Raw genomic sequence first — 54,313 nt, forward strand, 5'->3', positions numbered from 1 at the left:
TGCCCGAGCCGTACCCCCTCTACGAACCCTACGCACAGGGCCTGTTGGACGTCGGCGACGGGCAGCTGATCCACTGGAACGCCTCCGGCAACCCGGCGGGCAAGCCGGCCGTGGTGGTGCACGGCGGGCCCGGCTCCGGCCACAACCCGGCCTCCCGGCGGTACTTCGACCCGGCGCGCTACCACCTCGTCCAGTTCGACCAGCGCGGCTGCGGGCTCAGCCGCCCGCCGGCCGCCGACCCGTCGACCGGCCTGGAGCACAACACGACCGCGCACCTGATCGCGGACATGGAGCGGCTGCGCGAGCACCTCGGCATCGACAAGTGGCTGCTGTACGGCGGCTCGTGGGGATCCACGCTGATCCTCGCGTACGCACAGGCCCACCCGGAACGGGTCTCCGAGATCGTGATCTGCGGGGTCACCATGACCCGGCCCGAGGAGACCGACTGGCTCTACCGGGGCGTGGGCCGCTTCCTGCCCGGGCCCTGGGAGGAGTTCCGGGACTTCCTCCCGGCCGCCGACCGGGACGGGGACACCTTCGAACTGCTCGCCGCCTACAGCCGGCTGCTCAACAGCGCCGACGACTCGGTCAGGTACGCCGCCGCCCAGGCCTGGGCCACCTGGGAGGACGCGGTCATCTCGCACGAGACGCTGGGCAAGCCCAACGCGTACACCGACCGCCCCTCCGAGGCGCTGATGACCTTCACCCGGATCACCGCACACTACTTCTCGCACCGGGCCTTCCTGCCGGACGGTCAGCTGCTGCGCGACGCCGGGCGGCTGGCCGGCATCCCCGGTGAGCTGATCCACGGCCGACTGGACCTCGGCGGACCGGTCCACACCGCCTGGCAGCTGGCCAAGGCCTGGCCGGACGCCCGCCTGACGGTCATCGACGAGTCCGGGCACACCGGGAGCCCGCGGATGGGCGACGCAGTCCTGGCCGCGCTCGAACGCTTCGCCTGAGTTCCGTCGGAGTGCCGCCTGAGCGGCGCCGGGCCCCGAGAGCGGCTGCTCCATTCGTACGAATGGTCCAGACCGAGGAAGGCCTACCATACGACCCATGATCGCCTATGCCCCAGCCGCCCTGTTCTTCCTGTTGTTCGGAGTCGGGGTACTGCGCGACCGCCGCCAGTTCAGCAACGCCGTCCTGCTCGGCATCGCCGTCTCCCTCCTCTCCCTCGCCCTGCTCGCCGAACTCCGCAAGGCACCCAGCATGGTGGTCATGATCGTGGCGGCGGTCATCGTCCTCCTCCCCGCTGTCGGCACGGCGGCCCTGGTCTGGTTCCTGCTCGCCAACGGCCTGACCATGATCCGCAAGGAGGGCAGGCGGCCCGCCAACCTGCTGTCGCTGCTCGCCGGGCTGGGCATCCTCGGGGTCATCGCACTGCTGGTCGCCGCCATCGCCTTCCAGTCAAGGCAGTTGGCCGCCCTGGCGGGCACCGCGGTCCTGGTCGTCGGCTACGTCTCCTTCCTGTTCACCTGTTTCGTCGGCTACGCCTTCCTGTACGGCCGCCACCGGCCGCGCCGGGACGTGGACTTCGTGGTCGTGCTCGGCTCCGGACTCATCGGCGGCGAGCGCGTTCCGCCGCTGCTGGCCAGCCGGCTGAACCGGGGCCGCGAGGTGTACGAGCGGCAGGCCGCACGCGGCAACCCGCCGGTACTGATCACCTCGGGCGGCCAGGGGCCGGACGAGAAGCTGCCGGAGTCCCACGCGATGGCCGACTACCTGGTCGAACGCGGCTTCCCGACGGAGCACATCGAGCGGGAGGACCGCTCGCGCACGACCGAGGAGAACCTCCTCTTCAGCAAGGCCATCATGGAACAGACCAAGCCGGGCTACCGATGCGTCGTGGTCACCAACAACTTCCACGCCTTCCGGGCCGCACTGCTCGCCCGGGAGACCGGTGTCAACGGACACGTCTTCGGCTCGCCCACCGCCCGTTACTACTGGCCGAGCGCCATCATCCGCGAGTTCGCCGCGATCTTCCTGTCGCACAAGCTGGTCAACTTCGGGATCTGCGGCTTCATCGCCCTCTGCGGAGTGCTCGCGGCCCTCTGAACCACCTCAGGAGTCCCCGGGCGGGCCCCGGTCGCCACCGCGGCCGGGGCCCGCCCGTATCCGGTGCACGGTGCGACGACCGGTCGGGCCACCGGTCAGGCCACCGGGCGGGGCGGCAGGACGGCTCAGGACGTATGGCGGCCCGCGCCATGCCGGGGCGGCGGACCTCGGATGACCACCACATGGCCGCGCGGCACCGGGCGGGCCACGCTGCACGGGAACGGCCCCCACTCCTCCCCCACCCAGGAGTCCCCATGCCACTGCGCCCCGCCGTCGCGGCGCTGCTCACGGCCGCCGCCCTCGCGGTCGGCACCGCCACCGCCGCACCCGGCTCGGCCGCCGCCTCCCCCACGGCGACCTCGGCGTCCGCGTCCACACCGACGAACGTTGCCGCCGTCGCCGCCGACCCCACGACCGGGAGCTTCCGCCAGGTCACCGGGTTCGGCACCAATCCGGGCAACCTCGCGATGTACACGTACACCCCCGCCGGACTGCCCAGCGGCGCTCCCCTGGTGGTCGCACTGCACGGCTGCGTCCAGAGCGCCACCGACTACTACCGCAACTCCGGCTGGACCAAGTTCGCCGACCAGTACGGCTTCGCGGTGGTGTTCCCGCAGACCAGCAGCGCCAACAACAGCCTCTCCTGCTTCAGTTGGTTCGACACGAACAAGGCCTCCAGGGGCGTCGGCGAGGCCGAGTCGGTGGTCGAGATGGTGACCAAGGCCGAGTCCCTGTACGGCTCGGACGCCCGCCGGGTGTTCGTCACCGGGCTCTCCGCCGGTGGCGGGATGGCCGCCGACCTGCTGGCCGACTACCCCGACGTGTTCGCCGGCGGGGCGATCGACTCCGGCCTGCCCGCCCACTGCGCCACCACCCAGGCCGCCGCCTCCAGCTGCCAGAACTCCGACCAGGGGCTCACCCCGGCGCAGTGGGGCGCCAAGGTCCGGTCCGCGTACCCGGGTTACACCGGGCCGTGGCCCAAGGTCGCGATCTGGCAGGGCAGTGCCGACACCGTGGTCAGGCCGGTGAACGCGACCGAGCTGCGCGACCAGTGGACGAACGTCCAGGGCATCGGGCGTCAGCCGACCGGCACCCGGAGTCTTCCCGGGGGCACCACGCAGGAGTTCTACGCCGACGCGGCCGGACAGCCGGTCGTGACCGTGTTCACGATCAGCGGGATGGGCCACGGCCTGGCCGTCCACCCGGGCTCCGGAGCCGACCAGTGCGGGGTGACCGGCGCCTACTTTCTCGACACCGTCTGCTCCAGCTACCACACCGCCCGGTTCTGGGGACTGGACGGCGGCTCCGGCCCCACCGATCCCGGGCTGCCGGCTCCGACCGGACTGACCGCGACCGCGACCACCCCGGGCTCGATCAGCCTCGGTTGGCAGGCCGTCAGCGGCGCGGCCTCGTACCAGGTCCTCCGCGACGGCGCCCAGGTCGGCAGCCCGACCGGCACGGCCTTCACCGACACCGGACTCGCCGCCGGCACCGCCTACGGCTACACCGTGGCGGCGGTCGACGCGTCGGGTGCCGTCGGCTCCCGGTCGGCCGCGGTGACGGCGACCACCCAGGGCGGCGGTACGCCCCAGTGCTTCACCGCCGGCAACTACGACCAGGTCCTGGCCGGCCGCGCCACCCGGAGCGGCGGCCTGACCTACGCGCTCGGGTCCGGCCAGAGCATGGGGCTCTGGAACACCTTCGTCACCCACACCCTGAAGCAGACCGGCCCCGGCTACTACGTACTCGCCGACGGCCAGTGCTGAACGGACGGCAGCCGAGACGGCGCCGAGCAGCACGGCGAGAACCCGTGCCGCCACCCCTGCCGTGATGCCTGCCGTGATGGTCATCCCGCCCCCACCTCCGCCCGGAGCCCGGCGAACAGGTCGGTCTCGGCCCCACCGGCCTCCGTCGGCCCATCGGCGTCGGTCGGCCCACCGGCCCCTGACACCGAGGTCCGGGCCAGGTGGTAGTCCTCGGTCGGCCAGACCTCGCGCTCGATGTCCCGCGGGTGGGCCATGAAGGCCACGCCCGGCTGGACCTGGCTGGCGTGCGCCAGCATCGCCGCGTCCCGTACGGCGAACTGCTCGGCGCAGGCCACCCGGGTGGTGGTGGCCAGGGCGGGCGGGGTGTCGGGCCAGCCGGCGAGCAGCTCCCCCATCCCCGAAGGGACACCCCGTTCCGTCATGGCCTCGTGCAGGGCCAGGAACCAGGCCCGGGACAGCGCCTGGTGGTAGTAGAGCTTGGACACCTGCCAGGGCTCGCCCAGCCCCGGATGGCGCTCCGGGTCCGCGGCGGCCTCGAAGGCCGCCACGGTGACCCGGTGGGTCATCACGTGATCAGGGTGGGGGTAGCCGCCCGTCTCGTCGTAGGTCACCACCACCTGCGGGCGGAACTCCCGGATCAGCGCGACCAGCGGCTCCGCCGCGGCCTCCACCGGCCGGGCGGCGAAACAGCCCTCGGGGAGCGGTTCGTTCAGCCCTGGCATCCCGGAGTCGACGAAGCCGAGGAACCGCTGGCGCACACCGAGGATCTCCCGGGCGGCCGCCATCTCCTCGCGCCGGACCCGGGCGATGTCGGCCCGGACCTCGGGCCGGTCCATGGCCGGGTTGAGCACCGAGCCGCGCTCGCCGCCGGTACAGGTGGCGACCAGGACGTCGACGCCCTCGGCCGCGTACCGGGCAAGGGTCGCCGCGCCCTTGCTGGACTCGTCGTCGGGGTGGGCGTGCACGCTGAGCAGGCGCAGGCCACCGGAGTGACTGGTGAACACGGATACCTCCCGCGGTGGGTGATCGGGTGACGGAACTGCGGTCACGGAGAAACTTAGGACGGACCAATAGATTGGGTCAAGCATAATTACTGTGCCCGACCCATCGAACTGCGCTACGCTCCTGCCATGACCGACACCGGGACCACCGCGAACCCGACTCCGCCCCCGACGCCGAACCTGCGCGAGCTCAACAAACGCCGCACCCGTGAGGCGATCTCGCGCACCGCGACCAGGCTCTTCATCGAGCAGGGCTTCGACCGGACCACCATCGCCGAGGTCGCGGCCGCCGCGGGCGTCGCCAAGATGACCGTCACCAACCACTTCCCGCGCAAGGAGGACCTCTTCTTCGACCTCTACGAGGAGCTCGTCGACCGGCTCGCCGGGACGGTCGCCGGGCGCGCGCCGGGCGAGTCCGCACTGGCCGCACTGCGCCGCGACTGCCTCGCCGGGATCGACAGGCACGACGCCAGGCTCGGCTTCGCCGGACCGGCCTTCGCCCGCACCGTCTTCGACAGCCCCGCCCTGGCCGCCCGGCTCCGCGAGCTGCACGAGCAGGGCGAGACGGCACTCGCCGAGGCGCTGGCCAAGGCGGTGCGCGAGATACCCGTCGGCTTCGAGTGCCGGGTCGCCGCCGCACTGCTCGCCGCCGTCGACCGGGCGGTGTTCGCCGAGGTGTTCCGCCGCACCCTGGCCGGCGAGGAGCACGCCGCGATCGCCGCCGCGGTGCGCCCCTCGGCGGTGCAGGCCTACGACCGCCTGGAGGGCGCCCTGGGAAACTTCGCCGTCCGGGCGTCCTAGAACAAGCCCCCCATGCCGTACCCCGCACCGCAACACCAGCACACCGCCGGCCTCGGTACTGGTGGGCTCGCGTATTCAACCGTCGCGAGTTGACCCACCTCACTCCGGCCCTGCTACTGAGCGTGACGGCCATGGGGGGAGAGATCCTGGGTGTCAGAGGCATCCGGTTGTATGAGTACGTGACTGTCTATGACATAGCTCACCGGCTCCCTTCCATCGCTGACCTGCGGAACCTGTGCCGCTCGCTGGCGATGCTCGATGCGATCTTGAGCCCGGACTGGGAAGACCGGTACCACTCCTTCAATGCCGCCTGGGCCGACGGCGAGGAGATGGCGTCGATGCGCAATGGGACGGGGGACGAGTACTCCATCGTGTTCTCGGTGGCCGGCGCCTATATCCGTGGCTTCGACCACGAAGCACCGATGAGTCCCTGTGACAACGATGGCGAGCCCTGGCCGGGAGTGATCGACGAGGTTCCGGAGGTCTTCAAGCCCTTCGTCGAGGAGCCGGCGTTCACCGACGAGGACGACGTCCCCGTCGTGACGGCCTGCCTCTGGCGGGAGGCGACGGATGATGGGTGGCGGCACGGCGTGATCGGCTTCCCCGCCGGGTGTTCCGACCCCGACGGGACGACGGGCCTGTTCGGGCTCCTGGTAGACCGCTCACCGGAAGCATTCCAGCGCTTCGCCGAGGACTACTACGAGGTTCCTGCGGACCTGGAAGCGGTCCGCGATGTATATGCCTTGCGACCGCTGAGCCAGAAGCTCGTGTCATCGCTGAACCCGGAGGTCACCCTCGCAGACCTGGCCGAGGACATCGCCGAGATCGGTTACCCGCAGCCGGTCCAGGATGTGATCTGAGCTTCAACCGCCGGTGAGTTGGTGGGGAGCCCAGCCGGATGGCGACCGGAGGCGGTCGCCTGGGACGTATCGGCTCCAGGTTCCGCCGGCCCTGGTGACGAGACGGGTGGTGGTCCTGTCGTGGTAGCCGAGGGCCCGGGCGATCACGGGCGCGGGGGCTTGGAGGACCAGTTCGCGGATTGCTGAGGCTCTGCCTCCCTGGACGGGAACTCCGGCGGCTCGGATCTGGTCGAGCAGGCTGGTCTGGTTCATTGGAAGCCCGGGCTGCCGACAGGGGGAAAGCCAGGGCTAACTGCGGTTGCTGGCGCGGGCACAGGACATGGTCGATGGTGCGGCGGGCGAGCGCCCAGTGCCCGGGGTCCGGGTGGTGTCAGGGCCGGACAACGGTACTCCTCAAGTCACATCCTGCTCTGCGGGACGCGGCACGCTGACCACGTTGATCGGGCAGCGGCCGGCGAAGATGCCGGACGCCGCCCTTCCGTGAGCGACTCGATCGCGGCGCCGCGATCACTTTCAGCCGTCGATGAGCTGCTGGACGGCGTCGCCGTAGTGCGCGACCAGCGCCGTCCGGTCGGCGGAGACGAGCACCTCGTCCTCCACCACGTGCAGGGAGGTGAGCAGCCCGCCGATCTGGGCGGCGACCAGGTGGGCGCGCAGTCCGGCGTCCTCGCCGGCCAGGCGGGGGGCCAGCGGATCGGCGAAGGCCCGCTCGATCGTGGTCCGCAGGCTGCGCTGGACCTCGGCACGGTCGGAGGCCCGGAACAGGGCGGCGAGGGAGGCGACGGCCAGCGAGCCCGCGGTCGAGGAGGACAGGTCCACCACGTGGGCGACCAGTGCCCGGCCCATGCCGTCCAGCGGGCCCTGGAGGATCCTGGCGGCCGGCAGGTCGACGCTCATCGCCTCGACGAAGAGCCGCTCCTTTGATCCGAAGTACCGGATCACCAGTGCGGCGTCCACTCCGGCCCGCGCGGCGACCGCGCGGATGCCCACGGCGCCGAAGCCGTCCCGGTTGAACAGCTCCCGTGCCGCGTCGTGGATGGCCTGTCTGGTCAGGGCCGAGGACCGGCGCGGTCGAGGGGTTGGTGGCTCGCTCACGCCGGGTTCTCCTTCACTCGTCGAAGAAGTCATCATAGATGACTTACTCTTGTCATCATTGATGACAAACGGCTCGACGAGGAGTGGAACCATGGACCGACTCAAGGACAAGACCGCGCTGATCACCGGCGCCGGCAGTGGGATCGGCCGCGCCGCGGCCGAGCTGATGAGCCGCGAGGGGGCCGCCGTGGTGGTCGCCGACCACCACCCGGCCGCCGCTGAGGAGACCGCGCGTCTGGTGGAGGCGGCCGGCGGCCGTGCCCTGCCGGTGACCGTCGACGTCACCGACGAAGCCTCGACGGCTGCCGCCGTCGCGGCCGCCGTGCGTGAGTTCGGCGGACTGGACGTGCTCTGCAACCACGTGGGCGGCAGCGACCCCCGCAAGGACCTCGACCTGCTCCGGCTCGACCTTGACGAGTTCGACCGCGCCGTCGCCCTCAACATGCGCAGCACCCTGCTCGGCACCCGGCACGCGCTGCCGCACCTCATCGCGGCGGGCGGCGGGTCGATCATCAACACCGCCTCGGTGGCCGGCCTGGTCGGCGACGTCGTCCAGATCTCCTACGGAGCCGTGAAGGCCGCCGTCGTCAACCTCACCAAGTCGATCGCCGTGCAGTACGGCCCGCAGGGCGTGCGCTGCAACGCGGTGGCCCCCGGGGCCGTCATGACGCCCGCCCTGCGGGACAACCTGCCCGCCGAGGTCGTCGAGTCGCTCCTGGCCTGCAACGCCCTGCCGTACCTGGGCTCCCCCGAGGACATCGGCCACGCGATGGTGTTCCTGGCCTCCGACGAGTCGCGTTACCTGACCGGGCAACTCCTGGTGATCGACGGCGGGATGACCGTGCAGTCCCCCGCCGCGCCCGGCCGGCGTGCCATGCTCCCGGCCGCCTGAGCCCCGCCCGGCGCGTCCGTCGGCCGGGGACGGGCTGCGGGCGGCGGGCGGGCGGCGTGAGCCCCGCCCGTGGCGGCGATCCCGCCGATGTTCTCGTCGATGGGCAGGGGGGTGAGCCAGTGGCTCTTCACCCGCCCGGTGGCCGGGTCCAGGAGCCGCACCAGGCCGGCGTGGATGCTGACGGCCACCGCCACCCCGCCACCGGTCTCCACCGCCGTCGCCTTGTGCGACGCATCCTTCGGGCCGGCCATGCGCTCGCCGGCCCGGCGGCCCGTGGCCACGTCCCACAGGGTGGTCACGCCGCCGAAGTGGCCGACCCCTATTCATGCCGCAGTCGTCTGCGGCCGTTCAACGAGTTGGCGACGTTCGAAGCGGGCCCCGGCGCGGGACGAGGGAGATGGAGCGGACGTTGCCGAGGAGCTGGTCGCGTTCGGCGGTGACGCGGTCGAGCTCGACGGAGAGCTCGTTAATGACATGCGCGTAGAAGTCCGTCAGCTCCCGCTGCTCGGCTTCCACTGCTCTGAGCTGGGCATTGGCTTCCTCCAGCTCACTGATCTTCTTCTTGAGGGCCGCAACCGGTGGCGGGTCGCCAGCGAGGAACCGGGCCCGGGCCTGGAAGTGCTCGGCCAGGTCGCGGTGCTTGTGGGTCAGCAGCCGGCGCCTGTCCCCGGCCTCGGCGGCCAGCTGGACGACGGTGAGTTCGCCCGTGGAGCGAAGCGGGGTGCCCGGCAGCAGCCGGTCGGCGGCGGCCTGGATTGCGGCCCGGTCGACGTCGGCGGCGGGCGTCACGGCGTCACCTGCCGAGTGAGGTCGTGTTCGGTGACGATCGAGGTGGGCCGGGCCAGTTCGCGGCGCTCGCGCTCGTTGCGGGGACCCGGGCTCACGCGGATCGTCCACGAGCTCCTCCAGTTCGGCGATCTGACTGTGGCCGACGGTGAGGTCACGGTCGGTGCGGGCGATGTTCTGACAACCAGGCTGGCAGTCGGTCAGGTCCGGGGTCCGTCGGATGTAATCGCCGCCGCCCAGACGGCACTTGGCTTTCGCCGGGTCGAAGACGCAGGTCATGCCCTTCCCTTCGTGGATCTGCAGGGCCGGGTTGTCGAGGAGGTCACGAGCCTGCCGGGTGCTGGTGAGAACGCGTCCGGCGAACTGGCGGGACGCCTGGTGGACGCGGACTCGAGTTCTCGTCCGCAGCACCGCCACCCACCGGAGCGCCGGCGATCACCCCTGTTCAGGGCGCCTTTGACGAAAGGTTGACCTGCTCACGGCAGAAGGTTGACGATCACCGCGCCTATCGTCGGCCCATGCCCTCACAGCCCATCAGGCCCACCGCCCTGCCGGTCCTGCCGTACCGCAAACCCACCAGGGGCCGGGACTACTGGGTCCTGGACAAGGTACTGCCCGATCCGGACGCCGTCCGGGAGCGTTGTCTGGCCCGTGAGGACTGGACCGAGGGCTACCCGCACCGTCCCGAGACCTGGCCCGGGCTCCGCACCATGCCGGGCCTGGAGCCCGGGGAACTGGCCCGGGTCGAGTCGCTGGTCCGCAAGGCCACCGGCGCCTCCCGGCTCTGGGTGCAGAGCACCCCGGGCGGCGGCACGCTCAACCACAACTGCGTGCAGGTCGTCGGCGCCGGCGAGTCGGAGTCCCGCCCGCACACCGACTCCCGCGCGCTCTGCCGTTACGCCGCCGTCCTCTACCTCAGCCCGGGCGCCCCCAAGGACGCCGGCACCAGCTTCTACCGCCAGCAGTTCCCCGGAGGCCGTCTCGGCGGCAACCTGGTCAACGCCCCGCACAACAACCTGGTCGAAGCGCTCGGCACCCGGCACGTGCCCGCCGACCACTTCGCCGAGGACGTGCGCGTCCCCAACCGCTACAACCAGTTGCTCCTCTACCACGCCAACCTGATCCACAGCGCCACCGGCTACTACGGCACCGAACTGGCCGCGCGCCGGATGACGGCGGTCTTCTTCTGGATGGCCTGACCCCGCGCCCACCCCCCCGCGCCCGGTCCCGCACCCGCACCCGCCCCGCCCCGCCCCCGCATCCACCCCCGCACCCGCCTTCTGGACGCCACCCCTCACCCGGCCCCGACATTCGCCAGGCTCGCCCGGGTCAGCGCCGCCGCCAGCCGGGCCTGCTCCCCCGGGCCGACCAGCGCCGCCAGCCCGTCCGGTTCGCCCGGCAGCCCCAGTGCCCGGGCCTCCACCAGCGCCCGCTCGTCGAAGTACGGCCGCAGCGACGGCCAGACCGCCTGCGCCTCGCGCCGGAAGATCCCGGCGCCGACCGGCCCGATCCGGGGGAACTCCCGGAGCAGCTCGCCGATCCGCTCCGGCTCGCCCCCGGCCTCGTCCCGCAGGCGCCGCAGGTCGCCGTGCCAGCGGTCGAGCAGCAGCCCGGCCCCCCGCCCGAGCGCGGTGGCGGTGCTCTCGTCGTAGCGCACGTAGTGGGCCCGGCCCAGGGCGGAGATGAGCGTCCCGCGCCGGGCGTCGGCCATCGCGCGCGGGGTCCGCAGCCCGGCGGCCGACAGCTCGCGGGCCGCCGCCGTGGCGGTGACGGCGCTGATCCGCGCCGAGCACAGCACGGTCAGGACGAGCAGCCGGTAGAGCGGCGAGGGCTTGTCGCGCAGCGTGATCCCGGCTTCCTCCGCATAGGTGCGGCCGAACCGTTCCAGCAGCTCGGCGACGGTCGGTTCCATCTCCATCACCTCCCTCCCCTTCACGCTTGCCCGGATTCGGCCGCCGCGCACCCGGGGAGGCTCGCCGCATGAGTCATGACTCCGTACCCGCGACCGAGACCATCCGCCCCGACTGGGCCGCGATCGACCAGCTGCCCACGCTCGGACTGCTCCGCCTGATGAACGCCGAGGACCACAGCGTGCCCGTCGCCGTCGCCGGGGAACTGGAGCGGATCGCCGCCGTGGTGGACGCCGTGGCCGCCCGGATGGCGCGGGGCGGCCGGCTGGTCTACGCCGGCGCGGGGACGGCCGGTCGGCTCGGCGTGCTGGACGCCGTCGAGTGCCCGCCGACCTTCGGTACCGATCCGACGCTGGTCGTCGGTCTGATCGCGGGCGGGCGCTCGGCCGTCACGGCCGCCGCCGAGGGCGCGGAGGACCGCACCGACCTCGCCGAGGCCGATGTGGCCGCGCTCGCGCTCACCCCCGACGACACCCTGGTGGGCGTCTCCGCCTCCGGCCGTACGCCCTATCCGCTGGCCGCCGTCCGCGCCGCGCGGGCCACGGGGGCGCTGACCGTCGGACTGGCGTGCAACCGGGGTTCGGCGCTGGCGGCCACCGCCGAGCTGGGCATCGAGGTGGAGGTCGGCCCCGAGGTGCTGGCCGGATCGACCCGGCTCAAGGCCGGTACGGCGCAGAAACTGATGCTCAACCTGCTGTCCACGGCCGTGATGGTCCGGCTCGGCCGCACATACGGGAATCTGATGGTCGACCTCCGCGCCACCAACGACAAGCTGCGCCACCGCGCCCGACGGATCGTCGCCGAGGCGACCGGCGCCGATCCGGCAGCGGTCGACCGCGCCCTGACCGCGACCGAAGGCCGGGCCAAGGACGCGATCCTGGCCCTGCTCGCGGACGTGGACGCGCCCACCGCCGCCCGCCTGCTCACGAGCTCCGACGGACGGCTCCGCGAGGCCCTCCGACTCGCCGGCGCGTAGCGGCCCGCCGAGGCCTCACGCCGGCCCGGCCACCACCAGGCCCCGTATCCCGCACCCCGCACCCCGCACCGCTCAACCCCCCGCCGCCTCCCGCGCGATCTCGCCCCGGAACCCCTCGATCAGCACCCGCAGCCCGTACTCGAAGTCGGTGTCGTGGTCGGTCATCCGCAGCACGTCGACCGCCTCGCGCAACAGCGGCAGTTCACTCAGGGCCTCGTCCGGGAACGGCGGCTGGTCCCGGTCCGCGGCGTCCTGCCGCCAGGCCTGCTCCTCGGTGACCCAGCCCATGATGTACCGGTCGACGGTCAGCAGCAGCCGCAGCGCCGTACGGGGGCGCAGCCCGGCCCGACAGAGTGCGCTCAACTGGGCCTCGACCGCGGGGAGTTCGTCCTCGGTGGGCAGGGTGCCCGCGTGCACCCTGGCGCCGTCGCGGTAGGCGAGCAGGGCGTTCCGCTTGGCACGGGCGTCGGCGGCGATCCACTCGGGCCAGCGCTCCGGGTCCGGCTCACGGTCGGGCGGGAGTGCCTCGGCGAGCATCGCCTCGGCCATCAGGTCGAGCAGTTCCCGCTTGTTCCTGAAGTGCCAGTACAACGCCGGTGACTGCACGCCGAGTTCGCGGGCGAGCCGGCGGGTGGTGACCCCGTCGATGCCCTCCTCGTCGAGCAGGCGCAGTGCCGTGCGCACCACCTCGTCGCGTGTCAGCGCCATCCGGTCGGCCTCCTGAGATATCCGCTTGCCAGATTCACCTTATCGCCGATAAGTTCCCGAGCCGTAACTTATCAGCGATAAGGAGAGCCGTCGCGACCCCGCAGACGGCAGCGAAGGGACCTCACCCCTCATGACCACCGGGCCGAACCCGACCTCCGAACCGAATCGGACCTCTCAACCGAACCCGACCTCCGAACCGGCCGCGACGCCCGGAACGGGCACGACCTCGGGAACAGGCACGACCTCGGGAACGGGCACGACCTCAGGACGCCTCCTGACCCGACTGCTGCCGAACACCACACCCTGGCGCTCCTCCCGGGACTTCCGGCTGACCTGGACCTCCGGCACCGTCACCCTGCTCGGCTCGATCTTCACCATGACCGCGATCCCGCTCCAGATCGCCGGTCTCACCGGCTCACCGCTGGCCGTCGGCGCGGTCGGCGCCGTCGAACTGGTGCCCGCCATCCTGTTCGGCCTCTACGGCGGCGTCCTGGCCGACCGCGCCGACCGCCGCACCGTCGCCCTGGCGACCGAGGTCGCGCTGGCCGCGCTCAGCGCCCTGCTGCTGGTCAACGCGCTGCTCGGCACCCCCGCCGTGTGGCCGCTCTACGCCGCCGCCGGGGTGGCGGCGGCGATCCAGGGCATCCAGCAGCCCTCGGTCGAGGCGATGGTCCCCCGACTGGTGCCCCAGGACCAGCTGGTGGCCGCGGGCGCCCTGCTCTCGCTGCGCTGGAGCATCGGCGGCGTGGCCGCCCCGGCCGCGGCCGGACTGCTGATCGCCACCGCCGGCGTCCCGGCGGCCTATCTGGTCGACCTCGCCACCTTCCTGCTCTCGATCGCCCTGCTCGCCCGGGTCCGGCCGGTCCCCTCGGAGCGGGACGCCGAGGCGCCGCGACTCACCGAGTTCCTCGACGGCGCCCGGTACGCGGCCCGGCGACCCGACCTGATCGGCACCTACCTGGCCGATCTCGCGGCCACCGCCTTCGCCCTGCCCACCGCGCTGTTCCCGTTCCTGGCCGCGGACCTGGACGTCGGCTGGGCGCTCGGCCTGCTCTACTCCGCCAGCGCGGCCGGCAGCCTGATCGCCGCCGCGACGGGCGGGTGGACGGACCGGGTGCACCGGCACGGCCGGCTGGTCCTGCTCTCCGCGGCCCTGGTCGGCGCGGCGACGGCGGCGGCCGCGTTCGCCCCCGGAGTGTGGGCTGTCCTGCTCTGCCTGACCGTCGCGGGCGGCGCCCACTGGATCGGCGACACCTTCCGCAGCGCCATCTGGAACCAGTCGATCCCGGACGAACTCCGGGGCCGCGCAGCCGGGTTGGAGATGCTGATCGGATCCGCCGGGCCGGCTCTGGGCGACCTGCGGGCCGGTGGCCTGGCCGCCCGCCAGGGCATCAGGACCGCACTGCGCACCGGCGGCCTGCTCTGCCTCGGCAGCTCGGCCGCGCTGTCCGCCGCGGTTCCCGCGCTCTGGCGCTACGACCAGCGGGCCTACCGGTCCGAACGCGCCGCCCCCGAGGACACCACCACGACCAGCGCCGCCACCACCACCGAGCCCAGCGGACCCACCACGGAACCCACCCTGTGACCCACCAACCGGACCGCCGCTCAGTCCAGGACGACCGCCGTCGCATGCCGGCCGATCAGCTCCCCCAGCCGCCGGACGTCCTCGGCCCCACGCTTGGGCGGCATGGTCAGCACCCGCGTCTCCTCGTTCCCGCCCAACAGCGGGAACAGCCGCCTTGCACCCACGCTCACGCCTTCGCCCGCGCCCGCGCCTTCGCCTTCCGACCCTCGTACGCACATCTCCCGACCCCCACGTCGGCGGATCGTAGCAAAGGCCGTACGTACTCGACCCGATCGCGTCCACGCTCCCCCGACCCGAATGCGCCGCTCCCGGCGCGCAACCGTTGACCGCCCGCCCCGCCCGACGGTTGGCTCGCCCCGAGCCTGCCGCCGGGGAGTTCGGCGTCCACCGCCGACGCGGCACGGCCGATCCCAGGGGAGGAACCAATGACCCGAATCCGCCGACCGCTGCGCGCGGCCTGCACCCTCGCGGCCGCCGCACTGGCCGTCGCCGTCGCCGCCCCCGCCCAAGCGGCCCCGACCGACGCGGCCCCGACCGCCTGGCCGGGCGCCCGCGTCGAACGCGTCTCCGTCGGCCCCGGGCAGGCGCAGGCCACCGGCGAATCACGCAGCGGCGGCCTGAGCTTCGACGGCCGCTTCGCCGTCTTCACCTCCGAGGCCGCCGACCTGGTGCCCGGCGACACCAACGGCAAGTCCGACGCCTTCGTCCGCGACCTGTGGACCGGCCGCACCGAACGGGTCGACACCGGCCCCGGCGGAGTCCAGGCCGACGGTGACGCCTACGAGGCGAGCATCAGCGGCAACGGCCGCTACGTGACGTTCAGTTCCGTCGCCACCAACCTCGCGCCCGGTGCCAACATCGGCTCCGAGGACGTCTACGTCCACGACCGCTGGACCGGCGACACCCGCCTGGTCAGCGTCGGCAGGACGGGGGTGCCGCAGACGGGCAAGCTGGCCGGCGTCCCCTCCATCAGCTGGGACGGCCGCTACGTCGCCTACCAGTCCAACCGCACCGACCTCGCCCCCGACACGGTCACCTGGTTCGGCGGCAACATCTACGTCACCGACCGCTGGACCGGCGACACCCGCCTGGTCAGCATCGGCGCGGGCGGCAAGGAGGCGAACGGCTCCTCCTCCGCTCCGGAGATCAGCGCCGACGGCAGCACGGTCGTCTTCATCTCCAAGGCGACCAACATGCTCGACCCGGGTCAGCCGGGCGCTCTCTCCGCGAAGGCGCTCGCCGAGCTGTCCGTCGAATCCGACCAGGAGTTCGTCGCCGACTCCTTCCGGCCCGCGGCCCGCGCGGAGATCCTCAAGCCGCACACCTACCCGCTGTACGTCCGGGACCTGCGCACCGAGCGGACGAGCCTGGCCAGCCCGGACGGCGAGGACGGCTACCGGGGCGTGGTCACCCCCTCGATCAGCCCGGACGGCCGCTACGCGGTCTTCTCGTCCTGGGTGATGCACGGCGACAGCCAGTGGGACCGCCACTTCGAGCTCTACGTCCGTGACCTGAAGCAGGGCACCGAGACGCTGGTCAGCGCCGGCCTGCCCGGGACGAAGACCACCCTCGGCTCGACCGGCGGCCGGATCACGGCGGACAACCGCTGGGTCTTCTTCCAGTCCTCGGCGGCGAACCTCGTCCCCGGCGACACCAACGAGACCGAGGACGTCTTCCGGCACGACCTGTGGACCGGCAGCACCGAACGGGTCAGCGTGGCGGGCGACGGTTCGCAGACCGCCGGCTCCTCGTACTTCCCGTTCGCCGACGCCCTCGGCACCACGGTGGTGTTCACCTCGTACGACGGCACCCTCGTCCCCGGGGACACCAACCACGTCGACGACGTGTTCGCCCGCCGTCTGCCGCTGTTCTGACCCCGGGCCCGACAGACCCGACAGACCCGACGAGCCTGTCCCGGCCCACCGCCCCGCCGGACCACAGCCCACCGACCCACCGTGACCCACCCCGGCCCGGCCCGGCGCGGGCAGCTCCCGGACTCACACCGTGAGCGCCCGCGCCGAGGCCGGGATCGGCGCCGGCAGCTCCGTCCACCCCCGCAGGTACCGGTCCACCGCCGCCGCCACCGCCCGGCCCTCCGCGATCGCCCAGACGATCAGCGACTGCCCGCGCCCGGCGTCCCCCGCGACGAACACGCCCTCCGCCGCCGTGGCGAACCCGTCGTCCCTCGCCAGGGTGCCCTCCGGCCCGATGGCCAGGCCGAGTTGGCCGAACAGCCGCCGGTCCGGCTCCGGCCCGGTGAACCCCAGCGCGAGCAGCGCCAGTTGCGCCGGCAGGCTCCGCGCGGTGCCCGCCCGGGGGCTGCGGTCGCCGGGTTCGGCCTCGGCGAAGCGGACGGCGGCCAGCCGGCCGTCCGGGCCCGGCTCGAAGCCCACGGTGGCCGCGGCGAACAGCCTGGGCCCGGCCTCCGCGGCCCCGGACTCCTCGTGCGAGGTGGTCTCCCGGTACACCTTGGGGTGGACCGGCCAGGGCTGCCCTGGCGGCCGGTCCTCCGCCGGGCGGGGGTTGATGTCCAGCTGGGTGACCGAGGCGGCGTGCTGGCGCAGCGCCGTGCCCAGGCAGTCCGCCGCCGTGTCCCCACCGCCGACGATCACCACGTGCCGCCCCTCTGCGGACACCGGCGAGGCCGGGCGGTCGCCCTCGTCCACCCGGTTCGCCCAGGTCAGGTACTCCATCGCCTGGTGCACGCCGGGCAGTTCACGCCCCGGCACCGGCAGCTCCCGGCCCGCGGTCGCGCCGACCGCGACCACCACCGCGTCGTACCCGGCCCGCAGTTCCTCGCCCGGGACGTCCCGGCCGACCCACACCCCGGTGCGGAAGGCGGTGCCCTCGGCCCGCAGCTGGTCCAGCCGGCGCTCCAGCCGGTGCTTCTCCAGCCGGAACGGCGGGATGCCGTACCGCAGCAGGCCGCCCGCGCGGTCGGCCCGCTCGTACACCGTGGTGGCGTGCCCGGCCCTGGTGAGCTGCTGGGCGGCGGCCAGCCCGGCCGGGCCCGAGCCGATCACCGCGACCCTTCGCCCACCGGCCCGCTCGGGCCGCTCGGGTGGCCGCGGCCCGTCCCAGCCCTCCGCCCAGGCCCGGTCGGCGATCGCCAGCTCCACGTTCTTGATCGTCACCGGCGCGCCGTCGATCGCCAGCACGCAGGCGCTCTCGCAGGGCGCCGGGCAGAGCCGCCCGGTGAATTCGGGGAAGTTGTTGGTCGCCAGCAGCCGCGCCGCGGCCGCCCGCCAATCCGCCCCCGTCTCCGCGTCCGGTCCCCTGCCCGGTCCCGCCCCCGCGCCCGACGGCTCGCCCGTCCCCGACTCGGCCACCAGCTGGTTCCACTCCGGCACCAGGTTCCCCAGCGGACAGGCGCTGTGGCAGAAGGGCAGTCCGCAGTCCATGCACCGACCCGCCTGCCGGCCCACCATCGGCAGCAGCGAACCCGGCCGGTACACCTCGCGCCAGTCCCCGAGCCGCTCCCGCGCATCACGCCGCGCCCGCTCCGCGCGCGGGGTGGTGAAGAAGGCCATCCGGTCTGCCACAACGGCCTCCGGCAGGGCGTGCCGACACTGACCAGGCGGCCCACCCGGCGGCGTGCCACCGTGTGGCCACCGTACGCCCGCGAAGCACCGCGCGAAAGCGGTGGCCGTCGCCGGCCCACGGATCGAACCGTCGGCCCGGCGGGCCCGGCCCCGGCCCGGCGCCACCGGTCCGCACCGCCCGAGGCGCCGACCACACGCCACGCGAACCGTGACCGGCCCCGCACGGCACAGCCCCGACACGGCACGGCACGGCACGGCACAGCCGACGAAGCCGTCAGACGTCCCGCGTCACCCCCACCACTGCTCCGGCACCGGCTCCGGCTCGGGCGCGTCGGGAACCGTCACCGGTTCGGCGGAGCGCACCAGCAGATCGCCCTCCTCGGTCCCCGAGACCAGGTACCCGCGCTCGCGCAGCACGACCGCGGCCGCGCCGCTCAGCGCCGCGAGCGCCTCCCGGGAGGGCGGCCCCCCGGGCTCCGCGCCCGGCGTCCAGCCGACCACCACGCCCTCGGGGTGGCGGTCGATCCACAGTGGTGAGGAGCCTGGACCGGTGTCGAACCCGGCGCGGGCGAGGGCCTCGGTGACGTCCTCGAAGAGTTCACGGTGATCCACCATTGGCGCAGCGTAGGCCCCGGACCGTACGACCCCCGGACGCGGCGCGCGCCGAAACGGTTCAGCGGCACTCGACCGCAGCATCGGCGCCCGTTGGGCCGACCGGCGGCCAGCCGATCGGGCGTCAGGGCCCTCGTCCGGCCCGACACGAGCGGCCTGACGGGCCGATGGACGTGCACAGTCGGCCCCCTGCCGACAGCATGACAGAGTAAGCGATCCATCACCCTGAGCAACGGGTCCAGCGGAACACCCGGTCCGCGCGCCGGTCCGGCCGGCGGCCCCGTATCGAGAGGTCCCATGATCACAACACTTCGCCGGCCCGCGTTCCCGCCGGCGGGCCTCCAGCACGGCATGCCGAGGACGCCGGGGAGCCCGTCGTGAGAACCGACCAGCAGTCGCAGCCGGGACCGGAGACCAGCACGCGCGCCGAGCCCGCCAACAAGGCCGAGGCCCTGGCCGACTGGACGGACGGCCGGCTCGGCATCTACTCCCTGGCCAAGGCCAATCTGCGCAAGATCTTTCCCGACCACTGGTCCTTCATGCTGGGCGAGATCGCGCTCTACACCTTCGTCATCATCATCCTGACCGGCGTCTGGCTCACCCTGTTCTTCGTGCCGAGCATGGGCGAGGTCGTCTACGACGGGTCGTACGTCCCGCTCAAGGGCATCCCGATGTCCGAGGCCTTCTCCTCGACGGTGAAGATCAGCTTCGATGTGCGCGGCGGCCTGCTGATGCGCCAGATCCACCACTGGGCCGCGATCGTCTTCGTCGCCTCGATGCTGACCCACATGATGCGGGTCTTCTTCACCGGCGCGTTCCGCAAGCCGCGCGAGATCAACTGGGTCTTCGGGGCGCTGCTGCTGATCCTCGGCATGTTCGACGGCTTCATGGGCTACTCGCTGCCGGACGACCTGCTCTCCGGCACCGGCATCCGCTTCATGGAGGGCGCCGTCCTCGCCGTCCCGATCGTCGGGACGTACCTGCAGTTCTTCCTCTACGGCGGCGAGTTCCCCGGCACCGACATCATCCCCCGGCTGTTCACCGTCCACGTCCTGCTGATCCCCGGGATCATGGTGGGCCTGCTCGCGGCGCACCTGATCCTGGTCTTCTACCACAAGCACACCCAGTTCGCCGGGCCCGGGCGGACCAACAGGAACGTGGTCGGCATGCCCCTGCTGCCGGTCTACACGGCCAAGGCGGGCGGCTTCTTCTTCCTGGTCTTCGGCGTGGTCGCGGTGATGGCCGCGATCGCCACGGTCAACCCGATCTGGATGTACGGCCCGTACCGTCCGGACCAGGTGACCACCAACGCCCAGCCGGACTGGTACATGGGCTTCTCCGAGGGCCTGATCCGCGTGATGCCCGGCTGGGAGATCAGCGTCTGGGGCGGGCACACCCTCAACCTCGGGGTGTTCGTCCCGCTGATGGTCTTCCCGACCGTGCTGCTGGCCATCTGGTGCTACCCGTTCCTGGAGGCCTGGATCACCGGGGACCGCGGCGAGCACCACATCGCCGACCGGCCGCGCAACGCCCCGGTCCGCACCGCCTTCGGCGCGGCCTGGATCAGCCTCTACCTGCTCCTGCTGGCCGGTGGCGGCAACGACCTGCTGGCCACCCACTTCCACCTCTCGATCAACGCGATCACCTACGCGGTCCGGGCCGGCTTCTTCACCGTGCCGGTGGTCGTCTTCGTGATCGCCAAGCGGTGGTGCCTCGGCCTCCAGCGGCGGGACAAGGAGAAGGTCCTGCACGGCCGGGAGACCGGCGTCATCAACCGGCTCCAGCACGGCGAGTTCGTCGAGGTGCACGCCCCGCTGCCGCAGGGCCGCCTCTACACCCTCACCTCGCACGACCAGCCGCAGCCCTCGGAACTGCCGCCCGAGGTCGACGAGAACGGGGTGGCCCGCAAGGCCGGGCTGTGGACCCGCGCGCGGGTGAAGCTCTCCCGCGGCTTCTACGGCGAGTACAGCCAGATCTCCAAGCCCACCGCCGAGGAGCACGAGGAGATCAGCAGCGGCCACGGCCACCACTGACCAACCGCTCCGGCACCGAAGGGGCCCGCTGCGCCGGAACCGGCACAGCGGGCCCTCGTCGTGCGGGGCGGCGCTCAGCCGCCCAGGACGGCCGGGACGACGGCGAACAGCGCCGCGACCAGGGCGACGGAGAGGCAGAGCGCCGCCCAGCGGGCGCAGATCCGGCGGCACTCGACGCGGTACCTGGCGGCCAGCCGCCGGCAGCGCTCGACCGCCCGGTCCACGACCTCCTCGGCGTAGCGCAACCGGTCGGCGGCGTAGGCCTGTTCGAGGATCTCCCGCTCCGCCGCGGGCAGCCAAGGGAACTGCGCGGCGAACGCGCGGGCATCCCGCTCGGCCGCCGCGACCTCCGCCTCCCAGGCCAGGAACCCCTCGATGCGGGCGAACGCCGCGCGGGAGTTCACCCGGGCACCGCCGGCGGCGGGCCTGCCCTGGCGAGGGGCCCGCGCTCTCGGCGGACGCTGTCTGCCACCCATGACCGCTCCTCAAGTCCTGTCGAGTCGTCCTGCCGGGAAGCCTGCGGGGACGGGCTCCCGGCGGGGATCGCTCCGCGACCAGGCAACTACTATCAGCGACGAACCGCAGGTGACGGGCGGCTCGCCACAGCCCGTCGCGCCGGGAAAAACTTGCGTGCCGCGCACTATTGCGTGGCACGCACCTTTTCCGGGACAGTGGAGCCCATGACGAAGGGTCAGCCCGGGCTGCGGGAACGGAAGAAGGCCGCGACGCGGGAGGCACTCAGCTGGGCGGCACTGCGCCTGGCGGCGGAGCGGGGGCTGGAGAACGTGCGGGTGGAGGACATCGCGGCCGCCGCCGGAGTCTCCCCCCGCACGTACAACAACTACTTCTCCAGCAAGGCCGAGGCGATCGTCCACCGGCAGCGCGACCGCATCCATCAGTCGGCCGAGGCACTGCGGGACCGGCCCGCCGGGGAACCGCTCTGGGAGGCGCTCACCCTGGCCCTGCTCGCCCCGTTCGGCGACCTGACCGGACAGCCGGACCGGCAGTGGACCGCCGCCGTACGGTTGCTGCTGCGCGAGCCGGCGCTCCAGGCCGAGCTGACACGCGGCGGGGCGGGCGCCGAGGCCGAACTCGCGGCCGCGGTGGCCGCCCGGACCGGCACCGACCCGGCCCTGCACCTCTACCCGAAGCTGGTCGCCGCGGCCTCGCTGGCCGCGGTCAGGGCCGCCAACGACCAGTACCTCACCGCCGACCCGCCGGCGCCCTATCAGTCGCTGCTCGCGGAGGCGCTGCGCCAGCTGGCAGCCGGGCTACCGGACCCTTCGTCGCACTGAACCCATGGTCCCAGCGGGGGAGTTCGAGATGATCCACGACGTCGTCATCGCCGGCGCGGGCCCGAACGGGCTGCTGCTGGCCTGCGAACTGGCGCTCGCCGGAATCCGGCCGGTGGTGCTGGAGCGGCTGCCCGGACGCCTACCGGTCCAGAAGGCCAACGGGCTGGTCGGCCAGGTGAACCGGCTGCTCGACCACCGCGGCCTGTACGAGCCGCTCCGCGGCGCCCCGGGCGCACCCCGGCCCACGCCCCGCTTCGTGTTCGGTGCCTTCCCGCTGGACCTGCGCCTGCTCGACGAGAACCCGCTGCACACCCTGCCCGTGCGGCAGCACCGGATCGAGGAGGTGCTGGAGGAACGCGCCCGCGACCTCGGCGTCACCGTACGCCACGGCCACGAGGTCACCGGCTTCACCCAGGACGAGGCCGGCGTGACGATCGGGCTCCGGGGCCCGACGGGCGCCGGGCAGCTGCGCACCCGCTACCTGGTCGGCGCGGACGGCGGCCGCAGCACCGTCCGCAAGCTCGCCGGGATCGGCTTCCCCGGGGTGACCTCGACCGATCCGGTCTCGCGGATCGCCCACGTGCTGCTCCCCGAGGACGTGCGCAGGACCGCCGACGGCGACTTCCTGCTGCCCGGCTGCCCGGTCCCGTTCCGCCCGTTCACCCACACTCGGACCGAGCACGGCGTCATCGCCCTCGCCCCCTTCAGCCCGGACGCCACCATGGTCGCCACACTGGAGTGGGGCGGAGCGCCGGTGGACGAGACCGTGCCGCTGACCCTGGCCGAGCTGCGCGCCAGCATCCACCGGGTGACCGGCGCCGACCTGGCGCTCACCCAGGCCCGCACGCCGGGACCGTTCACCCCGCGCCGCCAGGTCGGCCACAACACCCGGCTCGCCGACAGCTACCGGCGGGGCCGCGTGCTGCTGGTCGGCGACGCCGCCCACGTCCACGCCGCGACCGGCGGCCCCGGCCTCAACCTCGGCCTCCAGGACGCCGCCAACCTCGGCTGGAAGCTCGCCGCCGAACTCCACGGCTGGGCCCCGCCCGGCCTGCTGGACAGCTACCACCGCGAACGCCACCCGGTCGGCGAGCGGGTGTTCACGCACTCCCAGGCCCAGATGGCCCTGATGGCCCCCGGCCCCGACACCACCGCGGTGCGCGCCCTGTTCGGCGAGCTGCTGGCGCACCCGGACAACCTCGCCCGGATCGCCGCGCTGATGGCGGGCAGCGACGTGCGCTACGACGTCGGCTGCCCCCACCCGCTCGCCGGGCGCTTCGTGCCCGAGCTCACGGCCACCACCCCGGACGGGCCGGTCCGGATCGCCGAACTCGCCCGCACCGCACGCCCGTTGCTCATCGACCTCAGCGGCGGGCGCCTCCCGCTCGCGGACCTGGCGGCCGGCTGGAAGGACCGGGTGGACCTGGTGCCGGCCGACTGCCCGCAGCCTCCGGCCGGCGCGCTCCTGCTCCGCCCGGACGGCTACGTCGCCTGGGCCGTCGAGCCCGGCCGGACGGATCCGGACGGGCTGCGGCGAGCCCTGGGCACCTGGTTCGGCGACGCCCGTTCCTGAGCCCGGACCACGGCGGGGCACCCGGTCCGGCCGGACGTCCGGAGCCGGTCCCGCCGCCCCAGCGCCGGCCGGGCCGAGGGCCGCGCGACGGGTGGGGGACAATGGACGGCATGTCCCCACGTCGTCCCGCCCCCCGCGCCGCCGCGCCCCGGCTGCTGCCCTCCTCCCCCTGCCCGTGCGGCCTGCCCGCCGCCTACGGCGACTGCTGCGGCCGGCTGCACCGGGGCCAGACGGCGGCCACCACCGCCGAGTCCCTGATGCGCTCCCGGTTCAGCGCCTTCGCCGCGCAGGACGAGGCGTACCTGCTGCGCACCTGGCACCCGGACACCCGGCCCGCCGAGGTCGACTTCGACCCGGCCCTGCGCTGGACCGGACTGGAGGTGGGTGTCACCACCGAGGGCGGCGCGTTCCACGCCCAGGGCACGGTCGCCTTCCGGGCGCACTGGACCGAGGGCGGCGAGGCCGGCGTCCTCACCGAGAACAGCCGCTTCGTGCGGCACGAGGGCGCCTGGGTGTACCTCGACGCCCTCTCGCTCGGCTGAGCCCCCCCGGCGGTCGCCGCGGGGCGCGCTACAGGTAGTCGTCCAGCCGGGCCAGGGCGAAGCCCTGTTCGGTGACGTCGTTGACGACCTTGCGCAGCAGGTCCGGCATGGAGGCCTTCCAGATGTCGGTGCCCCGGAAGTGGGTCAGGATGATGTCGCCCGGGTGCAGCTTCCGGTCGTCGTAGCGCCACTCCATGTGGTCGGGGAAGGCCTCCTCGTTCCACAGCGGCACCGCCTGGACCCCGCAGGAGGCCGCCGCGCGCAGCGTGTCGTCGTTGTACTCGCCGTACGGCGGCCGGAACAGCCGGGGGCGGACGCCGATCTGCTGCTCCAGCTGGTCCTGCTGGGTGCAGATCTCCCGGCGCTGGGTCTCGTAGTCCAGGACCTTCAGGTTGCGGTGGTTGATCGTGTGGTTGTTGATCTCCACGCCCTGGGCGTGCAGGTCGCGGAAGTAGTCGTAGTTCTCACGGGCGAGGTAGTCGGAGACGTAGGTGCTGAGCGGGATTCCCAGCTCCTCGGCCATCCGGGAGAACGCGGGGTCCTTCTCGGCGCCGTCGTCGACGGTCAGGAAGACCACCTTGTCGTCGGTCGGTACCCGGTAGACGACCGGCGGGCGGCCGTCGGCGAGCTTGACGCCCTGGACCGGGGTGAGCGCGGCCCTGGCCGCCGGGCGCGGCGGGGCCTTCAGCGGGGGCCGTTCCAGGCCCCAGCGCTGGGCGGTCTCCAGCGCCGCGCGGACGGCCGCCTCCTGACGGACCATGGCCTCGCTGCTGTTCTCCTCCTCCTTGCGGGCCACGCCGGGCAGCGGCGGAGCGGCGGGCAGGGCACCGGCGTGGTCGCCGGCCGCGACCGCCGCCCCGGGGGCCACGGCGGCCTCGACGGCGGGCGCCGCGTTCGCGTCGGCGGCGGGGGCCGCCTTCTGCGTCACGGGAACGGCCGGACCGGCGCAGCCGGCGAGGACGGCGGAGAGGCAGACGGCGGCCAGCAGGCCTGCCCGCCGGCCGCTCGAACGTCGCTGACTCCCCCTCAGACCCCCACCAATACGACAACCTGATGGTCTGTTCATAAGTGCACTGCTCCCCCGCCGTGCACCACCACCAATCCCCACGTCACCCGCGCGGGGCAGTGACACACCGGGGCCTTGCCGATCCTTTGCCTGGGCCCGCGAGCGGCCGGGCCTCCCCGTCACCGCCTTCGGGCGACAGCCCCTGCGGGCGCTTCCGCCTCTTCGGGCAGCCCGGCCGTACGGTCAGGCGCCCGTCCGGGGGTCCCGGCGCATGCACCAGGTGCGGGGGCCGCCGCCGGGGAGCGGGACCTCGACGGTGACCTCGAAGCCGAGACGCCGGTAGAACGCGACGTTCCGTTCCGTGGAGGTCTCCAGGAAAGCCGGGTACCCGGCGAGTGCGGCCGCCTCGATCCCGGGGGCCAGCACCGCACGGCCGAGGCCCCGCCCCTGGACTTCGGGGTCGACGGCGACCGTGTCGAGGAACCAGGCCGACTCCTGCGGCCGGTACGGCTCGACGGCCCGCTCCGCGACCTCGTAGGCCTCGGCCCGGTCCCCGGCGAGGTCGCCGAGCAGCGGGCCGATCTCGGCGAAGGCGGGCGAGGGGTCCAGGTCGGGGGTGCTCCAGGCGGCGACCGCACGGCCCCCGTCGGCGACCCACACCCGCCCGTACACCATCCCGACGCGGGTCAGGCAGAGCTCCTGGAATCGCCGGATCCGCTCCTGGTGGCCGTCGGCGGCGATCACATGGCGGATGTAGGGGTCGCCGGTGAAGGCCCGGGCGAGGGTGTCGACCGCGACGGGGACGTCGGCGTCGGCGATGGGGCGGACGGCGGGGGAACTCTGGCGCTGCGGCATGGGTCTTCCTCGGTCGGGTCGTCGGTGGATTCCGGCATCGCCGCGGCACCCGCGCGGCCGTGGCCGGAGCGGGTCGGCCGGGCGCCGCCGTGGAGGCGGGGGCGGGTCAGCTGCCTGACGGGGTGTCCGGCCCGGTGCCGGACAGCGCGTCGGCGTAGATGCCCGTCATCGCCGTCACGGCCCGCCGGCGGTCCAGGTCCGGATCCAGACGGTGCTGGATGTTGATGCCCAGGGTGCCGCCGAGCAGCGCCGCCGCGACGGCCTCCGGGTCGGCGACGCGCGTAGCGCTCGCGCGCAGGTGGCCGGCGTACAGGCCGCGGATCTTGGCGTACTCCTCGGCGTACGTCGCGCGCAGGGCCGACTCGCGGCTCACCGCCTCGATCAGGAGCGTCGAGAAGATGTGCGCCTCGGGCCGGGACATCAGCGCGAAGTTCGCCTCGATCAGCGCCTCGATCCCGGCGTCCGGCCCGGCCGCGGCGAGGCGTTCGCGCATGAAGTCCGCGCCCCACCGGAACGCCTCCTCGACCACCGCCTTCAGCAGCCCGTCCTTCGAACCGAAGTGCCAGGCCACGGAGCCCCGGCTGATGCCGGAACGCTCCGCCACGGCCTGGACGGAGGCCGCGGCGGCCCCGCCCTCGGCGGCGAGTTCCCACGCGGCTGCCACCAGCCGGCGCTGGGTCTCGGCGGAGATCTCCTGCTTTCGGGTCCCACCCACGCGGTGTCCTTCGCAATGTCGCGGCTGCCTGACGCGGCCGATCCTGTCACGCCGACCGGTCGGCGCCGGGCGGCGGATCCCTTGCCCATGCTAGCAGTCCAGTTCTATGCTGAGCGTCCAATAACCAAGGAGGATCCTCATGGAACTGATCGACCTGACCAGGACGCTGGACCCCGCCGACCGCGAGCTGCTCCCCGAACAGCTGCGCCCGCTCGCCCCGGTGATCGCGCCCTCCGTCGCCTACGCCCACCCGGCCGGCGAGGGCCGGGAGCAGTTCGCCGCCGCCATGCACTGCGGCATGGAGGACCTGCCGGACGGCGAGGGCTGGGGTGCGGAACTGCTCACCGACTTCAACTCCCACCTCGGCACCCACGTCGACGCCCCGCTGCACTACGGCTCGACCTGCGAAGGCAGGCCGGCCCGCACCATCACCGACATCGCCCTGGACGAGCTGTGGTGCGAGGCCCTGGTGCTGGACCTGCGCGAGTGGTGCGAGCCCGACACCCCGATCACCGTCGAGGCCCTGGAGTCCGCCCTCGCCGCCAACGGCGCCCCCGTTCCGGCCGGCGGCGCGGTCCTCCTGCGCACCGGCCAGGAGCGGTACGGGCTGTCCGACCCGGAGTTCTTCCGCTACCCGGGGATGAGCCGGGAGTCGACGCTCCACCTGGCCGGCCTCGGGGCCAAGGTCCTCGGCACCGACGCCGCCGGCTGGGACCTGAGCTTCCCCGTGATGGCCCGCAAGTTCCGCGACGGCGGAGACAACGCCGTGCTGTGGGACGGCCACCGGGCCGGCCGCGAGCGGGAGGTCTTCATCGTCCAGCAGCTGACGAACCTCGCCGCACTGCCCCCGTCGGGATTCCGGGTGGCGTTCTTCCCGATCAAGCTCGCCCGCGCGAGCGCCGCCCCGGCCCGCGTCGTGGCCTTCGTCTGACCCGCCCCGCCGACCGCCCCCTCCCGAGAAGAGGAACCGACCGTGAAACTCGCGACCGTGGAACACGAAGGAGCCGAGCAGACCGCACTCGTCCTCGACCAGGGCGAGCGCCTCCTGCTGCTCGACCGCGCCCACCGCCTGGCGACCGGCGGGCACTCCCCCGCGCTGGCCACCATGCAGGCCGTCATCGACGGCGGCGAACCCGTGCGGCGGACCCTGGAGCGGCTCGCCGCGCAGGCACCGTCCGAGGCCGTCGTCGCCGCGTCCGAGGTGCGCTGGCTTTCCCCGCTGCCCAGGCCCGTACAGATCCGGGACTTCGGCGCCTTCCCGGACCACTTCCGCAACGCCCGCGCCCGGATCCACCGCATCCCGGCCGACCGGGTCGAGCTGCCCGCCGTCATGCTCGAACGGCCGCTGTACTACCTGGCCAACCGGCTCTCCGTGACCGGCCACGACAGCGACATCCACTGGCCCGCGTACTCCTCGGTACGGGACTACGAGCTGGAGTTCGCCTGCGTGCTCGGCCGCGGCGGCACGGACATCCCCGTGGCCGACGCCCCGTCCCACGTCTTCGGCTACACGGTCTTCAACGACTTCAGCGCCCGCGACACCCAGCTGGAGGAGATCGCCACCGGGCTGGGCCTGAGCAAGAGCAAGGACTTCACCGGCTCGAACGTCCTCGGCCCGTGGATCGTCACCGCCGACGAGGTCGGCGACCCGTACCGGCTCACCATGACCGCCCGCATCAACGGCGAGGAGGTCAGCCGCGGCACCTCCGCCGACATGCACCACAGCTTCGCCGACATGATCGCCTTCGCCTCCCGGTCGACCCGGCTGCACGCGGGCGAGGTCCTGGGCTCCGGCACCGTGGCGACCGGCTGCGGACTGGAGCACGGCCGCTTCCTGGAACCCGGCGACACCGTCGAACTCGAGGTCTCCGGGCTGGGCGTGCTGCGCAACCGGGTGGTGTCATGAACCGCGAAGCACTCGTCCTCGGCGTCGGCAGCACCCGCTTCGGCCGCCTCGACCACAGTGCCGGCGACCTCGCCGGCCTCGCCGCCCACGAGGCGCTGCACGACGCCGGCCCACCCCGGCCGACGTCGGCGCCGTCTTCCACGCCGCGGTCAGCCAGAAGGCGATCGACGGCCAGCACATGATCCCCGGCCAGGTCGCCCTGCGCCCGCACGGCTTCGCCGGCGTGCCCGTGGTGAACGTGGAGAACGCCTGCGCGGGCGGTGCGACCGCCCTGTGGCTGGCGATCGCCCACGTCCGGTCGGGGCTGTCGGACGTCGCCCGCAGGGACGACGACGGCCTGATCACGATCATCGACCGGATCAAGGACACCATCGTCACCGGCGGGTTCGACGTCTACCCGCGCGAGGTCGAGGACGCCCTCGCCACCCACCCGGCCGTCGCCGCCTGCGCCGTCTACGGCACACCCGACCCGCGCTGGGGCGAGGCCGTCACCGCCACCGTGGTGCTGCGCCCAGGACAGCACGCCACCCCCGCCGAGCTGATGGACCACGTCCGCGCTCGCAAGGGCACCCTCTGGGTGCCGAAGCGGCTCCACCTCGCCGACGCGCTGCCGCTCACCGCCCTGGGCGAGATCGACAGGAGACGGCTCAGCAACCGGCCCTGACCGGAAGGGAGTTCAGGCCCGTGCCCCGGAGGAGGAGCAGCCGGCTCAGGACTCCCGTCCGTCCGCTTCCGCCAGGGCGGCCGCGAGTTCGGCCGCCGAGGGCGGGTTGGCGCCCGGGCGGGCGACGGTCAGGGCGGCCGCCGTGACGGCACGGGTGAGGCAGACGGACAGGTCGGCGCCGCCCGCGCGGGCGTGCAGGAAGGCGGCCATGAAGGAGTCGCCGGCGCCGACGGTGTCCGCGACCCGCACCGGGACGGCCGGGACCACGACGCGTCCGCCCTCGGCGGTACGGGCGAACGCGCCCTCGGCACCGAGGGTGACCGCGACCACCGAGGGGCCGAGGGCCAGCCAGCGCTCGGCGACCGCCTCGGGCCGTTCACCGGGGTAGAGCCAGGCCAGGTCCTCGTCACTGGCCTTGACCAGGTCGCTCAGCGCCACGCAGCGCTCGACCCGGCGGACGGCCCCGGCCCGGTCCCCCATCAGCGCGGGGCGCACGTTCGGGTCGTAGCTGATCGGCGTCCGGCCGTGCAGGTGCTCCACCAGGGCCAGGACCGAGGCCGCGCCGGGATCGGTGACCGCGGCAATCGAGCCGAGGTGGACCGCCGCGGGCGGCTCGGTGAGTTCGGCCGGCGGGAGCGTCCAGCGGATGTCGAAGGTGTACCGGGCCCGCCCCTGCCCGTCCAGCTCCACCACCGCCGAGGGCGTCCGCGCGACCTCGGCGGCCCGGACCAGCACCCCCGCCGACTCCAGGTGCTTCCGGATCAGCCGGCCGTTGGCGTCCGGCCCGAGCTCGGTGAGCAGCGTGACCGGGCGGCCCAGCCGGGCCAGACCGTACGCGACGTTCGCGGGGCTGCCGCCGGGGTGCACCCGGTCCGGGCCCTCACCCGATCGGACGATGTCGGCGACGCATTCGCCGATCACCAGAACGGGTGAAGCTGGGCGGGTCACGGCGGCTCCTGGCATCCGGTACGCGGGCGGCTCGGCCGCCAGCCTACGGGGTGCGTCCGCCGTGCGGCGCCGGGGCAGCGAAGTACGGCCGCCGGACCTGGCCAGGTTCTCCGACGGCCGTGGCTCCGTCCGTCAGGGGGCGAAGCACTCCCGACGTTAGACGGCCCGTGCGCGCACCGCCATCACCGTGGGCCGTCCGGGGGACCACGGCGTGTCGTCGGATCGCGTGGATCACGCGGATCGCGCCCGCGCGGTTCCGGCCGTCCACTAGGGTCTGTCTTCCCGCTCCGGACGGCTCCCGCGTCCGCTCCCGCTCGTGAAGTGCGGTGATCCCCCTTGTTCAAGCCCCGTGCCGGTCTCGTCCCGTCGCTCGCGCTCAGCGCGGTGCTGCTGTCGGCGAGCGTGCCGACGGCCGGTGCCGCCGACGGGCTGGGCGATCCGGTCTTCCCCTCGCTCGGGAACACCGGGTACCGGGCGCTGCGGTACGACCTGGCCTTCGACTACCGGGCCGACAGCCGGACGGTGGACGGCACGGCGGTGATCACCGTACGGCCCGACCGCCCGCTGGCCCGGCTGGAGTTGGACGCGCTCGGCCTGACCGTGCGCGCCGTACGGGTCGACAACCGGCCGGCCGGCTTCACGACCCACGACGAGAAGCTGACGGTCACCCCGGCCGGGGCGTTCCACCCCGGCGTCGTCACCCGGCTGACCGTCGAGTACTCGGCCGACCCGCGCGCCCGGCTGCCGCACACCGGCTGGGTCCCGACCCCGGACGGCTTCGCGGTGGCCGGGCAGCCGAACAGCGCGCACACCGTGTTCCCGTGCAACGACCACCCGAGCGACAAGGCCGGGTTCACCATCGCGGTGACCGCGCCGGACGCCCTCCTGGGCGTCGCCAACGGGGAGTTGGCGGCCACCGAGCACCCCGGCGACGGCCGCACCACCCGCCGGTACGTCTCCCGCGAGCCGATGGCCACCGAGCTGGTGCAGGTCTCGGTCGGCGACTACACCGTGCGCGAGCGCACCGGACCGCACGGCCTGCCGCTGCGCGACGTCGTACCCGTCGCCCGCGCCGCCGAACTGGAGCCCGCGCTCGCCCTCACCCCCGGCCAACTCGCCTGGGCCGAGGCGCACCTGGGGCCGTTCCCGTTCGAGACCTACGGCCTCCTGCCCGCCAACAGCGACGATCCTGACGCGTTCGCCTTCACCGGTCTGGAGACCCAGACCCTCACCCTCTACAAGCCCGGCTTCCTGCGCCGGCCCGAGTCCGCGATCGGCTCGCACATGATGCACGAGCTGGTCCACTCCTGGTTCGGCGACAGCGTCACCCCGGCCCGGTGGTCCGACCTCTGGCTCAACGAGGGCCACGCCGACTTCTACGGCCTGGCGTACCGCTACGAGCGCGGCTGGCCGGACGCCTGGGGCTACACCACGCTGGCCGACCGGATGCGCTACCTCTACGGGCTGGGCGACCAGTGGCGGCACGACTCGGGGCCGGTCGCCTCCCCCACCGCCGCCGACCTCTTCGACAGCCAGCGGTACACGGGCGGCGCGCTGGTGCTGTTCGCCCTGCGGGAGAAGGTCGGGGCGGCCGCCTTCGACCGGATCGAGCGCGTCTTCCTGGACCGGCACCGGCACGGGAACGCGGACACCGACGACTACGTGCGGACGGCCTCCGAGGTGTCCGGGCAGGACCTGCGGGGCTTCCTGGAGGACTGGCTGTACGGGATGCGGACGCCGCCGATGCCGGGCCATCCGGACTGGGTGGTGAACCCGGTGGGCATGGCGGGGGCCGCTCCGGGGGCGCCGGTCCCGGAGGGCGGGGCCGCGGTGGCGGGCGGGCCGACGGTGGCGCACGGCTCCGGGACGCTCTGACGGCGCGACTGGGACTGCTGGTGCACGCCCGGCGCGTCGCCGTGCGTCCGGCCGCCCCCGCACGCCCCTGACCGACAGGGGCGGGTGGGGCCATGGTGGATACCACGGCCCGCCCGCCGCCCGGCCGAGTCCCGGTCGGCTCGCGGGCCGTCCAACGTCTCCGCGCGTGCCGTCCCGGCCCCGGGAACGCCTGACGGCGGCCCCACCGCGGCACGAGCACGGTGCGGCCGCCGTCAGGGCGGCCGAGGCCTCGGTCAGCCCGCTGCCGGATCCACGGTGAAGCGGACGGAGGCCTCCAGGCTGCGCACCAGCGCCTGGGCCTCCTCCGGAGTGTCCGCGCCGACCGCGATCAGGCCGATCCGGTTGCTGACCGAACGGTGCGGGTTGATGATGTCGCCCGGGCCGACGGTGAGTTCCGCGCGGAGCACACTCGGGTGGGCCAGCACCTCCTCCCAGCCCTCGACCGCCACCAGGCGGCCGGGCCGAGGGGTGAGGAAGCGGATCGCCGCGCCTCGGGTCGGGCGGAGGGCCGCCTTGTCGATCGGGTTGCCCAGCGCGTCGTCGTAGACCAGGCCGAACCACTCCAGGTCCGGGATGGCGTGGGCCAGCAGGCGGTGGATCCAGCCGCCGCCGTTGCGCACGTGGGCCTCGCCCAGGACGACGCCGCGTTCGGTCAGCCACAGTTCGACGTGGAACTGCCCGTGGGTCAGCCCCAGCGCGGTGAGGCCGGCGACGACCTCCCGTTCGATCTCCTTCGCGGAGTGCTCCGGGAGGATCGCGGGGATGACGTACTCGATCTCGAAGAAGTTCGGCGGCGGGAGCAGTTCCTTGGAGGTCAGGGCGAGGAGGTGCGGTACGCCGTCGAGGAAGACGCCCTCCGCGCTGAACTCGGGACCCTCCACGAACTCCTCGACGATGAAGGTGCCGCCGCACCAGTCCGGCAGGAAGTCCAGGGCCTCGGTCAGCTCCTCCGGGCTCTCGATCCGGGTCACGCCCTCGCTGCCCCACATGTCGCGCGGCTTGACCACCCAGGGTCCGGTGGACCGCGCGAGGAACTCGTGCGCCGCCCCGGCGTCCTCGCACACCCGGAACCTCGGCTGGAGGAAGCCCGCGGCGGCGAGAGCGGCCCGCGCCTCGTCCTTCGTGCGGATCCGCCGCACCGCCTCCGGCGGGTTCCCTGGCGCGCCCACCGCGGCCGCGGTCTCGGCGACCGTCTCCAGGGCCAGCTCCCGCAAACCGAACACCACGTCGAACCTGTTGCCCGCCGCGACCTGCTCGCGCGCCCAGGCCGCGGTCACGCCGCGCTCCTCGAAGTCCACGACCGACGTGGCGTCGACGAGTTCGGTGATGGTCGGTGTCGTGGCGAGGGTGGCCGCGTGGTTCGTCACGTGCACGGTCATGCCGCGCTTGCGGGCCTGCTGGACCGCCTGCTCGGCGACGTCGACGGTGAGCCCGAAGATCCCGGCTCCGCCGACGAAGAGGAGCTGCGGGGAAGAGTTGTCGGTCATCTGTGCTCCACGGATGGTCGGGTGGTCGGGTGGTCGGGTGGTCGGGTGGTCGGGGGCGAGGCACGGGGCGCCTCCGGGTCGCGGCGCCGCTCGCCGGTCGGATACCTAGACCTTCTCGCCGTGCGGCTGCTGGTCGGGCAGCTCGCGAAGAGTCCGGACGGGTGAGAGGAGGACGGGCAGGAAGGACGTCGACACGAGGGCGCCGCCCACCCAGAGAGCGGTCTGCACACCGGCCAGTTCACCCAGCAGGCCCGAGAGCCCGGCACCGACCGCGAGCGCTCCGGTCAGCAGGAACCTGAACGTGGCGATCATCCGGCCGAGCAGTGCGTCGGGGGTCATCCGCTGGCGCAGGGTGACGCCGAGAACGTTGTCCATGCCCATCTTGAAGATGTACGTGAACCAGCCCGCTCCGGCCAGGAGCAGCCACGGACCCCGGTCGATCAGTGGCACCAGCAGCCCGGCGGGTGCCAGGTACAGGCCGCCGACGGCGAGGGTGCGCCCGTAGCCGAAACGACCGGCGAGGGGCCGGGCGGAGCGGGCACCACAGAGGACGGCCACCCCGCCGACCGCCCCGAAGAGGCCGAACGCCGCCGACGACAGGCCGAGTTCACGCACGAACACGATGGGGAGCATGGCGGTGACCATGGCGGAACCCAGGTTCACCAGGGTCGCCGAGAGCGCGAGTGCCCGGAGGTGCCCGCTGCCGAAGACGTGACGCACCCCCTCGCCGATCTGTGCCCGCAACGGGACGGCCCCGGTGCGGCCGGGGGGCGTCGCCCTCGCCGTGCGGCGGATGCCGGTCAGCCGCAACCCCGAGGCCAGGTACGCTCCTGCGGTGACCACGAGGGTGACGGGAGCGGTGAGCAGCGCGACGAGTGCGCCACCCGCGCTCCGGCCGGCCATGTTGCCCAGCGCGAGCAGCGTGTTGATGTCGGTGTTCGCCCGGATCAGGCCGTCCCGGCCGACGATCGAGGGCAGCACGCTCTGCGACCCCACGTCGAAGAAGACGGTGGCGCAGCCGTTCAGCAGGACGATCGCGTAGAGGTGGCCGAGGGTGAGCACGTCCAGCCACCAGGCCAGCGGCAGGGTGGCGAACAGCAGGGCCCGGCACAGGTCCGCCGCGATCAGTATCCGCCGGTGGTCGAGCCGGTCCACCCACGCGCCGGCCGGGAGGCCGATGAGCAGGAAGGCGACGCTGCTCAGGCTCGCGAGCGCACCGACCTGGCCGGGGCCGGCGCCGAGGGCCTCGACGGCCGCCAGCGGCACGGCGACGTAGCTGATGTTGGTGGCGAGCTGGCTGAGTACGAACGAGGTGAGCAGCGCGCGGAAGTCGGGTGTCCGCCGGGGGGAGTCGGATCGCATGACGCGATCACCCTGCGGTTGGTCCGGGGCCGAGGTGCTGACGGTGTCCTCCCGTGGTCCTGCGTTCCGGGTGCCGCTGCGGGCCCGGTTCAGAGTTCGTACTCGAAGACGACGCCCGCCTCGGCGCGGTCCAGCACGGCCTGGCACTCCTGCGGGCTGTCGGCCCGGGCGATGAGGAATCCGTAGCGGGCGAAGTACCCGTCGGGCGGCATCAGCATCCGGGTGCCGGGGCCGGCCAGGGCCACCGACTCGTACAGCCCGGCTCCGGGGTCGGCGCCGGGCATCTCCAGCCTGGTCACCGTGCAGTTCGAGGGCGGGCACAGGAAGCGGATCGCGGCCGCCGAGTTCCGGCTCCGGGTGAGGTCCGGGCGGCTGCCGAACGACACGTCCGCCTGGACCAGGCCGGAGTCGACGCCGGTCGCGATCCGCCCGAGGTAGGGGATGAGGTCGCCGCCGAGGCGTCCGTTGACCTCGACGACCACGTACCCGTCCGGAGTGAGCTTGACCTCGGTGTGGGTCATGCCGTGGGTCCAGCCGAGGGCCCGGTGGGTCTCGGCGAGCATCTTCCACAGCTCCTCGTCCGCGAAGAGCGGGTCGTCGGCGTGGACGGTGTGGCCGACCTCCTCGAAGTACGGTTCGCTGCCCAGCTGCTTGCGGGCGATCAGGTACGGCAGGTACTCGCCCTCGAACACCGCCGCGTCGACGCTGATCTCCGGCCCGGTGAGGAACTCCTCGACGAGCACCTCGGCGTGGTTGACCATCCCGGCCTGCCCGGCCGACCGGGTGATCTCCAGGGCCGGGGCGATGTCCTCCCTGGCCGAGACCTTCACGACGCCCTGGCTCGCGCCCATGCTGCGCGGTTTGAGCACCAGCGGGTAGCCGACCCGGCGGGCGACGTCCTCGATCTCCTCCGGAGAGGTCACCAGGGCCACCACGGGCTGGCGGATGCCGGCCTGGGTGAGCAGCTCCCTGGTCACGCTCTTGTCCCGCACCGCGGCCACGGCCCGCGGCGTGGGGCCGGGCACCCCGAGCTCGGCGGCGGCGCGGGCGGCGGCGAGGATGCTGGCCTCGTGGTAGCAGTACACGCCGCGCACGGGGCGGCGGGCGGCCAGTTCACGTGCGGCGCGGGCGACCGTCTCCGGGTCGAAGATGTCCAGGACGGTGGATCCGGCGAGGTGGGGGGTCTGCCAGGTCGGCTCCTCGGAGTCGAACAGCCAGATCTCGCTGCGCTGGGAGGCCGAGGCGATCAGGTACTCGCGGAACTGCTGGTAGCCGCTTCCCAGGACGAGGAGCACACCCTGCGGATCAGTCATCTCTTCTCCCCAACGCATAACGGATTGGCCGGATTCGGGCTGTGAGGAGTTCCTTGCCGTTCGGGAGCGCCCACGTACGCCTGGCGCGTCCGGCGCGCCGGCCCGGTGACCGGAACGACCGGTCTGCCGCGTCGAAAGGCACGGTATGACCACGCCGACTTCACCTGCGTCCACGGGAAGTTCATTCCTCGTAAGCGTCACGCTGACATCGCCCCGCCGGGACTAAGCGATCCGCTTACTTCTGCGCGCCCGCGGCTTCTGCCAGTGTTGATGTTGGTCCGGATGTCCTGGACAGGATCCGGCCGGTCTCGCACGCCCTCCCCACCGGGAGTGGACGGCTGGAACCCGACCGGCTCGGCACGGGGGTATCTCGCGTTCTTCCACCATCGGCGGTCCGGTCAATGCCGCCGAAGTCTGATAACGGAGTGCTCACAGTGAAATCCGTGCTCGTCTTCTCCAAGTGGCCGAGTGTCAGGAACGTCGGTCTCGTCGCCGACCGGCTCCGGGCCCGCGGGCTGCGGTCGGTGCTGGTGTCCTGCCTTCCCGACGACCGCAATCGCGACAGGTGCGACGACCACCTGGTCTTCGACTGGGACAGTGAGGACGTGGCGGCGCTCGTCGCCCGGCTCGACCGGCGCGGCATCGAACCCGTCGCCGTCGTCAACATGGTCGAGCCGTTGATCCCCTGGCAGACCGCGGTGGTCACGCACTACGGCCTGCCGGGCCCCCGCGCCGGCCTCGACGTGCTGGCCAGCAAGTACCTGGTCAGGGAGCGCATGCGGACGCTCGGGCTGTCCGCCGTCCGCTTCTCCGACGACCTGGCGGCGGTGGACTTCTTCCCGGCCATCGTCAAGCCCTCGCGGGAGTCCGCGGCCTCCTGGCTGGTCTACCGGGTGAACGACCCCGAAGCCCTCCTCGCCCATCGGCGCCTGCTGGCCGAACTCGGCGAGACCGGCACCGAGATGATCGCCGAGGAGTACCTGCCCGGCATCGAGTTCTCCGTGGACGGCCTGGTCGTCGGCGGCCGCTTCCACCCGGTCCTGGCCGTCGAGAAACCCGAACACGACGAGATCAGACACCACGACGCGGGGCTCCGGATCCATCCGCCCCAGCAGGACCACGTGCGCGAGGGTGTGCGCGTCCTGAGCGCGACGATCGGCGCCCTCTGCGCCGACCTCGGCCTCGACCAGCTCTGGCTGCACGTCGAGGGCCGTGCCACCCCGGACGGCCGGACGGAGCTGGTGGAGATCAATCCGCGCCCCGGGGGCGGGATGTATCCCACGGTGATCCGCGAGAGCAGCGGAATCGACCCGTTCGAGACGGTCGTCTCCATGTCCCTGGGCGACTTCACCGTCCCGGCGGAGCGACCTGACCCGCTCCGCGCCCTGCCGATCATCGGCTGGGTCGATCTGGAAGCCGAGGAACTCGGTACCGTCGACGTCAGGACCACGGAGGACGATCTGCGCGCGCTGGCCGGTGTCATCGACGCCGAGGTCGTCGACGGCTACCGGGTGACGAGCCTGGAGAAGGAGAACTACTTCCTCCGCTTCGTGATCACCGCCGACTCGGAGGCGCAGTTGCGGGCCCGGACGGCGACCGTCCTGAGCACGCTCGACTTCCGCATCGCGCCACGCCGGCCCGAGGAGTGACGGCGCTGCCGGAGGGGGCCGCAGCCGTAACCCTTCCGGCGCAGCGTCGTTGGACCGGCCATGAAGAAGCGCAGCATGCTCGCCGTCGCCTCGCTCGCCGTCGGTGTCGTGGCCTCCCTCACCGCGCCGAGTGCGCACGCCAGTGCCGTGGGCGGGCAGGAGGGGCTGCCCGGGCCGCTGAGCAGCTCTCCGGACCTGCCGGGGCAGGTCGGTGACGCGGGTGGCGTCTTCGGGCAGGCCACGGGCTTCGTGACCGGGTCGGCGGACGGCCTGGTCGGGGTCACTCCGGCGTAGTCCCGCGGGCCCGTTCGGCGCTGCTCCGTCCTGTCCTTTTCCGTCTCGCGCTGTCCGGTGCTGTCCTGTTCCGGTGCTCAGGACATCGGGGCTCCGAGGTCCTGGGTCCAGTACGGGGTGCCGGCCGGGCTGGTGGCGAAGCCGACGCCGATGTCCTTGAAGCCGCAGTCGAGCATGTTGGACTGGTGGATTCCGCCGTCCATCCAGCGGGCGAAGACCGCGGCCGGGGTGGCCGGGCCCCGGTCGAGGTTCTCGCCCCACTGGGACCAGCGGTAGCCGGCACCGGTGATCCGGGCCTCGGCGCGGATGCCGTCCGGGTTGACGTGGTCGAAGAAGCCCCGGGTGGCCATGTCGTCGGCGTGCTTCTGGGCGGAGCTGTGCAGCCGCGGGTCGATCCGCAGTGGCGCACAACCCGCCTTGCCGCGCTCGGCGTTGACCAGGTCCACCAGTTGGCGTTCCGGGTTGGGCTGCGGGGAGACGGTGCGGGTCGCGGTCGGCGAGGGTGTCGGCGTCGGTGTCGGGCTCGTCGCGGCGGTCGGAGTCGGCACCGGTGTGGGGGCGACCCCGACGGGCGCGACGGCGGCCGTCGGGGTGTCCTGGGCCGCGGTCGGCTGGGTGTCCTGGGCGGCGGCCGGGGCGGTCGGCTCCGGTGCCGTCTTCCGCGGCGGCTCGCCTCCCTGCGGCCAGACCAGGGCCAGGGTGGTCACCGCCACCGCGGCGGCCGCGCCGCTCGCCAGGACGGCCTTGCGGGCCGCGGTGCCGGCCCAGCCTCCGGGACCGCCCGCTCCGGCGTGGGCGCCGGTGCTGCCGTGGGCTCCGGCCCCCGCGCCTTGGCCCGCTCCGGCGGCCGCCGTCGAGGAGGCCGCCGTGGCCGCGGTGTGTTGGAAGTGCAGCAGCACGGGCGAGTCGAGCGGGACCGGCACCAGGGCGAGGCCGGCCAGCAGGCCTTCGGCCGGGAAGAGGTCACGGCCGAGGCGGCCGCAGTCGGCGCAGTCGCGGATGTGACGGGCGATGCGCTTGCGCCAGACCGAGTTCGGGGCGCCGTCGAACCCCGCCGTGAGCTCGGCCAGTCCGGAACAGCGGGGGTAGGCGCCGAGCGCGCGGACCACGACCCGTCCCGCTTCGAGCTGCTTCTTCATCCGCTGCACGCGCACGGCGGTGTGCTGCGGGCTCAGGTCGAGGGCCTCGGCGAGTTCGGCGCGGGTGAGTTCGCCGACCGCCTCCAGCCACCAGAGGGCGAGCAGTTCGCGGTCGTCCGGGTCGAGCCAGCGGGTGGCCTCGGCCACCTCCCGGCGCTGGCCGGACAGACCGAGGCGCAGGATGGTGAGGTCGGTGAAGTCGGCCCTGGGGTCGGCGACCTCCCAGGTCTCGTCCAGCCCGCCGACGGTCGGCTGCTGCCGGCCGTCGGCATGACGGCGACGCACCTGGTTCATGGTGATGGCGACCAGCCAGGACCGGAAGGACCCGGGGTCGCGGAGCCCGTCCAGGCCGTCCAGCGCCCTGATCATGGTCTCCTGCGCCACGTCGTCCACGTCGGCGTGGCCGCCGAGGGCGCGGCCGGCCACGTTGTAGACGAGCGGCAGCCAGGCGGCGACCAGCGCCTCCCTGGCCTGCCGGTCACCTGCCTGCGCCGCGAGTACCAGGGTGCTCCCGGTCCTGTTCTGCACATCAGCGTTCATGGTCCGCACTCCGTCTTGCCGTGTTTCCGTCCGCCGCTGCCTCCTCGGAGACCTGTGGGGAGTGATCAGATAACAACAATGTGCGCGGAATCGGAAAATCGGCCCGGATCGACCGGCTCGGATCAGCCGACTCGATCCGGGCTGCCCGGTCCTGGAGTGGACCGGGCCTGGGCCGGTCATGCCGGGGCGGCGAACACCTGCGTCCACCAGGGACCGTTGGCGCCGGTCCGCACGCCCACGCCGAGCTGCTTGAACGAGCAGTTCAGGATGTTGGCCCGGTGACCGGGGCTGTTCATCCAGGACTCCATCACCGCGGCCGGGTCCTTCTGGCCACGGGCGATGTTCTCGCCCCAGGTGCTCCAGTTGTAGCCGGCGGCCTCGATCCGGTGGTCGGCGTGCTCGCCCTCGGGGCTGGCGTGGTCGAAGTAGTTGCGGTTGGCCATGTCGTCGCTGTGCGACTGGGCCGCACTCGCCAGCCGGGGTTCGGCACTGACCGGGCCGCAGCCGGCCTTGGCCCGCTCGGCGTTGACCAGGTTGACGACCTCCTGCGCGTCCGACGGCGAAGCGCCCCCACCCGCCGGCGGGCCTGCGGGGGCCCGCTTGGCGGCGGTCTGGGCAGCGGTCTGAGCCGTGGTCTGGGCGGCCGCGGCGGTGCGGGTGGCGCTCGGGCTCGCCTTGGCCGCGGAGGCCGTGGCGGTGGGGGTCGGGGTGCCGGCCGGAGTGGCGGCAGCCGACGCCGTCGGGGAGGCCCCGGTGCCGGCGGTCGGGGTGGCCGGGGCGCTCGGAGTCGCCGCCGGGTCGGTGGCGGTGGCGGTTCCCGACGGCGGAAGGTCGGGGTTCGTCCCGCCGGCGCCGGGGACCTGGATGCCCTCGCGCGTGCCCAGCTCGGCCGAGATCAGCGCGTCGGCGGCCAGCGACTGGCCGGCCATGTCGCGGTCGGTCTGCTTGCCGCCGTACGCCGCGTAGCCGGCACCGGCCAGCGCGGCGAACAGTCCGGTGCCGGCCACGACGGCGACGACCGCGGCGACCGGGACGATCCCGCCGCGCCGCCGGCCCCGCCGGCCCCGGCCGGTGTGCCGCTCGGCAGCACGCCGGGCCGCCCGGCCGCCGGCGGGGCCTCGGGCTCCGCTCCCGCTGTCGCCGCCTCCGCTCGCCGGGAGGATGGTCGTCCTGTCGTCGCTGTTCACGTGGCCACGCTTTCTGTTCCGGGTCGACTGGTCGGGTGCCGACACTTGGGAGACCTCCCGGCGGGGCGTCGATAACAGAAATTCCGAACGGATGTCCGGCGGTCGGGCCACGGCCTCAGCTGTCCTGGGTGTCCGGAGCCATGTCGTAGGTGAGGAACCCGGTCCGGGTGGCGACCTGGTCGTACTTGCCACGGGCCCGGTAATTGTCCTCGGAGGTGATCCAGCGGACGGTATTCCACCCGCGTTCGGCCGCGATTTCCCGCAGCCGGCCCAACAGCTCGTCCACCGCCCCGCCACCGCGGACCTCCGGCGCGACGAACAGGTCGTCCAGGAAGCAGCCGACGGCCCCGTGCAGGGGCCGCGAGAACGGACGGTAGTGGGCGAGCCCGACCGGCCGGCCCTCCTCGTCCCTGACCAGCAGCCCCGCCAGCTCGTGCGCGGGGTCGGTGAGCCAGGACCACACCAGCTCGGCCTTCTCCTCCGAAGCCGGCACCCGGTAGAACTCGCAGTAGCCCCGGAACAGTTCACGCCAGGCCGGGTAGTCGCCGGCCTCGGGCGCGCCGACGCTCCACGGGGTCGAGGGGGTGTCGCTCATCTCGCTCTCCAGTCACTCGGGGGCACTGTGAGCCCCCCAGCATGGCGCCCCGTCGGGCCACCACCGATCACCGCCCCGGCCAGGACCACCGCCCGTGCACGCCACTGCGTCGCCTTGCCGAAGCCGTACGGGTCGGCCCCGGCCCCGAAGCCGGGCGGGCGCCGCCGGGACGGAGCACCTCGGCGTGGCCCGTGACATCCCGGCCGCGCGGGCGACGTCCCGCATGGTCGCACCACGATCCGGTGGGCGGCGGCCCGACCGGCTCCCGGCGCTCCCCGGGATGCCGCCCGGGGCACGGACCACGCGCGCGGTGGTCGTGGTGCGGGGGTGGGGACCGGGGCCGAAGCTGGGGGGGTGGAGGTGGTGGTGTGCCGGGGTTGTGGCGGTTGGCGTCGGTGTCGCGGGAGGTGGCGGCGGAGGCGGGGCGGCGGGCGAAGACCGGGTTGCTGGCGCAGTGCCTGCGGGAGCTGGGGCCGGTGGACGGGGCAGCGGCGGTGGCACTGCTGTCCGGGGAGTCGCAGCGGCTGCGGACGGGGGTCGGGCCGGCCGCGCTGCGGGGGTTGCCGGAGCCGGCGATGGAGGCGTCGCTCGGGGTGCGGGAGACGGAGCGGGAGCTGGAGCGGATCGCCGGGGTGCACGGCGCCGGGGCGCAGGCGGAGCGGCGGCGGCTGGTGCACGGGCTGTTCGCGCGGGCGACCGGGGTCGAGCAGGAGTTCCTGCGGGCGGTGCTGGTCGGGGACCTGCGGCAGGGGGCGCTGGACGCGGTGGTCGGGGACGCCGTGGCGCAGGCGGCCGGGGTGCCGGCCGCGGCGATGCGGCGGGCGCTGATGTTCCGGGGATCGGCCCGCGCGGTGGCGGAGGCGGCGCTGACCGGCGGGGTGGCCGCGCTGGAAGCGTTCCGGCTGGAGGTGGGACGGGCGGTGCGGCCGATGCTGGCCTCCTCCGCGCCGGACGTGGCCACGGCGCTGGAGCGCACCGGTCCGGCCGCGCTGGAGTGGAAGCTGGACGGCATCCGGATGCAGGTGCACCGCGAGGGCGGACAGGTCGCGGTGTTCACCCGGAGCCTGGACGACGTCACCGCGCGCGTCCCCGAGGTGGTCGAGGCCGCGCTGGCGCTGCCGCTGCGCTCGGCGGTGCTCGACGGTGAGGCGATCGCGCTCGGCCCCGACGGGCGTCCGCGCCCGTTCCAGGAGACCGCCGCACGCGCCGCCTCCCGCCGGGACCCGGACCGGCTGCGCGCCGAAGTCCCGCTCGCCGCCTACTTCTTCGACCTGCTGCACCGGGACGGCGAGGACCTGGTGGACCGTCCGGGCCGGGAGCGCTGGGCGGCCCTGGCCGAGGCGGTGCCGGACGGCCTGCGGGTGGCCCGGGTCGAGACCGGCGACGCCGAGCGGGCGCTGGCCTTCTTCCGCGAGACGCTGGCGCTCGGCCACGAGGGCGTGCTGGTGAAGGACCCCGCGGTCGGCTACGCGGCCGGGCGGCGCGGCACGGGCTGGATCAAGGTGAAGCCCCGGCACACCCTGGACCTGGTGGTGCTGGCCGCGGAGTGGGGCAGCGGGCGGCGCCGCGGCTTCCTCAGCAACCTGCACCTGGGGGCCCGGGCGACGGACGAGGCCGGGACGGGCCCGTGGGTGATGCTCGGCAAGACCTTCAAGGGCCTGACCGACGAGACGCTCGCCTGGCAGACCGCCGAGCTGCTGGCCCGGGAGACCGGGCGGGACGCCCGGACGGTGCGGGTCCGGCCGGAACTGGTCGTCGAGATCGCGTTCGACGGGGTGCAGCGCAGCCCCCGCTACCCGGCCGGCCTCGCCCTGCGGTTCGCCCGAGTGGTGCGCTACCGGCCCGACAAGGCCGCCGCCGAGGCCGACACCGTCGAGGCGGTCCGGGCGATCGCCGCCGCCGAAGGGCTGTGAGCCGGGCGGTCGTCCGGACCCACCGCCCGCGGCCCGGACGCGAGCGCCGGACGCCAGGACACGGTGCTCCCGGCCCCGCATCCGCCGACTGACGCTCATTCAAACCTCTTGCCCTGCACGGAAGATACGACGGGAACCGAATCGGCCATTCTCGGTGATCCCGCCCCGGAACCCTCCGTGAACGGAACAACGGCGGGTTAGGTTGGCAGGGACCATGAGAAGGCGGCCGCCGGGCAGCCGGCGGCGCACTGGCGAGAGGTGCCCCACCATGCGGGTGAGTGTCGACCGGGACCGCTGTTGCAGCTCCGGGATGTGCGTCCTGAACGTCCCCGAGGTCTTCGACCAGGACGACGAGGACAGTCTGGTGAAGCTCCGTCAGACCACCTTCCGTCCCGACCAGTTCGAGGAACTCAGGCTGGCCGCGCAGCTCTGCCCGGGTGGCGCGATCACCGTGGTCGAGGCGGAACCGTACGGCACCCCGACCGCCCCGGCCGAGGGCTGACCGGCCCGGTCACGGCCACCGCACCACGGCGCGCCCCCACCGGCGTCCGCGCCACCGCACCCCCATCGGAGAAGATCGCCACGCAAGGAGACCCCGCCTTGACGAGCACACCCACCCACCTCACCGCCCCGTTCCCGGCCCCGCACTCGGCCGGCTGTCCGTTCGGCCCGCCGCCCGCGTACACCGAGGCCGCCGCCACCTCCCAGCTGTCCCGCATCGACCTGCCCGGGGGCGAGCCCTGCTGGCTGGCGACCGGCTACGCCGAGGTCCGCACCGTGCTGTCCGACCGCCGGTTCAGCGCGGACGTACGCCACCCCTCCTTCCCGGTGCTGGTCCCCGGCGTCCGGGAGCGGATCGTCGAGAACCCGAGCTTCCTGCGGCTCGACGACCCCGAGCACGCCCGGCAGCGCCGGATGGTCACCGGGGACTTCCTGGTCAAGCGGGTCGAGGCGATGCGCCCGGACATCCAGCGGATCGTGGACGAGGCGCTGGACCGGATGACCGAGGGCCGCACCGAGGCCGACCTGGTCGCCGGCTTCGCACTGCCCGTCCCCTCGCTGGTGATCTGCCTGCTGCTCGGTGTGCCGTACGAGGACCGCGAGTTCTTCCAGGGGGTCAGCCGGACGCTGCTCACCAACACCAGTACGGTCGAGCAGCTCCTCGCGGCCCAGGACGAGCTGCTGGACTACCTGGAGGCGCTGACCGCCAGGAAGCGGGCGCGGCCGGAGGACGACATCCTCAGCCGGCTCGCCGTCCGGGACGACCTGACCCCGCGCGAGGCCGCCGCCACCGGCATCCTGCTGCTGGTCGCCGGGCACGAGACCACCGCGAACATGATCGCGCTCTCCACCGCCCTGGTGCTGGACCGGCCCGAGCAGATCGCCAGGCTGACCGACCCGGCCACGGTGCCCGGCGCGGTGGAGGAGCTGCTGCGGCACCTCACCATCGTGCACACCGGGGTGCCCCGGGTGGCACTGGAGGACGTCGAGCTGGGCGGCACGACGGTCAGGGCCGGGGAGGGCGTGATGGCGATGCTCTCCACCGCCAACCGGGACGAGGAGGTGTTCGGCGGCGCCGGCCGGCCGCCGACCGACGAGCTGGACCTGGACCGGGACGCCCGGCGGCACATGGCCTTCGGCTTCGGCGTCCATCAGTGCCTCGGCCAGCCGCTGGCCCGCGCCGAGCTCCAGATCGCGCTGGCCACGCTGTTCCGCCGGCTGCCCGGGCTGCGGCTGACCGTCCCGCGCGAGGAGCTGGCGTTCCGCACCGACTCGTTCATCTACGGGATGCGGTCACTGCCCGTGACCTGGTGACGACCTGGTGACGACCTGGTGACACCCTCGTGGCGCCGCGTCGCGCCGCGCCCTGGCACCGGCGGGGCGCCGGGGATCACCCGGCTGGCCCCGGAGCCGGGGCGGAGGCAGGCTGTAAGGGCGAAGTGACACCACCGGCCCTGCCGCGCCTCCGGCCCGGCGCCCGGGACGGCCGAGGAGACGGAGCCCGCGATGACCGACATGAGCGACCGGTCCAAGGTGAGCACCGAGGAGGACGAGGACGTCCGCGCCGCGGACCCCGAGGAGGGCGTCCCCTCGATGCAGAACCTGCACGCCCAGGACACCTCCCAGGCGGAGGGCGCCCCGATGCCGGACGAGCCCGGCCTGTCCGGCTGACCCGTCCGCCGTACCGAACCGACCGCCCGGTGGGACCGGGCGGTCGCCGCTACCGCAGGTGTCGCTGCTCCGGCGGCGGGCCACCCGCAGGGGAGGATAGGCGCATGACCGAACACGACCAGAGCAACCGCCAGGCCCGGCCACCCGCGGACCCGCGCACGTCGTGGGCGACCTGGACCACCCAGTCGATCATCAGCGGCCCCGGCGGCGTGACCACCACGGAGATCGGCCCGATCTCCGGCGACCTCACCGTGCACACCACCTGGGTGGACGGCGAGGCTCGGCTGACCGTCCAGTACACCGGCGCCTTGGACTGGTACACCGTCGTCGGCAGCCCGGTACGGGCGGCCGACGAGACCACCGCGCGGACGATCCACCAGGCGATGGTGCACGGCGTCAAGGCCGGCGGGGGCGCGACCGCCCCGGCACCGCCGGAAGCCTAGGAGCCCCGGGCCCGGGAACCCTGGGCCCCGCCGCGAGGAGCCGGTTCAGGGAGTCGGCTCGGCCTTCGGCGGCGGCGCGGCGGCGGTCCAGTACCCGGGGTCGGCGGGGCGGCGGGGGCGCAGGTCCTCACGGACCTCGTCGGCCAGGCGCCGGGTGTCGCGGCGGTTCATGGTGGCGCCGATGCCGGCGCCCACCAGCAGCGGGGTCACCGACGGCAGGCGGCGCAGGGAGCTGCGGGTCAGCCGTCGGCGGACCTGCTGGCGGACCTCCGAGCCGAGCGCCAGCGCCGCGAAGCCGGCGGGGCGGACCAGGAAGGACGCGTCGATCCCGCGACGGTTGGCCCAGGCGCCGAGGTAGGCGCCCGCCCGCTGGGTGGCGGTGCCCTGCGCCGGGGTGCCGTAGACCTCGTGCAGCTCGGCGATCAGCTTGACCTCCACCGCCGCCACCGCGAGCGTCTCGGCCGCGATCTCCACCGGCATCGCGGGCGGCACCGGAAGCATCGCCGCCGCGCCGACCCCGGCGCCGAGCGCGCTGGAGGCCCGGACCGCGCCGGTGACCAGCAGGTCGGCCAGCTGCTCGGGGAAGGCCGCGGCCGGGTGCTGGGCCCGCAGGGTGGCGAGGTCGCGCACCGGGATCCGCGGCGCCGCCTGCACCAGCTGTTCGGTCATGGCCCTGCCGCCGTACGCGGCGCCCTTCGCCGCGCCCCTGGCGGCGGCCCGGCCGCCGCTGCCGAGCAGCCGGGCGGTGTGCAGCACCACGGCCCGGCCGCGGCCGCGCTGCTTCGCCGCGTACTCGGCGACCTGACCCCTGCCGAGCGGCTGCTCGGCCTCCTCGACCAGCTCGGCGAGCCGCTCGGTCAGGTCGGGTCCGGGGGCCGGCCGGGAGCGGCCCGGCCTGCGGAAGACTGCCATGGGAACCCCTTTCACTGCGGCACCGCCCGGCAGAGCCGGACTACTCGACGACCTCCACCCCGCGCCAGAACGCCACCCGGCCGCGCACCTGCTCGGCCTCGGGCGACGGGTCGGCGTAGAACCAGGCGGCGTCCGGGTTGGTCCGCCCGTCCACCTCCAGGGTGTAGTAGCCGGCGGTGCCCTTCCAGCCGCACACCGTGGTGGTCCCCGAGGGCCGCAGGTACTCGGCGCGGACCGCCTCAGCCGGGAAGTAGTGGTTGCCCTCGACGACGACGGTGCGGTCGCTCTCGGCGATCACGATGCCCTGCCAACTCGCTGTGGTCATAGGGCGATTGTGCCCGAAGCAGGGCCCCCGGCGCCGGCGCCTCCGGGGAGCGGCCCGGCGGTCAGGACAGCGGGTGGGCATGGACCGGCAGGTGCGGGCTCTGGTGGCCGCCGCTGGCGAGCATCCTGACCTCGCCGGCGTCGCTGATCTCCGCCCGGACGATCCCGCTCTCGTCCTCGTACACCGGATGGCCGCCCGGGCCGGTCGCGTCGGTGCGGGTGACCACCACGACGTCCTGCGGGGCCTGGGTGCCGGGGGTGCCGGGGAAGGTGAGGGCGTAGCGCTCGGCGGCGTTCATCACGGCCCGCCTACCCGACGGCCCGGGCCGGCTCGACGGCCCCGACGTGCGAGCCGCGGACCTCCAGCTCGGCGAGCAGCCGGGCGGTGGCCTCCGCGACCGCGTCCACGGCCCGGTCGAAGGCCTCCCGGTTGTGCGCGGCGGGGGCGCGGAAGCCGGACACCTTGCGGACGTACTGGAGCGCGGCGGCGCGGAAGTCCTCCTCGTCGGCGTCGGGCGTGACGGGAGGTCGCAGCGTCTTGATGTTGCGGCACATGCTCCCAGTCTCGCGCGCGGGAGCCGCGTCGGCGACCCCCGTTCGTCACGCGCACCTCACGGAGCCGTCATCCGGCCGGATTAGGATGCCGGACGAACGAATTCGTCCCACCACCTCATCCCGCCACCCCGTCCCGCCTTCCCCTCGCCGCGCACTCCCCCGGTCCGTCGGCATCACTCCGGAGTCACCCCCTTGCCTCTCGCGCTGCTCGCGCTGGCCGTCACCGCGTTCGCCATCGGAACCACCGAATTCGCCGCCATGGGGCTGCTCCCCCAGGTCGCCGACAGCCTCCACGTCTCCATCCCGCAGGCGGGCTGGCTGATCTCGGCGTACGCGCTGGGGGTGGTGGTCGGCGCCCCGCTGCTCACCGCGCTGGCCGCCGGACGGCCGCGCAAGGCGGTGCTGGTGGCGCTGGCCGCGCTGTTCGCGACCGGCAACCTGCTGTGCGCGATGGCCCCCGACTTCTGGACGCTGGCCGCCGCCCGGCTGATCACCGGGCTGCCGCACGGCGCCTTCTTCGGGGCGGGCGCGGTGGCGGCGGCCGAGCTGGTCCGGCCGGACCGGCGGGCCCGGGCGGTGGCCGTGATGTTCTCCGGACTGACCGTCGCCAACATCGTCGGCGTCCCGGCCGCCACCCTGCTCGGCCAGCACCTCGGCTGGCGGGCGACCATGCTGGTGGTCGTGCTGATCGCCGTCGCCGGGACGCTCGCCATCGCCCGGCTGGTGCCCGCGCTCCCCTCCCCCGGCCAGTCCGGGCTCCGGCACGAGCTGCGGGCCTTCCGCAGCGGGCAGCTCTGGCTGGCGCTGGCCACCGTGGTGTTCGGCTGCGGCGGCTTCTTCGCCTGCTACAGCTACATCACGCCGCTGCTCACCGAGGTCTCCGGGTACGCCACCGGCTCGGTGACCCTGGTGCTGGCGCTGTTCGGGGTCGGCATGACGATCGGCAACGTGCTGGGCGGCTTCGCCGCCGACCGGGCGCTGCGCCCCACCGTCTGCGCGGCCTTCGTGCTGCTCTCCGCCACCCTGGCGCTGTTCGCGGTGAGCGCGCACACCCGCTGGTCGGCGGCCGTCACGGTGGTGCTGATCGGGCTGTTCGGCTTCGCGATCGTGCCCGCCGTGCAGACCCTGGTGCTCCAGAAGGCGCGCAGCGCACCGACCCTGGCCTCGGCGACGGTGCAGGGCGCCTTCAACCTGGCCAACGCCCAGGGTGCGTACTTCGGCGGGCTGGCGCTGGACGCCGGGTACGGCTGGACCGCGCCGACGCTGGTCGGCGCGGTCCTGGCGGCCACGGGGACGCTGGTCGCGGTGCTCGCCTGGGTGGTCGACCGGCGCCGGCCCGCGCCCGTGGCGGTGGAACCGGCGGCGGCCGGTCCGCACGAGCACGCCGGTGCCCGTGCGGACGCCCGTGGGCCCTCGGTCAGCGCACGGTGACGGTGAACACGGGGGAGGCGGTGCTTCCGCTGATGATGCGCAGCTCGTTCAGGCCCTTGATGCCGAGCTTCGCGCCGAGCGAGTAGGAGCCGTCGGCGGTCGTGCGGACGGAGGCGGGCAGAGTCACCCAGGCGCCGTTCTGCTTCTGCTGGAGGGTCACCGTGCTTCCCGCCGGGAGGCCGGTGGTCGTGCCGGTGACCCGGAACAGCTGCCACGCCTGGACGGAGGAGACGGACGGCTGGGCGGTGATGCCGGCCTGCGCGGCGGCCGGCTGCACGGCGGCCACGGGCCGGGAGTCGGCCGCGGGGGCGGCGGCCACGGCGGTGCCCGCCAGGGTGAGGGAGAGCGCGCCGAGGGCGGCCACGGCGGCCAGGCGCAGGGAGTTCCGCTTGGAGACGATCACGGGTGGACCTCTTTCCAGGGAGGGTTCGACCCGAAGGCACAGGTGGTGCGGTTCGGGCTCCGTCATCTGTGGGGACGCCCCGCCCCCCTCCCCGGTTGTGGACGGACTGTCACCACCCTGTAACAGTACGCGACTCCACGGGTGTCGGAGCTCGCCCCGCGGCTCCCGGAGGTTCACCGGTTCCCCGAGGCGGGCTCCGACCGGCCCGGCCGGACGGCGTTGCGGCTAGATCTCCCCGTGCGCCTCGGCGAGCAGCTGGTAGCCGGCGCCGTTGGCCTTGATGCCCGCCTTCTCGTCCTCGGTCAGCTCGCGGCGGACCTTGGCCGGGACGCCGGCGACCAGTGATCCCGGCGGGACGGCCATGCCCTGCGGCACCACCGCGCCGGCCGCGACCAGCGAACCGGCGCCGATCCGGGCGCCGTTGAGCACGGTGGCGTTCATGCCCACCAGCGCGTCGTCCTCGACCGTGCAGCCGTGCAGCACCGCGTTGTGGCCGACCGAGATCCGTTCGCCGACCACCAGCGGGAAGCCGGGGTCGGCGTGCAGGGTGCAGTTGTCCTGGATGTTGCTGCCCGCGCCGACGGTGATCGACTCGGCGTCCCCGCGCAGCACCGCGCCGTACCAGAGGCTCGCGCCCGCGGCGACGGTCACGTCCCCGACCACGACGGCGTTCGGCGCCACGAAGGCGCTCGGGTCGACGGCCGGCACCTTGCCCCCGACTGCGGCGATCAGCGGCTCTGCCATGTCTCGTCCTCCTGATGACGGTGGGCGGTTGTGTCGCCGGTCAGCGTAGGGGGTCGGTCACGGCGCCATGCGGGCGAGGTCGGTTCCGGCGGCCGTCGGCCGGACGCCGCACAGCGCGGTCGTGATCACCTTGTTCCAGGCGGCGTTGGCGGCGTCGTCCGGGGCGTCGTAGACGGTGGTGCTCCCGGCGAACTCGCGCCTGCCGTCCGCCGAGCCGAGCATCATCGTGCTGTAGCCGGGGATGCCGCCGGCGTGGCCCCAGAAGGAACCGCAGGGGGTGTCCAGGCGTTGCAGTCCGAGGCCGTAGGTCCGGCCCTCGCCGTGGTCGGTGGTCTGTTGCATGGCGGCGAGTTCGGCCGGGCGCAGCAGGCGGCCGCCGAGCAGGGCGTCCAGGAAGGTGGTCAGGTCGGCGGTGGTGGAGACGCCCGCGCCGGACGGGCCGGCCATCGAGGGGTTGAACAGGGTGACGTCGACCGGGCCGGTGCCGGCCTTGTAGTAGCCGCGGGCGTGCGGGCCGGGGAGGAAGGGCGAGTCGCCGGGCATCCGGGTGCCGGTGAGGCCGAGCGGGCGGATGATCCTGCTGGTCACCTCCTCGTTCCAGCCGCGGCCGGTGAGCTTCTCGATGACCATCCCGACCAGGATGTAGTTGGTGTTGGAGTACTGCCAGTCCTGGCCGGGCGGGAAGGCGGGCGGGTAGCGCTTGGCGATGTCCACCAGGTCCTGGAGGCCGTAGTGCTTGAAGCGGCCGCCGGCGAGCCACTCCGGCCGCCGGAAGTCGAAGGCCTGGTCCTGGGTGTAGTCGGCGACGCCGCTGGTGTGGTTGAGCAGTTGCCGGACGGTGATGGCGCTGCTGTTCGGGACGATGCCCGGCAGCAGGCACTCCAGGCGGTCGTCGAGGTCCAGCCGGTGTTCGCCGACGAGCTGGAGCAGGGTGGTGGCGACGAAGGGCTTGGTGGCGCTGCCGATCCGGAAGGAGCCGCGCGGGTCGGCGGGCCGGCCGGTGGCGAGTTCGGCGACGCCGGTGGCGTTGCGCCAGACCAGCCGGCCGTCCTCGCGGACGGCGCCGAGGGCGGAGGTCGCGTAGCCGGGGTCGGTCATCCCGGCGAGGGCGGCGTCGGCGGCCGCCCAGTCGGCGTGGCGCTCGGGGGTGTCGCCGGCGCCGGCCCGGGTGGCGGCGCCGGCGTGCGGGGCGCCGCAGCCGGCGGCGGGACGGCCGGCGGGCTGGGCGGCGGCGGCCGGGGCCAGTGCGGCCAGCAGGCCGGCGCCGACGGCGGCCGCGATGGCGGTGCGCAGGGCCGGCCGGTTGCGCGCGGTGGCCGGAGCGGTCCGGGTGGCCGTCGGAACGGTCGGAAGGGTCGGGGCGGCGGTCATGCCGGCCTCCCTGGTCTGGGTGGTGGGAGTCGTCAACCGGAGCGTGGCCCCCGGCTGTTGACACTCTGTCAGAGCATCGGGTGGCGGTCATCGACCGATGGGCGGTGGCCGACCCTGATCGCACCCGGAACGGACCCGGAGCCGTACCCCGAGACGGCTCGGGGTACGGCTCCGGGAGGAACGGCTCCGGGAACAGCCGTGGGAACGGCGGCGGGGCGTGCGTCAGGCGAGCGGCGCCTTGGTGCGCAGGACCTCGATGAAGGCCCGCAGCCACGCCGGGTGGTCGGGCCAGGCGCGGGCCGAGACGACCACGCCGTCCACCACCGCCTCGCCGTCCACGAACTCGGCGCCCGCCGCCCTGACGTCCGGGGCGAGCGCGGGGTAGGCGGAGGTGCGGCGGCCGTCCAGCACGCCGGCGGCGGCGGTGATCAGCGGGCCGTGGCAGATCTGGGCGACCGGCTTGTCACCGGCGAAGAAGTGCCGGGTGATCCGCTGCACGTCCGGGTCGTTGCGCAGGTACTCGGGGGCGCGTCCGCCGGGGATGACCAGGGCCACGTAGTCGGCCGGGTCGACGTCGGCGAAGGCCAGGTCGGCGGGCCAGGTGTAGCCGGGCTTCTCGGTGTAGGTGTCGAACCCCTCGACGAAGTCGTGCACCACGAACTGGAGCCGCTTCCTGCTGGGTGCCGCGATGTCGACCTGGTAGCCCTCCTCGCGCAGCCGCTGGTACGGGTAGAACACCTCCAGTGACTCGGCGGCGTCTCCGGTGACGAGCAGGATCTTCGATGTCATCGCCGACATCCCTCCACGTGGTCGAGCCTCAGGTCGGGTGCGGGCCCCGGTCGGTGGCGGCCGGCCGGGGCCCGGTCCAACCTCCCGTACCGGCGACACGGTTGGCAACGGGGCGCACCGGGCGCACAACGGCGCATGCGGAGGTGTTCGCGCCGGTTGCACGGGGCGCGCGCCGGTTGCACGCCCGGCTGCGGGGGCGGTCGGACCGCGGCCTAGACTCCAGTGCTGCCCACGACCGTCCCCCTCCCGGAGGAGCCCATGCCGGACCGCACCACCTACCTCGTCCTCCCCGGCTACCGGAATTCCGGGCCCGGGCACTGGCAGACCCGCTGGGAGACGGCCGAGCCGGACTCGTTCCGCCGGGTCGTCCAGGCGGACTGGGAGCACCCGGAGCGGGCCGACTGGGTGGCCCGGGTGGACGCGGCGGTGGCCGAGGCCGCCGCCGAGGGCCCGGTGGTGCTGGTCGCCCACAGCCTGGGCTGCGTCGCGACGGCCCACTGGGTGGCCACCGCGCCCGCCGAGCGGACCGCCGCCGTCCGGGGCGCGCTGCTGGTGGCCCCGGCGGACGTCGACACCGCCGAGGTCCCCGAGCTGCTGGGCTTCCGCCCGGTGGCGCTGGAGCGGTTCCCGTTCCCGGCCGTCGTGGTCTCCTCGACCGACGACCCCTGGGTGCGCGCCGAACGGGCCCGGGCGTTCGCCGCGGCCTGGGGAGCCCGGTACGTCGAGCCGGGAGCGTACGGGCACCTCAACTCCGACTCAGGGCTGGGCGACTGGCCGGAGGGCCGCAAGCTGCTCGCCGAGCTGTGACCGCGCCGACGGGGGAACCGGGCGCGGGGGAACCGGGCACGAGGGAAGCGGGGGCAGCGGGACGATGAACCGGGGGACGACGAACCGACGCACGTCCCGGGCCAGGCGCGTCCTGGTCCGGCTGCTGGCGGCCGGCGGGCTGGGCGCCGTGCTGCTGTACACCTGGGGGCAGTGGGAGAGCCGCTCGGGCGGGCTGATGCTGGTCGCCGACCTGCTCAACCGGCCGGAGGCACTGCTCGGCGGGGCGCTGGCCGCGCTGATCGCGGCCGCCTGGCTCGGCGACCTGCGCACCGCCGTACGGACGGCCACCCGGTCGGTCACGGTGACCGCCGGGGTGGTGTTCCTGCTCGGGGTGCTGGCCGTGCACAAGGTGTCGGCGGCCGAGACCCGCAGCCGGGAGGACGCCCCGGCCGGGGCCGAGCGCTCCCTGGTGGTGGTGCACCTCTCGTACGCCGCGGGGCCGGAGGCGGGCGAGCGCTGGCAGGTGCTGCTGGAGACCGGCGCGGGCTGGTCGGCCCGGCGCTGGTCGCTCGCCGACGTCGGCGGCGGCCCGGACGGGGCCAGGCTGGTGGGGGCGAGCTGGACCGGACGGTCGCAGGTCACCGTGGTGACCGACTCCTACCGGCGGGTGTTCAACCTCGACCAGGACAGCGGCGAGCCGGTCGAGGCGCGCTGACCCCGCTCAGCCCAGCCCCAGGGCGTGGGCGCCGAGCGCCAGCAGGGCCGCGTTGCCGGCCGCGCCCAGGGCGGTGGCGGCCAGGAAGCGGACCGCCATGCCGTCCGGGAAGGGGCTCAGGGTCATCGCCGAGAGGAAGCCGGGCATCGTCCACACCACCGCCGTCCACTGCCGCACGGCGC

At 73.8% G+C, this 54,313-nt stretch carries 57 protein-coding genes (2 of these 57 only partly in view); 29 read left to right on the forward strand and 28 right to left on the reverse strand.

All coding sequences use genetic code 11. The features are described from left to right. The 3 genes from pip to ACIQOW_RS19595 form a co-directional block, all read left to right on the forward strand. On the forward strand, positions 1–962 hold the 3' portion of the coding sequence (pip, locus tag ACIQOW_RS19585) for a prolyl aminopeptidase (RefSeq protein WP_401086544.1). Its footprint begins 1 nt before the window's first position; the window shows 962 of its 963 coding nt (coding positions 2–963); only part of the start codon is in view: it crosses the left edge, with 2 bases visible at positions 1–2; its stop codon occupies positions 960–962. Positions 963–1,059: 97 nt separating this feature from the next. Continuing rightward, a complete protein-coding gene (locus ACIQOW_RS19590; protein WP_401086547.1) occupies positions 1,060–2,058 on the forward strand; it encodes a YdcF family protein in 999 nt (332 codons plus the stop codon). Between the two features lie 254 nt (positions 2,059–2,312). Continuing rightward, entirely contained in the window at positions 2,313–3,824 is a 1,512-nt protein-coding gene (locus tag ACIQOW_RS19595) for a PHB depolymerase family esterase (RefSeq protein ID WP_401086550.1), read from the forward strand. 80 nt (positions 3,825–3,904) lie between these two features. Here the strand turns inward: ACIQOW_RS19595 and mca are convergent, their stop codons facing one another. Continuing rightward, positions 3,905–4,828, reverse strand: a complete 924-nt coding sequence (mca, locus tag ACIQOW_RS19600) for a mycothiol conjugate amidase Mca (RefSeq protein ID WP_401086553.1) — start codon at positions 4,826–4,828, stop codon at positions 3,905–3,907. Positions 4,829–4,954: 126 nt separating this feature from the next. On the opposite strand from mca, the gene ACIQOW_RS19605 reads away from it, so the two are divergent. Together ACIQOW_RS19605 and ACIQOW_RS19610 are read left to right on the forward strand one after the other, a co-directional pair. Next, positions 4,955–5,626: a TetR/AcrR family transcriptional regulator gene (locus ACIQOW_RS19605; protein ID WP_401086556.1), complete on the forward strand. Its 672-nt coding sequence runs from the start codon at positions 4,955–4,957 to the stop codon at positions 5,624–5,626. Between the two features lie 131 nt (positions 5,627–5,757). Then, on the forward strand, positions 5,758–6,486 hold the full coding sequence (locus ACIQOW_RS19610; RefSeq protein ID WP_401086776.1) for a hypothetical protein: 729 nt from the start codon (positions 5,758–5,760) through the stop codon (positions 6,484–6,486). A 513-nt stretch (positions 6,487–6,999) separates the two neighbouring features. Here the strand turns inward: ACIQOW_RS19610 and ACIQOW_RS19615 are convergent. Next, complete coding sequence (locus ACIQOW_RS19615; protein ID WP_401086558.1) at positions 7,000–7,581, reverse strand: TetR family transcriptional regulator; 582 nt, start codon at positions 7,579–7,581, stop codon at positions 7,000–7,002. Positions 7,582–7,672: 91 nt separating this feature from the next. On the opposite strand from ACIQOW_RS19615, the gene ACIQOW_RS19620 reads away from it, so the two are divergent. Then, positions 7,673–8,473, forward strand: a complete 801-nt coding sequence (locus ACIQOW_RS19620; protein ID WP_401086561.1) for an SDR family NAD(P)-dependent oxidoreductase — start codon at positions 7,673–7,675, stop codon at positions 8,471–8,473. 348 nt (positions 8,474–8,821) lie between these two features. On the opposite strand, the gene ACIQOW_RS19625 is transcribed toward ACIQOW_RS19620, so the two are convergent. After that, entirely contained in the window at positions 8,822–9,262 is a 441-nt protein-coding gene (locus ACIQOW_RS19625; protein ID WP_401086564.1) for a hypothetical protein, read from the reverse strand. A gap of 30 nt (positions 9,263–9,292) precedes the next feature. On the opposite strand from ACIQOW_RS19625, the gene ACIQOW_RS19630 reads away from it, so the two are divergent. Continuing rightward, the gene (locus ACIQOW_RS19630) at positions 9,293–9,730 is read left to right on the forward strand and encodes a hypothetical protein (RefSeq protein WP_401086567.1); all 438 of its coding nucleotides are present in this window, start codon (positions 9,293–9,295) and stop codon (positions 9,728–9,730) included. Positions 9,731–9,777: 47 nt separating this feature from the next. Further along, positions 9,778–10,458, forward strand: a complete 681-nt coding sequence (locus tag ACIQOW_RS19635) for a DUF6445 family protein (RefSeq protein WP_401086570.1) — start codon at positions 9,778–9,780, stop codon at positions 10,456–10,458. Positions 10,459–10,553: 95 nt separating this feature from the next. On the opposite strand, the gene ACIQOW_RS19640 is transcribed toward ACIQOW_RS19635, so the two are convergent. Continuing rightward, positions 10,554–11,177, reverse strand: a complete 624-nt coding sequence (locus ACIQOW_RS19640) for an endonuclease (RefSeq protein WP_401086572.1) — start codon at positions 11,175–11,177, stop codon at positions 10,554–10,556. A 62-nt stretch (positions 11,178–11,239) separates the two neighbouring features. On the opposite strand from ACIQOW_RS19640, the gene murQ reads away from it, so the two are divergent. Further along, positions 11,240–12,145, forward strand: a complete 906-nt coding sequence (gene murQ / locus ACIQOW_RS19645; protein WP_401086574.1) for an N-acetylmuramic acid 6-phosphate etherase — start codon at positions 11,240–11,242, stop codon at positions 12,143–12,145. A 72-nt stretch (positions 12,146–12,217) separates the two neighbouring features. Here the strand turns inward: murQ and ACIQOW_RS19650 are convergent, their stop codons facing one another. Further along, positions 12,218–12,853: a TetR/AcrR family transcriptional regulator C-terminal domain-containing protein gene (locus ACIQOW_RS19650; protein ID WP_401086577.1), complete on the reverse strand. Its 636-nt coding sequence runs from the start codon at positions 12,851–12,853 to the stop codon at positions 12,218–12,220. A 130-nt stretch (positions 12,854–12,983) separates the two neighbouring features. Between ACIQOW_RS19650 and ACIQOW_RS19655 the strand changes: the two genes are divergently transcribed. Next, a complete protein-coding gene (locus ACIQOW_RS19655) occupies positions 12,984–14,438 on the forward strand; it encodes an MFS transporter (RefSeq protein ID WP_401086581.1) in 1,455 nt (484 codons plus the stop codon). Positions 14,439–14,458: 20 nt separating this feature from the next. Here the strand turns inward: ACIQOW_RS19655 and ACIQOW_RS19660 are convergent, their stop codons facing one another. Then, on the reverse strand, positions 14,459–14,602 hold the full coding sequence (locus ACIQOW_RS19660) for a hypothetical protein (protein ID WP_401086584.1): 144 nt from the start codon (positions 14,600–14,602) through the stop codon (positions 14,459–14,461). Between the two features lie 261 nt (positions 14,603–14,863). Here ACIQOW_RS19660 and ACIQOW_RS19665 point away from each other — a divergent pair, with 261 nt between their 5' ends. Continuing rightward, positions 14,864–16,312, forward strand: coding sequence for a TolB family protein (locus tag ACIQOW_RS19665; RefSeq protein WP_401086587.1), 1,449 nt, complete (start codon positions 14,864–14,866; stop codon positions 16,310–16,312). Between the two features lie 123 nt (positions 16,313–16,435). Here the strand turns inward: ACIQOW_RS19665 and ACIQOW_RS19670 are convergent, their stop codons facing one another. Continuing rightward, on the reverse strand, positions 16,436–17,980 hold the full coding sequence (locus tag ACIQOW_RS19670) for a glutamate synthase subunit beta (RefSeq protein ID WP_401086589.1): 1,545 nt from the start codon (positions 17,978–17,980) through the stop codon (positions 16,436–16,438). 288 nt (positions 17,981–18,268) lie between these two features. Beyond that, complete coding sequence (locus ACIQOW_RS19675) at positions 18,269–18,595, reverse strand: hypothetical protein (protein ID WP_188301040.1); 327 nt, start codon at positions 18,593–18,595, stop codon at positions 18,269–18,271. A 449-nt stretch (positions 18,596–19,044) separates the two neighbouring features. On the opposite strand from ACIQOW_RS19675, the gene ACIQOW_RS19680 reads away from it, so the two are divergent. After that, positions 19,045–20,625 (forward strand): cytochrome bc complex cytochrome b subunit, encoded by a 1,581-nt coding sequence (locus ACIQOW_RS19680; RefSeq protein ID WP_401086779.1) that lies wholly within the window; start codon positions 19,045–19,047, stop codon positions 20,623–20,625. Positions 20,626–20,699: 74 nt separating this feature from the next. On the opposite strand, the gene ACIQOW_RS19685 is transcribed toward ACIQOW_RS19680, so the two are convergent. Further along, positions 20,700–21,101: a hypothetical protein gene (locus tag ACIQOW_RS19685; protein ID WP_401086593.1), complete on the reverse strand. Its 402-nt coding sequence runs from the start codon at positions 21,099–21,101 to the stop codon at positions 20,700–20,702. 204 nt (positions 21,102–21,305) lie between these two features. On the opposite strand from ACIQOW_RS19685, the gene ACIQOW_RS19690 reads away from it, so the two are divergent. The 3 genes from ACIQOW_RS19690 (at position 21,306) to ACIQOW_RS19700 (ending at position 24,035) form a co-directional block, all read left to right on the forward strand. Next, positions 21,306–21,920, forward strand: coding sequence for a TetR family transcriptional regulator (locus tag ACIQOW_RS19690; protein WP_401086596.1), 615 nt, complete (start codon positions 21,306–21,308; stop codon positions 21,918–21,920). Between the two features lie 28 nt (positions 21,921–21,948). Next, complete coding sequence (locus tag ACIQOW_RS19695) at positions 21,949–23,493, forward strand: FAD-dependent monooxygenase (protein WP_401086599.1); 1,545 nt, start codon at positions 21,949–21,951, stop codon at positions 23,491–23,493. 110 nt (positions 23,494–23,603) lie between these two features. Continuing rightward, positions 23,604–24,035, forward strand: a complete 432-nt coding sequence (locus tag ACIQOW_RS19700; RefSeq protein ID WP_401086602.1) for a YchJ family protein — start codon at positions 23,604–23,606, stop codon at positions 24,033–24,035. A gap of 28 nt (positions 24,036–24,063) precedes the next feature. On the opposite strand, the gene ACIQOW_RS19705 is transcribed toward ACIQOW_RS19700, so the two are convergent. The 3 genes from ACIQOW_RS19705 to ACIQOW_RS19715 all read right to left on the reverse strand — a co-directional run bounded on the left by ACIQOW_RS19705 (position 24,064) and on the right by ACIQOW_RS19715 (position 26,611). Further along, on the reverse strand, positions 24,064–24,963 hold the full coding sequence (locus ACIQOW_RS19705) for a polysaccharide deacetylase family protein (RefSeq protein ID WP_401086605.1): 900 nt from the start codon (positions 24,961–24,963) through the stop codon (positions 24,064–24,066). Between the two features lie 321 nt (positions 24,964–25,284). Beyond that, a complete protein-coding gene (locus ACIQOW_RS19710) occupies positions 25,285–25,896 on the reverse strand; it encodes a GNAT family N-acetyltransferase (protein WP_401086608.1) in 612 nt (203 codons plus the stop codon). Between the two features lie 106 nt (positions 25,897–26,002). Continuing rightward, positions 26,003–26,611, reverse strand: a complete 609-nt coding sequence (locus ACIQOW_RS19715) for a TetR/AcrR family transcriptional regulator (protein ID WP_401086611.1) — start codon at positions 26,609–26,611, stop codon at positions 26,003–26,005. 139 nt (positions 26,612–26,750) lie between these two features. Here ACIQOW_RS19715 and ACIQOW_RS19720 point away from each other — a divergent pair, with 139 nt between their 5' ends. The 3 genes from ACIQOW_RS19720 (at position 26,751) to ACIQOW_RS19730 (ending at position 29,181) form a co-directional block, all read left to right on the forward strand. Continuing rightward, positions 26,751–27,542 carry a cyclase family protein gene (locus ACIQOW_RS19720; RefSeq protein WP_401086614.1) on the forward strand — a complete coding sequence of 264 codons (792 nt, stop codon included), beginning with the start codon at positions 26,751–26,753 and terminating at the stop codon, positions 27,540–27,542. Positions 27,543–27,599: 57 nt separating this feature from the next. After that, positions 27,600–28,517, forward strand: coding sequence for a fumarylacetoacetate hydrolase family protein (locus ACIQOW_RS19725; protein WP_401086617.1), 918 nt, complete (start codon positions 27,600–27,602; stop codon positions 28,515–28,517). Positions 28,518–28,695: 178 nt separating this feature from the next. Beyond that, on the forward strand, positions 28,696–29,181 hold the full coding sequence (locus ACIQOW_RS19730) for a hypothetical protein (RefSeq protein WP_401086620.1): 486 nt from the start codon (positions 28,696–28,698) through the stop codon (positions 29,179–29,181). Positions 29,182–29,226: 45 nt separating this feature from the next. On the opposite strand, the gene ACIQOW_RS19735 is transcribed toward ACIQOW_RS19730, so the two are convergent. Continuing rightward, the gene (locus tag ACIQOW_RS19735; RefSeq protein WP_401086623.1) at positions 29,227–30,129 is read right to left on the reverse strand and encodes a carbohydrate kinase; all 903 of its coding nucleotides are present in this window, start codon (positions 30,127–30,129) and stop codon (positions 29,227–29,229) included. 336 nt (positions 30,130–30,465) lie between these two features. On the opposite strand from ACIQOW_RS19735, the gene ACIQOW_RS19740 reads away from it, so the two are divergent. Next, positions 30,466–32,004: a M1 family metallopeptidase gene (locus tag ACIQOW_RS19740; protein WP_401086626.1), complete on the forward strand. Its 1,539-nt coding sequence runs from the start codon at positions 30,466–30,468 to the stop codon at positions 32,002–32,004. Positions 32,005–32,258: 254 nt separating this feature from the next. Here the strand turns inward: ACIQOW_RS19740 and ACIQOW_RS19745 are convergent, their stop codons facing one another. The 3 genes from ACIQOW_RS19745 to ACIQOW_RS19755 all read right to left on the reverse strand — a co-directional run bounded on the left by ACIQOW_RS19745 (position 32,259) and on the right by ACIQOW_RS19755 (position 36,187). After that, positions 32,259–33,512, reverse strand: a complete 1,254-nt coding sequence (locus ACIQOW_RS19745) for an ATP-grasp domain-containing protein (protein ID WP_401086629.1) — start codon at positions 33,510–33,512, stop codon at positions 32,259–32,261. A 105-nt stretch (positions 33,513–33,617) separates the two neighbouring features. Beyond that, on the reverse strand, positions 33,618–34,874 hold the full coding sequence (locus ACIQOW_RS19750; protein ID WP_401086632.1) for an MFS transporter: 1,257 nt from the start codon (positions 34,872–34,874) through the stop codon (positions 33,618–33,620). An 89-nt stretch (positions 34,875–34,963) separates the two neighbouring features. After that, positions 34,964–36,187 carry an ATP-grasp domain-containing protein gene (locus tag ACIQOW_RS19755; protein ID WP_401086635.1) on the reverse strand — a complete coding sequence of 408 codons (1,224 nt, stop codon included), beginning with the start codon at positions 36,185–36,187 and terminating at the stop codon, positions 34,964–34,966. 443 nt (positions 36,188–36,630) lie between these two features. Between ACIQOW_RS19755 and ACIQOW_RS19760 the strand changes: the two genes are divergently transcribed. Together ACIQOW_RS19760 and ACIQOW_RS19765 are read left to right on the forward strand one after the other, a co-directional pair. Further along, positions 36,631–37,836 carry an acetyl-CoA carboxylase biotin carboxylase subunit family protein gene (locus tag ACIQOW_RS19760; protein ID WP_401086638.1) on the forward strand — a complete coding sequence of 402 codons (1,206 nt, stop codon included), beginning with the start codon at positions 36,631–36,633 and terminating at the stop codon, positions 37,834–37,836. Between the two features lie 60 nt (positions 37,837–37,896). Next, positions 37,897–38,130: a hypothetical protein gene (locus ACIQOW_RS19765; RefSeq protein ID WP_188295027.1), complete on the forward strand. Its 234-nt coding sequence runs from the start codon at positions 37,897–37,899 to the stop codon at positions 38,128–38,130. Positions 38,131–38,207: 77 nt separating this feature from the next. On the opposite strand, the gene ACIQOW_RS19770 is transcribed toward ACIQOW_RS19765, so the two are convergent. The 3 genes from ACIQOW_RS19770 to ACIQOW_RS19780 form a co-directional block, all read right to left on the reverse strand. After that, a complete protein-coding gene (locus ACIQOW_RS19770) occupies positions 38,208–39,809 on the reverse strand; it encodes a sigma-70 family RNA polymerase sigma factor (RefSeq protein WP_401086642.1) in 1,602 nt (533 codons plus the stop codon). A gap of 176 nt (positions 39,810–39,985) precedes the next feature. Beyond that, positions 39,986–40,996, reverse strand: a complete 1,011-nt coding sequence (locus tag ACIQOW_RS19775) for a CAP domain-containing protein (RefSeq protein WP_401086645.1) — start codon at positions 40,994–40,996, stop codon at positions 39,986–39,988. A gap of 115 nt (positions 40,997–41,111) precedes the next feature. Then, the gene (locus tag ACIQOW_RS19780; protein WP_401086648.1) at positions 41,112–41,591 is read right to left on the reverse strand and encodes a GNAT family N-acetyltransferase; all 480 of its coding nucleotides are present in this window, start codon (positions 41,589–41,591) and stop codon (positions 41,112–41,114) included. A gap of 368 nt (positions 41,592–41,959) precedes the next feature. On the opposite strand from ACIQOW_RS19780, the gene ACIQOW_RS19785 reads away from it, so the two are divergent. From ACIQOW_RS19785 to ACIQOW_RS19805, 5 genes are all read left to right on the forward strand, one after another. Beyond that, on the forward strand, positions 41,960–43,504 hold the full coding sequence (locus tag ACIQOW_RS19785; RefSeq protein WP_401086651.1) for an ATP-dependent DNA ligase: 1,545 nt from the start codon (positions 41,960–41,962) through the stop codon (positions 43,502–43,504). A gap of 268 nt (positions 43,505–43,772) precedes the next feature. Beyond that, entirely contained in the window at positions 43,773–44,006 is a 234-nt protein-coding gene (locus ACIQOW_RS19790) for a ferredoxin (RefSeq protein WP_401086654.1), read from the forward strand. A 98-nt stretch (positions 44,007–44,104) separates the two neighbouring features. Continuing rightward, positions 44,105–45,319, forward strand: coding sequence for a cytochrome P450 (locus tag ACIQOW_RS19795; protein WP_401086657.1), 1,215 nt, complete (start codon positions 44,105–44,107; stop codon positions 45,317–45,319). A 192-nt stretch (positions 45,320–45,511) separates the two neighbouring features. Continuing rightward, positions 45,512–45,676, forward strand: coding sequence for a hypothetical protein (locus tag ACIQOW_RS19800; protein WP_401086660.1), 165 nt, complete (start codon positions 45,512–45,514; stop codon positions 45,674–45,676). Positions 45,677–45,780: 104 nt separating this feature from the next. Next, positions 45,781–46,119: a hypothetical protein gene (locus ACIQOW_RS19805; protein ID WP_401086663.1), complete on the forward strand. Its 339-nt coding sequence runs from the start codon at positions 45,781–45,783 to the stop codon at positions 46,117–46,119. 45 nt (positions 46,120–46,164) lie between these two features. Here the strand turns inward: ACIQOW_RS19805 and ACIQOW_RS19810 are convergent, their stop codons facing one another. The 4 genes from ACIQOW_RS19810 to ACIQOW_RS19825 form a co-directional block, all read right to left on the reverse strand. Next, complete coding sequence (locus tag ACIQOW_RS19810) at positions 46,165–47,031, reverse strand: hypothetical protein (RefSeq protein WP_401086666.1); 867 nt, start codon at positions 47,029–47,031, stop codon at positions 46,165–46,167. Positions 47,032–47,071: 40 nt separating this feature from the next. After that, a complete protein-coding gene (locus ACIQOW_RS19815) occupies positions 47,072–47,356 on the reverse strand; it encodes a DUF427 domain-containing protein (RefSeq protein WP_401086669.1) in 285 nt (94 codons plus the stop codon). Positions 47,357–47,417: 61 nt separating this feature from the next. Beyond that, entirely contained in the window at positions 47,418–47,654 is a 237-nt protein-coding gene (locus ACIQOW_RS19820) for a DUF6296 family protein (RefSeq protein WP_401086673.1), read from the reverse strand. A 10-nt stretch (positions 47,655–47,664) separates the two neighbouring features. Continuing rightward, positions 47,665–47,910: a DUF2277 domain-containing protein gene (locus ACIQOW_RS19825; protein WP_401086676.1), complete on the reverse strand. Its 246-nt coding sequence runs from the start codon at positions 47,908–47,910 to the stop codon at positions 47,665–47,667. A 192-nt stretch (positions 47,911–48,102) separates the two neighbouring features. Between ACIQOW_RS19825 and ACIQOW_RS19830 the strand changes: the two genes are divergently transcribed. Further along, positions 48,103–49,341, forward strand: a complete 1,239-nt coding sequence (locus ACIQOW_RS19830) for an MFS transporter (RefSeq protein ID WP_401086679.1) — start codon at positions 48,103–48,105, stop codon at positions 49,339–49,341. Here the strand turns inward: ACIQOW_RS19830 and ACIQOW_RS19835 are convergent. The 4 genes from ACIQOW_RS19835 to ACIQOW_RS19850 form a co-directional block, all read right to left on the reverse strand. Continuing rightward, a complete protein-coding gene (locus ACIQOW_RS19835) occupies positions 49,328–49,741 on the reverse strand; it encodes a hypothetical protein (protein WP_401086782.1) in 414 nt (137 codons plus the stop codon). The two genes, ACIQOW_RS19830 and ACIQOW_RS19835, sit on opposite strands and share 14 nt — an antisense overlap. A gap of 228 nt (positions 49,742–49,969) precedes the next feature. Then, the gene (locus ACIQOW_RS19840) at positions 49,970–50,488 is read right to left on the reverse strand and encodes a gamma carbonic anhydrase family protein (RefSeq protein ID WP_401086682.1); all 519 of its coding nucleotides are present in this window, start codon (positions 50,486–50,488) and stop codon (positions 49,970–49,972) included. Between the two features lie 57 nt (positions 50,489–50,545). After that, on the reverse strand, positions 50,546–51,859 hold the full coding sequence (locus ACIQOW_RS19845; RefSeq protein WP_401086684.1) for a serine hydrolase domain-containing protein: 1,314 nt from the start codon (positions 51,857–51,859) through the stop codon (positions 50,546–50,548). Between the two features lie 222 nt (positions 51,860–52,081). Continuing rightward, entirely contained in the window at positions 52,082–52,648 is a 567-nt protein-coding gene (locus tag ACIQOW_RS19850; RefSeq protein WP_401086687.1) for a DJ-1/PfpI family protein, read from the reverse strand. 258 nt (positions 52,649–52,906) lie between these two features. Here ACIQOW_RS19850 and ACIQOW_RS19855 point away from each other — a divergent pair, with 258 nt between their 5' ends. Next, positions 52,907–53,455: an RBBP9/YdeN family alpha/beta hydrolase gene (locus ACIQOW_RS19855; protein ID WP_401086690.1), complete on the forward strand. Its 549-nt coding sequence runs from the start codon at positions 52,907–52,909 to the stop codon at positions 53,453–53,455. 64 nt (positions 53,456–53,519) lie between these two features. Further along, positions 53,520–54,131, forward strand: a complete 612-nt coding sequence (locus tag ACIQOW_RS19860; protein ID WP_401086693.1) for a hypothetical protein — start codon at positions 53,520–53,522, stop codon at positions 54,129–54,131. Between the two features lie 6 nt (positions 54,132–54,137). Here ACIQOW_RS19860 and ACIQOW_RS19865 read toward each other — a convergent pair whose 3' ends face one another. Then, positions 54,138–54,313 carry the 3' portion of a hypothetical protein gene (locus ACIQOW_RS19865; RefSeq protein ID WP_401086696.1) on the reverse strand. 139 nt of this gene lie beyond the right edge of the window, so only the last 176 of its 315 coding nucleotides appear in the window; the start codon falls outside the window, past its right edge; its stop codon occupies positions 54,138–54,140.

Source organism: Kitasatospora sp. NPDC091335, from assembly GCF_044757205.1.
Taxonomy (GTDB): domain Bacteria; phylum Actinomycetota; class Actinomycetes; order Streptomycetales; family Streptomycetaceae; genus Kitasatospora.

Excerpts from the sequence above, each read along its gene's own strand:
- ACIQOW_RS19590 (WP_401086547.1), top strand. The coding sequence starts at position 1,060 with ATGATCGCCTATGCCCCAGCCGCCCTGTTCTTCCTGTTGTTCGGAGTC.
- ACIQOW_RS19595 (WP_401086550.1), top strand. The coding sequence starts at position 2,313 with ATGCCACTGCGCCCCGCCGTCGCGGCGCTGCTCACGGCCGCCGCCCTC.
- ACIQOW_RS19605 (WP_401086556.1), top strand. The coding sequence starts at position 4,955 with ATGACCGACACCGGGACCACCGCGAACCCGACTCCGCCCCCGACGCCG.
- ACIQOW_RS19610 (WP_401086776.1), top strand. The coding sequence starts at position 5,758 with ATGGGGGGAGAGATCCTGGGTGTCAGAGGCATCCGGTTGTATGAGTAC.
- ACIQOW_RS19620 (WP_401086561.1), top strand. The coding sequence starts at position 7,673 with ATGGACCGACTCAAGGACAAGACCGCGCTGATCACCGGCGCCGGCAGT.
- ACIQOW_RS19635 (WP_401086570.1), top strand. The coding sequence starts at position 9,778 with ATGCCCTCACAGCCCATCAGGCCCACCGCCCTGCCGGTCCTGCCGTAC.
- ACIQOW_RS19640 (WP_401086572.1), bottom strand. The coding sequence starts at position 11,177 with ATGGAGATGGAACCGACCGTCGCCGAGCTGCTGGAACGGTTCGGCCGC.
- murQ (WP_401086574.1), top strand. The coding sequence starts at position 11,240 with ATGAGTCATGACTCCGTACCCGCGACCGAGACCATCCGCCCCGACTGG.
- ACIQOW_RS19650 (WP_401086577.1), bottom strand. The coding sequence starts at position 12,853 with ATGGCGCTGACACGCGACGAGGTGGTGCGCACGGCACTGCGCCTGCTC.
- ACIQOW_RS19655 (WP_401086581.1), top strand. The coding sequence starts at position 12,984 with ATGACCACCGGGCCGAACCCGACCTCCGAACCGAATCGGACCTCTCAA.
- ACIQOW_RS19665 (WP_401086587.1), top strand. The coding sequence starts at position 14,864 with ATGACCCGAATCCGCCGACCGCTGCGCGCGGCCTGCACCCTCGCGGCC.
- ACIQOW_RS19675 (WP_188301040.1), bottom strand. The coding sequence starts at position 18,595 with ATGGTGGATCACCGTGAACTCTTCGAGGACGTCACCGAGGCCCTCGCC.
- ACIQOW_RS19685 (WP_401086593.1), bottom strand. The coding sequence starts at position 21,101 with ATGGGTGGCAGACAGCGTCCGCCGAGAGCGCGGGCCCCTCGCCAGGGC.
- ACIQOW_RS19690 (WP_401086596.1), top strand. The coding sequence starts at position 21,306 with ATGACGAAGGGTCAGCCCGGGCTGCGGGAACGGAAGAAGGCCGCGACG.
- ACIQOW_RS19695 (WP_401086599.1), top strand. The coding sequence starts at position 21,949 with ATGATCCACGACGTCGTCATCGCCGGCGCGGGCCCGAACGGGCTGCTG.
- ACIQOW_RS19700 (WP_401086602.1), top strand. The coding sequence starts at position 23,604 with ATGTCCCCACGTCGTCCCGCCCCCCGCGCCGCCGCGCCCCGGCTGCTG.
- ACIQOW_RS19710 (WP_401086608.1), bottom strand. The coding sequence starts at position 25,896 with ATGCCGCAGCGCCAGAGTTCCCCCGCCGTCCGCCCCATCGCCGACGCC.
- ACIQOW_RS19720 (WP_401086614.1), top strand. The coding sequence starts at position 26,751 with ATGGAACTGATCGACCTGACCAGGACGCTGGACCCCGCCGACCGCGAG.
- ACIQOW_RS19730 (WP_401086620.1), top strand. The coding sequence starts at position 28,696 with ATGATCCCCGGCCAGGTCGCCCTGCGCCCGCACGGCTTCGCCGGCGTG.
- ACIQOW_RS19745 (WP_401086629.1), bottom strand. The coding sequence starts at position 33,512 with ATGACCGACAACTCTTCCCCGCAGCTCCTCTTCGTCGGCGGAGCCGGG.
- ACIQOW_RS19750 (WP_401086632.1), bottom strand. The coding sequence starts at position 34,874 with ATGCGATCCGACTCCCCCCGGCGGACACCCGACTTCCGCGCGCTGCTC.
- ACIQOW_RS19755 (WP_401086635.1), bottom strand. The coding sequence starts at position 36,187 with ATGACTGATCCGCAGGGTGTGCTCCTCGTCCTGGGAAGCGGCTACCAG.
- ACIQOW_RS19765 (WP_188295027.1), top strand. The coding sequence starts at position 37,897 with ATGAAGAAGCGCAGCATGCTCGCCGTCGCCTCGCTCGCCGTCGGTGTC.
- ACIQOW_RS19770 (WP_401086642.1), bottom strand. The coding sequence starts at position 39,809 with ATGAACGCTGATGTGCAGAACAGGACCGGGAGCACCCTGGTACTCGCG.
- ACIQOW_RS19780 (WP_401086648.1), bottom strand. The coding sequence starts at position 41,591 with ATGAGCGACACCCCCTCGACCCCGTGGAGCGTCGGCGCGCCCGAGGCC.
- ACIQOW_RS19790 (WP_401086654.1), top strand. The coding sequence starts at position 43,773 with ATGCGGGTGAGTGTCGACCGGGACCGCTGTTGCAGCTCCGGGATGTGC.
- ACIQOW_RS19800 (WP_401086660.1), top strand. The coding sequence starts at position 45,512 with ATGACCGACATGAGCGACCGGTCCAAGGTGAGCACCGAGGAGGACGAG.
- ACIQOW_RS19805 (WP_401086663.1), top strand. The coding sequence starts at position 45,781 with ATGACCGAACACGACCAGAGCAACCGCCAGGCCCGGCCACCCGCGGAC.
- ACIQOW_RS19810 (WP_401086666.1), bottom strand. The coding sequence starts at position 47,031 with ATGGCAGTCTTCCGCAGGCCGGGCCGCTCCCGGCCGGCCCCCGGACCC.
- ACIQOW_RS19815 (WP_401086669.1), bottom strand. The coding sequence starts at position 47,356 with ATGACCACAGCGAGTTGGCAGGGCATCGTGATCGCCGAGAGCGACCGC.
- ACIQOW_RS19820 (WP_401086673.1), bottom strand. The coding sequence starts at position 47,654 with ATGAACGCCGCCGAGCGCTACGCCCTCACCTTCCCCGGCACCCCCGGC.
- ACIQOW_RS19825 (WP_401086676.1), bottom strand. The coding sequence starts at position 47,910 with ATGTGCCGCAACATCAAGACGCTGCGACCTCCCGTCACGCCCGACGCC.
- ACIQOW_RS19840 (WP_401086682.1), bottom strand. The coding sequence starts at position 50,488 with ATGGCAGAGCCGCTGATCGCCGCAGTCGGGGGCAAGGTGCCGGCCGTC.
- ACIQOW_RS19845 (WP_401086684.1), bottom strand. The coding sequence starts at position 51,859 with ATGACCGCCGCCCCGACCCTTCCGACCGTTCCGACGGCCACCCGGACC.
- ACIQOW_RS19850 (WP_401086687.1), bottom strand. The coding sequence starts at position 52,648 with ATGACATCGAAGATCCTGCTCGTCACCGGAGACGCCGCCGAGTCACTG.
- ACIQOW_RS19855 (WP_401086690.1), top strand. The coding sequence starts at position 52,907 with ATGCCGGACCGCACCACCTACCTCGTCCTCCCCGGCTACCGGAATTCC.
- ACIQOW_RS19860 (WP_401086693.1), top strand. The coding sequence starts at position 53,520 with ATGAACCGGGGGACGACGAACCGACGCACGTCCCGGGCCAGGCGCGTC.